Consider the following 57671-nt stretch of genomic DNA (forward strand, 5'->3'; position numbering starts at 1 on the left):
CGGAAGCTAAGCCTTTCAGCGCCGATGGTACTGCCCTGGAGACGGGGTGGGAGAGTAGGACGCCGCCGGACAACCATTCCCGAAGGGGCCCCAGCATTCGTGCTGGGGCCCCTTCGTCATGCCCGCAGTCCTTGTGGCTCGGGTGACCGAGAGTCCGCCCGCGGTACTTGTCCGCCGAGAAGGCGGTATCGAGGCGGCGGCCGAACCGTCCGCCGCATGCTGATCCGCGGAGATGCAGGACTGTCCAGGCGGCCAGCCGGACCACCCCGCGGAGCTTTTCCGCGGAAGGCAGGATTGACGAGGCCCACGGCGAGCAGCGGACCATCGCCGGCGGGTTCGGCTCACCAGGATCTGCGCAGCCGTGACCGTTGCGGGGTGCGGTCAGCGGCGGGGACGGGGCTCCTTGGTGGTGGCGCCGACGTTGTCGGCGAACCACGCATTCAGCTTCGCCAGGTCGCGCCACCAGTCGCGTACGCGGTCGAGCGCTGCGCGGGTGTGCAGCCGGTCGTCGGGCGTCCACCGGCGGGTGGCGTGCAGGGCCTTGTGCTTGAGCAGATCGATGCGGTCGTCGTCGGCGGCGTAGCCGGCGGGGACGCGCACCAGTCGATCACCCGCGATCTCCCACCCGGCCGTTCGCAACCGCTGCACCTCGTGGTCCAGGGCGGAGCCCTGTACCGGGTCGGCCACGGCGCGCCGGTACCGGGCGATCTGGTCGGACTCGAGGCGCCAGCACCCGCCCGCGACCATCAGCCCGTCGGCGTCGACCTGCACGTACCAGGCGCCCGCTCCGCGGCCCTCCGGATTCACGACCGCGCCCTGGTGCGTCTTGTAGGGCGTCTTGTCGTGGCTGAACCGGACATCGCGGTACGGGCGGAACAGCTTGGCCGTCCCGAACTCCGGTGCGAGCTCGTCCAGGAGCAGTTGCATGGGGGCGCGCACGTGGGCCTCGTAGTCGCCCTTGTGCGCCGTCCAGAAGGTCTTCGAGTTGTCGGCCTCCAGGCCCTCGTAGAAGACCAGCCCCTCGTCGGGGAATCCGGCGAAGCTCACGGTGAGCCGTCCTCCTCGTCGTCCAGCACGGTGTGCCAGCGCAGTTCCCGCAAGGGCGCGTCGCCGGTGTCCAGCGTGCGCGCCCACCCGTCCGGCGCCCAGCCGGCCGACTCGTAGAAGTCGGCCGAGGCGCGGTCGGATTCCGTCAGCCACACCTCCAGGCGCCGGGCCCCGTCCGCGGCCGCCAGGTCGGTGACCGCGGCGAGCAGTCGGCTGCCGTGCCCGCGCCTGCCCCACCGGGGCTCCACCAGCAGAGTGCCCAGCTCGCCGACGTCCGCCACGACGGCGAGCGCGGCGAACCCGACGACGGCGTCCTTCTCGACGGCCACCAGCACGCGGTGGCCCGGTGACGGCGGAGACGCGACGGCGGTCCGCCACGTCTCGGCGACGGCCGGCTCGTCCCAGGCGTCGAGGACCTCGGCGGGGAGCACGGTGCGGTAGGCCGTGCGCCAGGTGACGCCCTGGACCCGCGCGATGGCGGCGGCGTCGTCGGGCCGGGCCGGGCGTACCGAGACGTCCGCGGACCCCGTGAGTCGCGGGAACGGGAGGTCCGAGGTCACCCGGGCAGCCTAGGCGCCACGGGCCGGCTCGGCGGTCGTCGTACCGGGCGGGCAGGATCGGCCGACGTGATGCCTGTCGACCGGCTGCCGGCCGCCCTGGCCCGGCGCATCGCCCTGGCGGCGCAGGGGTTCGCCGAGCCGCGACCGGCCGTCCCCGCGGGCACCCGGCAGCTGCGCCGGCTGACCGGGCGGCTCGGCGTCGTCCAGATCGACTCGGTGAACGTGGTGTCCCGGTCGCACTACCTGCCCGCCTTCAGCCGCCTGGGGCCCTATCCCCGGGAGGCCCTGGACGCGCTGTCCAACCGCCGGCACGACCTGTTCGAGTACTGGGCGCACGAGGCGTCCTTCCTCCCGGTGCGCCTGCACCCGTTCCTCCGCTGGCGGATGGCCGCGGCCGAGCAGGAGGCGTGGGGGTCGATGACCCGGGTCCAGCGCGAGCGGCCGGAGTACGTGGCCGCGCTGCTGGCGCGGGTGCGCAGCGACGGCCCGATCAAGGCCAGCATGCTGCAGGAGGAACGGCCCAACCGCCCGGGCAGCATGTGGAACTGGCACGCCGGCAAGGCCGCCCTGGAGTACCTCTTCTTCACCGGGGCCCTCACCGCGACGGCGCGCACCGCCGGCTTCGAGCGGGTCTACGACCTGCCCGAGCGGGTGCTCCCCGCCGATGTGCTGCACGCCCCGACCCCGGCGCGGCCGGACGCCGTCCGGGAGCTGGTCCGCACCGCCGCGGGGGCGCTGGGGGTGGCGACCGAGACCGATCTGCGCGACTACTTCCGGCTGACCCCTGCCGACGCCCGGGCCGCTATCGGCGAACTGGCCGACGCCGGGGAGCTGCTGCCGGTCGAGGTGACCGGCTGGGGCCGGCCCGCCTGGCTGGACCCGGCGGCCCGACGTCCCCGCTGGATCCGGGCGCGGGCGCTGCTCAGCCCGTTCGACTCACTGGTGTGGGAGCGCCCGCGGGTGGAGCGCATCTTCGGCTTCCGCTACCGGCTCGAGATCTACACGCCCGCCGCGAAGCGGGTGCACGGCTACTACGTGCTGCCGTTCCTGCTCGGTGACCGGCTGGTCGCGCGGGTCGACCTCAAGGCCGACCGGCAGGCGGGGATCCTGCGCGTCCAGGCCGCGCACGGCGAGGAGCACGCCGACCCCGTGGTCGTCGCGGCGGAGCTGGCTGCCGAACTCCGGCTCATGGCGGACTGGATGGGGCTGGGCGACGTCGTCGTCGCCGAACGGGGGAACCTCGCGCCGGAGCTCAGCTGGGCGGTGACGGCGTGGTGAGGCCGGCCAGCCGGCGGACGACGGCGAGCCCCGCCGCCTCGCCGGGCCAGTGCCGGACCAGGGCGTCGTCGCCGGCCCGGCGGACCACCGAGCGCAGCGCCCACGCCGTCACGACGACGTCGTCGGCGTAGCCGAGGACCGGGATCACGTCGGGCACGAGGTCCACCGGGAACAGCAGGTAGGCGAGCAGCAACCACAGGCGCGCCCGGACCGCGCGGGGGAGCGAGCGGTCGGCCGCCAGGCGGCGCACCAGCCGCAGCAGATCCGGGAGCAGGCGCAGCGCGTCGCGCACGGTCAGCCCGTCGGGGCGGGCACGCCACAGCAGGGCCAGCATCACCAGCCAGAGCAGCAGGAGCCCGCCGGCGACGGCGAGCAGCCCGCGCAGCCAGTCCACGTCGCCCAGTCTGCCGGGCAGGCCGAGGCCGTCTCGGCGGCGGGGAGGTGCCCGGCCGCCGCCGTAGGCTCGCAGACGTGCCCCCGGTCGTCCCGCTCCAGGTCCAGGTCATCGCGCAGACGCAGTTCACCCCGCCGGCGGACGTGCCCTGGGAGACCGACGCCGACGGCGGCCAGGCGCTCGCCGAGTTCGCCGGCCGGGCCTGCTACGAGTCGTGGGACAAGCCCAACCCGGCGACGGCGACCAACGCCGGCTACCTGCGGCACATCCTCGAGGTCGGGCACCTCGCCGTCCTCGAGCACGGCACCGTGAGCATGTACCTGTCCGGTCTGTCCCGGTCGGTCTCCCACGAGCTGGTCCGCCACCGGCACTTCTCCTTCAGCCAGCTGTCCCAGCGCTACGTACCCGAGCACGACGCCGTCGTGGAGCCGGCCGTCATCGCCGAGGACCCCGAGCTGCACGCGCGGTTCGTGGCCGCGACGGAGGCCGCCCGCGCCGCCTACGACGAGCTGCTGCAGGGCCTGGAGGAGCGCCTCGCCGACGGCCCCCACGCCACCCTGCGGCGCAGGCAGGCCCGCCAGGCCGCCCGCTCGGTGCTGCCCAACGCCACCGAGACGCGGATCGTCGTCACCGGGAACTACCGCGTCTGGCGGCACTTCGTCGCGATGCGGGCGAGCGAGCACGCCGACGTCGAGCTCCGGGAGCTGGCGATCGCGTGCCTGCGCGAGCTGCACCGGGTGGCGCCCAACGTGTTCGGCGACTTCCGGATCAGCACGCTGGCCGACGGCACCGAGGTCGCCGCCAGCCCGTTCGTCACCGAGGGCTGATCGACTCGCGCGCACCACGGGCCACCGCAGCCGCGGGCCTTCCGGGGCCGTCCCCGGGCCGTCGTAGTCTCGGGCCCGTGGCAGCACCGATCGACACCCAGTACGAGGACCTCCTGCGCCGGATCCTGGAGCAGGGGACGCCCAAGGAGGACCGGACCGGCACGGGCACCGTGAGCCTGTTCGGCGAGCGGCTGCGCTACGACCTCTCCGAGACCTTCCCGCTGGTGACGACGAAGAAGGTGCACTTCAAGTCGATCGCCGTCGAGCTGCTGTGGTTCCTCCGCGGGGACGGCAACGTCGGGTGGCTGCGCGAGAACGGCGTCACCATCTGGGACGAGTGGGCCTCGCCCGAGGGCGAGCTGGGCCCGGTCTACGGGGTGCAGTGGCGGTCGTGGCCGACGCCGGACGGCGGGCACGTCGACCAGATCGCGAACCTGCTCGAGACGCTGCGCACCGACCCCGACTCGCGCCGGATGATCGTCTCGGCCTGGAACGTCGCCGCCCTGCCCGACATGGCCCTGGCGCCCTGCCACGCGTTCTTCCAGTTCTACGTCGCCGACGGCAAGCTCTCCTGCCAGCTCTACCAGCGCAGCGCCGACATGTTCCTGGGCGTGCCGTTCAACATCGCCAGCTACGCGCTGCTGACGCGCATGATCGCCGCACAGGTCGGGCTCGAGCCGGGCGACCTCGTCTGGGTGGGCGGCGACTGCCACATCTACCGCAACCACGTCGAGCAGGTGACCGAGCAGCTCTCCCGCGAGGTGCTGCCATTCCCGTCGCTGGAGCTGGCGCCGGCGCCGTCGCTGTTCGACTACGGCTACGAACACTTCTCGGTGCGCGACTACCGGCACCACCCCGCGATCCGGGCAGCCGTGGCGGTGTGACCGAGCCCGGGAGCACGCCGGGGCGGGGCGGCATCGCGCTGATCTGGGCGCAGGCCCGCGACGGGGTGATCGGGGCCGACGGCGGCCTGCCGTGGCACCTGCCGGAGGACCTGGCGCTGTTCCGGCGGCTCACCACGGGCTCGACCGTGGTGATGGGCCGGTGCACCTGGGACTCGCTGCCCGAGCGCTTCCGCCCGCTGCCGGGCCGGCGCAACGTCGTCCTGACCTCCGACCCGGCGTGGTCGGCCGACGGTGCGCACCGGGCGGCGTCGGTGGCGCAGGTCCTCGCCGAGCACGAGCCGTGCTGGGTCATCGGCGGGGGAGCGGTCTACGCCGCGTTCCTGCCGCACGCCGACCGGCTGGTGGTCACCGACGTCGACCTCCACGTCGAGGGCGACACGTGGGCGCCGGCGCCCGGCCCGGGGTGGCGGCGGGCGTCGCGGACGCCGCACGAGGGGTGGTCGACGTCGTCGTCCGGGCTGCGGTTCGCGGTGTCGGAGTACGTGAGGGAGTCAGATCCCTCCGCTGGGTAGATTCACCTCATGACCACCGACCCCGCCCGGCCGTTCGGGCGCCTTCTCACGGCGATGGTCACCCCGCTGGCCGAGGACGGGTCGATCGACCTGGCCGGGGCCCAGGAGCTGGCCGCGCACCTGGTCGACCGGGGTGGGAACGACGGGCTGGTCGTCTTCGGGACGACGGGCGAGTCGCCGACCATCAGCGACGCCGAGCAGCGCGCCGTCCTCGAGGTGGTGCTGGACGCCGTCGGCGACCGCGCCACGGTCGTCGCCGGCGTCGGCACCTACGACACCGCCCACTCGATCGACAAGGCCCGGGCGGCGGCCGGGCTGGGTGTCCACGGCCTGCTCGTCGTGACGCCGTACTACAACCGTCCCCCGCAGGCCGGCCTGCTGCGCCACTTCACCTCGGTCGCCGACAGCACCGACCTGCCGGTGATGCTCTACGACATCCCGGTGCGCACCGGCACGCCGATCGAGGTGGAGACGCTGGTGCGCGCCGCGGAGCACCCGCGGATCGTCGCGGTGAAAGACGCCAAGGGCGACATCGGTGCCATGGCGTGGACGATGGCCCGCACCGACCTCGCCTACTACAGCGGCGAGGACATGCTGAACCTGCCGATCCTCGCGCTGGGCGGGGTCGGCATGGTCAGCGTCGTCAGCCACGTCGTCGGCCCCCGCCTGGTCGAGCTGATCGCCGCCGTCGAGGGCGGGGATCTCACCCAGGCCCGCGAGCTCAACGACAGCCTGCTGCCGGTCTACACCGGCATGTTCCGCACCCAGGGCGTCATCACGGTGAAGGCCGCGCTCAACGCGCTCGGTCTGCCGGCCGGACCGGTCCGGCCGCCGCTGGTCGACGCCACCCCCGAACAGTTCGCGCAACTGCGCGACGACCTCGCCGCTGGAGGCGTAACCCTGTGAGTGGTCAGGTCACCCAACCGCACCTCGATCTCAAGGCCCCCCCGCCGCTGCCCGAGGGAGGGCTGCGGGTCATGGCCCTCGGCGGGCTCGGCGAGATCGGCCGCAACATGGCCGTGCTCGAGTTCGACGGCAAGCTGCTGGTCATCGACTGCGGCGTCCTCTTCCCGGAGGCCGAGCAGCCGGGCGTCGACCTGATCCTGCCCGACTTCGGCGTCATCGAGCACCGGCTCGACGACATCGTCGCCGTCGTCCTCACCCACGGGCACGAGGACCACATCGGGGCCATCCCGTACCTGCTGCGGCTGCGCGAGGACATCCCGCTGGTCGGCTCCCGGTTCACCCTCGCGCTGGTCGCGGCCAAGCTCCGCGAGCACCGGCTGGACGCGACGCTGGTCGAGGTGGCCGCCGGTGACGACCACCTGGCCGGGCCGTTCCACTGCGAGTTCATCTCGGTGAACCACTCGATCCCTGACGCGCTGGCCGTCGCGGTCCACACGCCGGCGGGCGTGCTGGTGCACACCGGCGACTTCAAGATGGACCAGCTGCCCCTGGACGGCGTCCTCACCGACCTGGGCGCGTTCGCCCGGCTCGGGGTCGAGGGCATCGACCTGCTGCTGTCGGACTCCACCAACGCCGAGGTGCCCGGCTTCGTCACCCCCGAGCGGTCCATCGGCCCGGTGCTCGACGACGTCTTCGCCCGCGCCTCGCAGCGGCTCATCGTGTCCAGCTTCGCCAGCCATGTGCACCGGATCCAGCAGGTGCTCGACTGCGCGGACAAGCACGGGCGCAAGGTGGCGCTGGTGGGCCGCTCGATGGTCCGCAACATGGGCGTGGCCCGTGACCTGAAGCTGCTGCGCATGGCACCGGGCCTGATGGTCTCCCTGGACGACGCGGCGAAGATGCCGCCGGAGCAGGTCGTCCTGGTCAGCACCGGGTCGCAGGGCGAACCGCTCTCGGCGCTGGGCCGCATGGCCCGTGGCGACCACCACCAGGTGACCATCGAGCCCGGCGACACCGTCGTCCTCGCCTCGTCCCTGGTGCCCGGCAACGAGACCGCCGTCTACAAGGTCATCAACGGCCTGGCCCGGCTCGGCGCCACGGTCGTGCACAAGGAGACCGCGCGGGTGCACGTCTCCGGGCACGCCCCGGCCGGCGAACTGCGCACGCTGCTCAACGTGGCCAAGCCGAAGTACCTCATGCCGGTGCACGGGGAGTGGCGGCACCTGCGGGCGCACGCCAAGCTCGCCGAGGAGACGGGGATGGCCACGGACCGGATCCTGCTGGCGGAGGACGGCGTCGTCGTCGACCTCGTCGACGGCAAGGCCTCGATCGTGGGCAGCGTGCCCATCGGCGACGTCTACGTCGACGGGCTGAACGTCGGCGACGTCGGCGAGGAGTCGCTGCAGGCCCGGCGGATCCTCGGCGACGAGGGTTTCGTGGCGCTGACCGTGGTGGTCGAGCCGTCCACCCGCACCATCGTGCGGCCGGTGCACCTGTCCACCAAGGGCTTCTCCGACGACCCGTCGGCCTTCGACGAGGTGCTGGCCCTGGTGGAGGACAACCTCAAGCGGGCGCTGCAGGACGACGGCGTCGACGCGCACCGGATGTCGCAGATCATCCGGCGCACCGTCGGCAAGTGGGTGTCGGACAAGCACCGCCGCCGGCCGATGATCATCCCGACGGTGCTGGAGGTGTGACGGGGTCGCAGGGCGTCCTCGCCGAACCGCTCCGGGCGCAGTTCGAGGCGTTCCTCGACGAGCACCGCGCCGCGCTCGCCGGCTGCCTCGACGGCCTCACCGAGGAGCAGGCGCGGCGCTCGCTGGTGCCGTCGCGCACCACGCTGCTCGGGCTGGTCGCGCACGCGACCTTCGTCGAGAAGGTCTGGTTCGACGAGGCCGTCACGGGCCGGTCACGCCGCGAGATCGGCATCCCCGCGACACCGGACGAGTCCTTCGTGCTGAGCGACGAGGACACCGTCGAGTCGGTGCGTCGGGCGCACCGCGAGGCCTGTGAGGCGTCCCGGCGGGCGACGGCCCCGCTCGGGCTGGACGACCTGGTGCACGGCAACCGCCGGGGACCGCTGCCGCTGCGCTGGGTGTACCTCCACGTGCTGCGGGAGCTGGCCCAGCACTGCGGGCACGCGGACATCCTGCGGGAGCAGGTGCTCGCGGAGTAGCCGCCCCGGCCCGGAGCGACAGTGGGTCACGAGCACGGTCGTGCGGGTGACCACGCGCCGGAACCCGGTTCCGGGCCGGCCCGGATCCGCAGAATCTCCCGCGAACGTCGAACGCCCGCGTCGGTGGTGCGTAACCACCATCGTCCGGTGCTCGTCAGCCGGACCTCACCGACGAGGGAGACCACTGATGCGCACCAAGACGCTCGCGAGCGCCGGCGCGGCCGGGCTGGCACTCGGCCTGCTGGCCGCTGCTCCGGCCCAGGCCACCGACGAGCCCCGCACGGGGCACGGGGACCGGGACATCCGGGTCACGACGACGAAGGACACCGTCGACCACGACCTGCACGACGGGACGTGCGCCGACGCGTGGGGCGAGTGCTCGCTGCGTGCGGCGGTGCAGCAGGCCAACGCCTCCGGCGGCGGCACGGTCGTGCTGGCGAAGAAGGTGGCGTACGCGCTCGTGCTCTCCGGCGAGGACGACGACGCGGCGACCGGCGACCTGGACGTGACGTCGACGGTGGCGATCGAGGGCAACGGCGCGACCGTCGACGGCCGCGGCGAGCACCGGGTGTTCGACGTCCTCGCCGGTGGCACGCTCGGCCTGCGGTACGTCACGGTGACCGGCGGCGCCGCGCTGGGCGAGGGCCTGCCGGCCTCCGGTGGCGGTGTGCGCAACGCCGGCGTGCTCGACGTCGAGCGCAGCACCATCACCGGCAACACGGCCGTGCGGGCCGGTGGCGGCATCGAGGCGAGCCCCGGCTCCACCACGACCATCAGCCGCTCGACGCTCTCGCACAACAGCACCGGCGCGGGCCCCGGCAACGGCGGCGGGCTGCACCTGACCGGCGCGGGCACCGTGCACGTCACCCGCAGCGTCGTCACCGGGAACACCGCGGCCGCCGAGGGCGGCGGGCTCTGGAACTCCGGGGCCGGCACCATGACGGTGGACCGCAGCAAGGTCTCCGGCAACACCGCCAGCGGCGGCGAGGCCACCATGGGCGGCGGCGGCCTGTTCCAGGACGCAGGCGCCACCGGCACGCTGACCGTCACGCGCTCCGAGGTCCGCGACAACGTGGCCGACGGCGCGTCCGGGTCGGGCGGCGGCATCCTCAACGACCAGGGCACCGTGGTCGTCGAGCGCAGCGTGGTCAGCGGCAACTCGTCGATGCGGGCCGGCGGTGGCATCGAGGCCAACATCGGGTCGACGTCGCTGGAGCGGACCGAGCTCAACGACAACACCACCGGAGCCGCGCCCGGCAACGGTGGCGGGCTGCACCTCACCGGCGCCGGCGACGTGCGGATCGACCGCAGCCGGGTCACCGGCAACACGGCCGCTGCCGAGGGCGGCGGGCTCTGGAACTCCGCGACCGGGACCATGACCGTCACCCGGACCGACGTCCGGCGCAACGCCGCGCCCGTCGGCCCGAACGTCTACCAGGACGGCGCCGGCACCGGCTTCACGATCGACGGCAGCACGGTGGCCCCCACCGCCTGACCGCAGCACCTCGGCGACCACGGCCGCGCCGGGGCGGGCAACCGCTCCCGGCGCGGCCGCGGTGCGCCCGGGTCAGAACCGCGAGCGGAGCACCACCGCGCCCTCGGCGTCGACCACGGCGAACCCGCTCGCGTCCTCCCGGAGCACCGACGAGTTCAGGTTGCAGTGCAGCTCGGCCGGTCCGACGCCCAGGAACGAACCGGCCTGGACGACGTCGCCGTCCTCCTCGGTCACCGCCACCCGGTAGACCTCACCCGCGGTGAACCCCTCGCCGGAGAGCTTCACCTCGACGCCCCAGGTGTGCGCCACCAGCGCGGCGGACGCGTCGATGCCGGCCTCGGTGATCTCGACGGCGACGGACTCCTGGGGCACCGGCGGGGGGACCGGCCGGGTCAGCCAACCCACCCCGAAACCGGCGGCGGCGATCCCGGTGGCGGCCGCGGCCGCGACCAGCGCCGTCCGGCGACGGGTCGGCAGCGGCACCGGCCGCTCCCGCTCCTCGGCGGCGATCCGCGCCAGCACCGCCTCGCGCAGCCCGGCCGGGGGAGCGGGCGCCTCGTCCAGCCGGTCGGGGTCGACGCCGGCCAGCCGGGGGGCGAGCGGGCTCAGCTCGGCCAGCTCCCCCCGGCAGTCGGCGCAGCCGTCCAGGTGCGCCCGGACGGCGGCCCGCTCGGCAGCCGTCCCGTGCCCGAGGGCGTACACCCCCAGCTGCTCGCGGATGTCGCGGTGCTCCCGAGGCGGCTCGCTCACGGTTCCACCCCCATCTCCTCCATCGCCAGGCGCATCGACTTCAGTCCGTAGAAGACCCGGCTGCGCAGTGTGCCGACCGGGATGCCGAGCTCCGCCGCCACCTCGTCGTGCGGACGTCCGCGCAGGTGCGTCTGGACGATCGCCGTCCGGTGATCGGGCGCGATCCGGCGCAACGCCTCCTCGACCACCCAGGCGTCCACCAGCTGCTCGTCGACGCCGTCCCGGGCGGGGAGCTGGTCGGCTCTCGGCTCGGAGAGTTGCGCCTGCCACGGCCGGACGGCGAGCCGGCGGACCTCGTCGACGACGACGTTGCGGGCGATCGCGAACAGCCAGGTCCGGAGGCTGGCCAGCTGCGGGTCGAAGGAGCCGGCCGCGCGCCAGGCCCGGAGGAACACCTCCTGGACCACGTCCTGCGCCGCCCCGCCGTCGCCCAGCTGGCGCAGGGCGAAGCGGTACAGCTCCGGCCCGTGCGCGGAGTACGCCGCCCCCACGTCGAGCTGCTCGCCGCGCCCCAGCCCGCTGCCTCGCCTCATCGGCACTCCTCCCCGGACCGTTCCACCAGGAGGCATACGGATGCCGGAGCCGGAGGGTTCAGTGGGTCTGCGTCAGACCACCACGTGCCCGGCCAGCGCCTCGGCCACCCGGTCGACGTCCCGGTCGGTGTTGTAGAGGTGGAACGCCAGCCGCAGCCGCCCCGCCCGCACGCTCGCGCGGACGTCGGCTGCCTGGAGCAGCCCGGCGGCCGCCCCGTCGACGGCGAGGCTGACGATGGCGGAGTCGCCCGGCGGCAGACCGAGGGCGGCGCGGAACCGGCCGGCGAGGCCGGTCGCGTGCTCCTGCAGCGCCTCGCGGCCGATCTCGGCCAGCAGCTCGAGCGACCGCGCCTGCCCCACCCAGGAGTGCCACGCGGGGGAGACGTCGAACCGGCGGGCGTCGCCGGCCAGGCGGAGCGGGGCGCCGTAGATGCTGGTCCACGGATCAGCCCCGGCGTACCAGCCGGCGGTGTGCGGGATCAGCGTGTCGAGCCGGTCCGGCCGCACGGTGAAGAAGCAGGTGCCACGCGGTGCGAGCAGCCACTTGTATCCACCGCCCACGGTGTAGTCGAACCGGCCGACGTCGACCGGCAGCCAGCCGGTCGCCTGCGTCGTGTCCAGCAGCACCCGGGCGCCGGCGGCGGCCGCGGCCGCGGCCAGCCGGTCGAGGTCGAGCACCCGCCCATCGGCGGACTGGACGGCCGAGACCGCGACCAGTGTGGTCCTGGTCGTGACCGCCTCGGTCAGGCGCTCGAGCGGGACCGCGAGCACGCGGACCCCGCGATCGGCCTGCGCCAGGAACGGGAAGACGACGCTGGTGAAGTCGTTCTCGGCCACGAGCACCTCGCTGCCGGCCGGGAGGGAGGCCGCCACCAGGCCGGCGAAGACGCTCACCTGGCTGCCCACGGCGACGCTCCCCGGCGGTACACCCACCAGTGCCGCGTAGGCGACGCGGGCGGCGTCCACGTCGCGGTCGAAATCCGGCGCCCGGCTGCGTCCCGCGGCCCACTGGTCGAGGGCGGCGTGCAGCGCGGTCAGCGACCGGTGCGGGGGCAGGCCCAGCGAGGCGGTGTCGAGGTAGCTGCCCGCCACGTCGAACTCCCGGGCGACGGCCGCGGCGAGGCTCACCGGTGCACCGCGACCGGTGCGATGCCCTCGGCGGCGGGGAGGGCGAAGCCCCACACCTGGGCGTAGAACGACAGCTCGCCGTCCAGCGCGGCGCGGATGTTCTCGGCCTTGCGGAAGCCGTGCTGCTCGCCCGGGAAGAGCAGGTAGGCGTGCGGCACGCCCTTGTCCCGGAGCGCCGCGACGATCGCCTCGGCCTGCGACGGCGGGACGACGGCGTCCTCCTCGCCCTGGAAGACCGCCAGCGGGGTGTCGAGGGCGTCGACGTGGTTGATGGGGGAGCGCGCGGCGTGGACGGGGTTGCCCGACGGCCCTGCATTCGGGTCATAGGGCGCCACCAGCCCGTCCAGGTAGCGGGACTCGAACTTGTGCGTCTCGGCGGCCAGCGCGCCAAGGTCGGCGACCCCGAAGTGGCTCGCACCGGCGGTGAAGACGCCCGGTCGCATGGTCAGCGCGGCCAGGGTCGTGAAGCCGCCGGCCGAGCCGCCGCGGATGGCCATCCGGGAGGCGTCCACCCGCCGGCTGCCGGCGAGGAAGCGCGCGCAGGCGACGACGTCGTCCAGGTCGGCCACGCCCCAGCGGCCCTGCAGCGCGTCCCGGTACCGGCGGCCATAGCCGACCGAGCCGCGGTAGTCGACGTCGGCGACGCAGAACCCCCGCGACGTCCAGTACTGGACCTCGAGGTTGAGCACCGGCACCGCGGCCGCCGTCGGCCCGCCGTGCACCACCACGAGCAGCGGCGGCAGCTCGCCCTCGGGTGCGGCGGCCTCCGGGTTGGTGGGCGGGTAGACCAGGGCGTGCGCCTCGCCGATCCCCGTGCCGTCGTCCTCGGTCGGGAAGGTGACGTGCTCGGGGGAGGAGAACCAGGCCGGGTCGAGCCCGAGGTCGCGGGCCGGGCGCAGCACCTCCGGCTCCCCGCTGTCGACGTCCACCAGCAGCACCACCGGCTCGCTCGTCGGGCTGCCGGCCACGCAGACGACGGTCGTGCCCTCGGTGGTGACGTAGCGGAACGTGCCCCAGGTCAGGTCGAGCTCGCGCAGCCCGCCGTCCTCGAGGACGGCGAGCCGGTCCGCGCCCGCGCGGCCGTAGGCGAGCACGACCCGCCCGTCGGGCAGCAGCGCGTAGCGGCTCTGCCCGAAGAGCCACTGCGGTCCGCCGATGTCGCTGCCGACGTCCAGGACGAGCTCGACGTCCCCGTGCGGGCGCTTCCGGTACAGCGACCAGACGTCGGTGCGGTCGCACAGGAACCACAGCGTGCCGTCGGGTGCCCACGTCGGCTGGACGACCGACTCCCCGGGGCCGCCGGCCACCACGGTCTCGGTGCCGTCGGCCGACCGGACCACGAGCTGGGCGGCGTCCCAGGGCATGTGCGGGTGGTCCCACTGCAGCCACGCGAGGGCGGAGCCGTCGGGGGAGGGGCGCGGGGTGGAGACGAAGTCCGGCCCGGAGACCAGCACCTCGGCGCTCCCGTCGGGACTCAGCCGCACGATCTCGTTCACGACGTCGGCCGCGGCACCGGACGCGGTGTGGGTCTCCCGGACGGCCAGCAGCCCCTCCGTCGTCGCGACGAGGTCGGCGTGGCGCACCCCGGCGGGAACGGCCGGCTCGGGGGTGACCGGGACCGGGACGTCGGACCCCGCGTCGAGTCGGTACAGCCGCTGGTCCGAGAACTCGGTGAACCACAGGGTGCCCCCGGACACCGTCCAGGCGCCGCCGCCGTACTCGTGCACGCGGGTGCGGGCGTTCCAGGGCGCGGGCAGCGCGTCGGTCGCGGTGCCGTCGGCCGAGCGCCGCACGAGCACCGACCGGCCGCCCTCGTCGGGCCGGGACTCCGACCACCAGAGGTCCTGCGCGTCCACCACGACCTCGCCGAGCCGGGCCGCGGTGCGGACCACCAGCTCGGAGGTGATGGGGGTGGGCCAGCTGCCGTGGGGGAGCGGGGAGCTCATGCGTGTGACGTTAGGAGATGGCGGGCCGGTGCGGGACACGACGCCTCACCTGCCCGACGGGAACCCTCCTCGGGATTACGGTCTGACGCATGCCTGCCCGCACCACGTCGAACAGTCGGCCGGCCGCGACCCGCAGCCGATCGGGTTCGACGGCGGCGAGCAAGAAACGACCCGCCGCCAAGCGGGCGCCCAACCGCCGCCCGCCGGCCAAGAAGAAGCCGTCGTCGGGGCCGTCGCTGTGGCGGATCGCCAGCGGCGGCTGGAACCTCCTCGCCCGCGGCGCCGGTGGGCTCGCCCGCTCGGTCGCCCGGCCCGAGGAGGCCGAGCCGCTGGCGCCCGAGCACCGGCGCGACGGTGTCGGGCTGGCGGTGCTCGGGCTGGCGATCGTGCTCGGGGCCGCCGCCTGGAGCAACGGCATCGGCCCGGTCGGCGCCGGGCTGACCGACGCGGTCCGCTGGGTCGTCGGCTCCCTGGTCATGGTGCTGCCCGTCGTGCTGTTCTTCGCGGCGCTGCGGCTGCTGCGGCGCGGGCCCCGGCCGGAGGCGCGGGGCCGGTTGGTCATCGGCTGGCTGTGCGCGGTCGCCTCCGTGCTCGGCATCGCGCACGTCGTCGGCACCCCGGCCGAGCCGCAGGCCGGCCGGCCGGGATCGGGCGGGCTGGTCGGATGGGCCGTCGGCACCCCGCTGACCGCCGGGCTGGGTGCGGTCGTCACCGTCGTCCTGCTGGCCCTGCTGGCGTTCTTCGGGCTGCTGGTCATCACCGCGACGCCGGTGCACCAGATCCCCGAGCGGCTGCGCGAGCTCACCGACCGGCTGCTGGGCCGCGAGGAGTACGACGAGGACGAGTACGACTACGACGACGAGGAGCCGGAGGAGGCCCCGGTGGGCCGGCGGTCGCGCCGTCGCGCCCTGTCCGAGGACCTGCTCAGCACCGGACCGATCGACCACGGCGCGTACGCCGAGGCGCCGGAGGCCACCCGCACCACCGAGCCGGAGCACACCGAGCTGGCCTCCCCGCCGCCGGTGCCGCCCGCCCGCCCGTCGGTCCCGGTCGTCGACCGCACCTCCCCGCCGGAGGACCTCCCGCCCATCACCGAGCCGGAGCAGCTGTCCATCCAGCCGGTCGAGGGCGACTACGTGCTGCCGTCGCTGTCCACGCTGCGGCCCGGCGACCCGCCGCGCGCCCGCTCCAAGGCCAACGACGTCGCCATCGCCGCGATCAGCGGTGTCCTGGACCAGTTCAACATCGACGCCGCCGTCACCGGGTTCACCCGCGGGCCGACGGTGACCCGCTACGAGGTCGAGCTCGGGCAGGGCGTGAAGGTCGAGAAGATCACCGCGCTGACCCGCAACATGGCCTACGCGGTGGCCAACGACAACATCCGCATCCTGGCGCCGATCCCCGGCAAGTCCGCCGTCGGCATCGAGGTGCCCAACACCGACCGCGAGAAGGTCAGCCTCGGCGACGTGCTGCGCTCCCAGGCCGCCAAGCAGGACCCGCACCCGATGCTGGTGGGCCTCGGCAAGGACATCGAGGGCGGGTTCGTCTGCGCGAACCTGGCCAAGATGCCGCACCTGCTGGTGGCCGGTGCCACCGGTGCCGGTAAGTCCAGCTGCGTCAACTCGATCCTGACCTCGCTGTTGCTGCGCGCGACGCCGGACCAGCTCCGGATGATCCTGGTCGACCCGAAGATGGTCGAGCTGACGCCCTACGACGGCATCCCGCACCTCATCACGCCGATCATCACCGACCCCAAGAAGGCCGCGACCGCGCTGGCCTGGCTGGTCGAGGAGATGGAGCAGCGCTACCAGGACATGAAGTCCACCGGCGTCCGGCACATCGACGACTTCAACCGCAAGGTCGACAAGGGCGAGATCACCGTGCCGCCCGGCAGCGAGCGGGTCTACCGCCGCTACCCGTACATCCTGGCCATCGTCGACGAGCTCGCCGACCTGATGATGGTCGCCCCGCGGGACGTCGAGGAGCACATCGTCCGGATCACCCAGAAAGCCCGTGCCGCAGGCATCCACCTGATCCTGGCCACGCAGCGTCCCTCGGTCGACGTCGTCACCGGCCTGATCAAGGCCAACGTGCCCTCGCGGCTGGCCTTCTCGACCTCCAGCCTCACCGACAGCCGGGTCATCCTCGACCAGCCGGGCGCGGAGAAGCTCATCGGCATGGGTGACGCCCTGTTCATGCCCATCGGCGCGGGCAAGCCGATGCGCGTCCAGGGCGCGTTCGTCTCCGACGCCGAGATCGAGGCGGTCGTCGAGTTCAGCAAGCGCCAGGCCGAGCCGGAGTACCGCGAGGAGGTCTTCTCCGCCGGCAGCGCCGGCGAGAAGAAGGAGATCGACGAGGACATCGGCAACGACCTCGACCTGCTGCTGCAGGCGGTCGAGCTGATCGTCACCAGCCAGTTCGGGTCGACCTCGATGCTCCAGCGCAAGCTGCGCGTCGGGTTCGCGAAGGCCGGCCGGCTCATGGACCTGATGGAGAGCCGCGGCATCGTCGGGCCCTCCGAGGGGTCCAAGGCGCGCGACGTCCTGGTCAAGCCCGACGAGCTCGAGGCGACGCTGTTCACCCTGCGCGGCGGGGAAGCCTGACCCGTCCGGCACGTGGTCCGGGTCGCGCGAGCGGGGACCCGTGGGACAGCGACTACGATGGCCGGGTGACAGCCGCGCCCAACCCTGCCCGGACCGTGGCCGTGGTGACGCTCGGCTGCGCTCGCAACGAGGTCGACTCCGAGGAGCTGGCCGGCCGGCTGGCGGCGGAGGGCTACCAGCTCGTCGAGGACGCCGAGGGCGCCGACGCGGTCCTGGTCAACACCTGCGGGTTCATCGAGACCGCCAAGAAGGACTCCGTCGACGCCATCCTCGCGGCGACCGACTCCGGCGCCTCCGTGGTCGCCGTCGGCTGCATGGCGGAGCGCTACGGGTCCGAGCTCGCCGGGGCGCTCCCGGAGGCCACCGTCCTGGGCTTCGACGACTACGCCACGATCGGGGACCGTCTCGACGACGTCCTCACCGGCCGTCCCCTCGTGCCGCACACCCCGCGCGACCGGCGCACGCTGCTCCCGATCAGCCCCGTCCAGCGCTCGGCGGTGCTGGCCGGCGCCGGCGGTCGGGTGGACGACGCCCCGGCCATCCCCGGGCACGACTGGCTGCGCCGTCGCCGGCTGGCCTCGGGGCCGTCCGCGGCGCTGAAGCTGGCGTCGGGCTGCGACCGGCGCTGTGCCTTCTGCGCGATCCCCACCTTCCGCGGGGCCTTCGTCTCCCGTCCGCCGGCCGAGGTGCTGTCCGAGGCGCAGTGGCTGGCCTCCCAGGGCGTCACCGAGCTGGTCCTGGTCAGCGAGAACTCCACCTCCTACGGCAAGGACCTCGGCGACCTGCGGTCGCTGGAGAAGCTGCTGCCCGAGCTGGCCGCCGTCGAGGGCATCGTCCGGGTGCGGGTGGCGTACCTGCAGCCGGCCGAGCTGCGGCCGGGTCTGCTGGAGGTCATCGCCGGCACGGACGGAGTGGCCCCGTACTTCGACCTGTCGTTCCAGCACTCGTCGCCGACGCTGCTGCGCCGCATGCGGCGGTTCGGGGGCACCGACGACTTCCTGCGCACGATCGAGCGGGCCCGTAGCCTGGCGCCCGGCGCCGGTTTCCGCACCAACGTCATCCTCGGCTTCCCCGGGGAGACCGAGGACGACGTCGCGGAGCTGGAGCGCTTCCTCACCGAGGGCCGCCTGGACGCGGTCGGTGTGTTCGGCTACTCCGACGAGGAGGGCACGGAGGCGATGCGGCTGGACGGGAAGCTGGACCAGGCCGAGATCGACGCGCGCGTCCGGCGGATCACCGACCTGGTCGAGGAGCTGACGGCGCAGCGCGCCGAGGACCGGGTCGGCGAGTCGGTCGAGGTGCTGCTCGCCGAGGACCTCTCCGCCGAGGAGGGGCCCGGCGCGGCAACCCCGGGGACGTGGCTCGGGCACGCCGCCCACCAGGACCCGGACGCCGACGGCACCACCACCGTGACCGGCGTGCCGGCCGGCGCGGTCGCCGGGCAGCTGGTGACCGCCGAGGTGGTCGGCACCGAGGGCATCGACCTGGTCGCCGCCGCCCTCGTCCCCGTTCCCGCGGCCGGGCGGTGACACAGGTGACCGACGTCGCCCCGGACCCGGCAGCCACGCCCCCGCAGTCGGTGCGGCTGGTCAACCTGCCCAACGCGCTCACGGTGCTGCGGCTGGCCGTCGTCCCCGTGTTCGCCGTCCTGCTGCTCCAGGACGACGGGCTCGGCGACGCCGGCCGCTACTGGGCGACGCTGGTGTTCGGTCTGGCGATCCTCACCGACCGCTACGACGGGCTGATCGCCCGCCGCACCGGGCAGGTGACCGAGTTCGGCAAGCTCGCCGATCCGATCGCCGACAAGGCGCTCACCGGGACGGCGCTCATCTGCCTGTCGGTGCTGGCCCTGCTGCCCTGGTGGGTGACGGCCGTGATCCTCGTCCGCGAGGTCGGGGTCACCCTGCTGCGGTTCTGGGTCATCCGGCACGGGGTGATCGCGGCGAGCCGCGGGGGCAAGCTCAAGACCGTCGTCCAGTCGCTGGCGATCGCCCTGTACATCCTGCCGCTGACCGGTGCCCTGGCCACCGCGCGCTGGTGGGTCATGGCCGTCGCCGTCCTGCTGACCGTGCTCTCCGGGCTGGACTACGTCTACCGGGCCGTCACGCTCCGCCAGACGAGCGCCCGCGCGATGCGCGACGCCACCGCCCGGCGGGCGGCGGGACCCGGCACCGGAACCGGCACCGGCACCCGCACCGACACCGCCGCCTGACGCCGGTGAGCACCCCGGTCGACCGGCCCACGCCGGAGGCGCTCGCAGCCGAGCTGCACCTGGCGCTGCTGGCCCGCGGGGCGACCGTCGCCGCGGCGGAGTCGCTCACCGCCGGCCTGTTCTGCGCCACCCTCGCGTCGGTCCCCGGCGCCAGCGCCACGCTGCGCGGGGGCGCCGTCGTCTACGCCACCGAGCTCAAGACCGCCCTGGCCGGGGTGCCGGCCGAGCTGCTGGCCGCGCACGGGCCGGTCAGCCCGCAGGCGGCCGCCGCGCTGGCCGTGGGGATCCGCGAGCGCTGCGGGGCGACCTGGGGCGTCGGCCTGACCGGTGTGGCCGGGCCCGACCCGGTCGACGGTCACGGCCCGGGCCGGGTCTACCTGGGTGTGAGCGACGGCGAGCGGACAGACGTCGCCGAGCTCGACATCCCCGGGAACCGCGCCGCCGTGCGCACCGCCGCGGTGGGGAGCGCCTTCGCCGCGCTCCTGGACCGGCTGGGGGCACCGGCCGCCGGGAACGACACCCCGACCACGGGCGTTACGCCATGAGCGGACTCGGCCCCGTCGGTGGGCTGACGGCGCACGCGCCGCGTACCGTGAGCGCACGGTGCTCGATGGCACCGCCGCTTCCCCGCTCGCAGGACAGGAGACGGCCATGATGCTGCTGCGCACCCAGCTCGGGAACACCCTACGCGGCCACCGGCTGCGTCAGCACCGCACGTTGCGCGACGTCTCCGGAGCGGCCCGGGTCAGCCTGGGCTACCTCTCCGAGGTGGAGCGGGGGCAGAAGGAGGCCTCCTCCGAGCTGCTCGCCTCCATCTGCGACGCGCTCGAGGTGGAGCTGGCCGACCTGCTCGCCGAGGTGAGCCTCGAGCTGCGCGGCGCGGCCGCCGGCGGCGAGGTCCGCCCGCTGGCTGCCTCCGGCGAGGCCGCCACGAGCGAGGCCGCTGCCGTCCCCGCGCTGGCCGACGCCGCGGCCGAGCCCGCGCTGGCGCTCGTCGGTGCCGGGCAGCAGGGTCGTACGGCGCAGCGTCGCGGCGCCGTCTCGCTGGCCGCCTGATCCCCGACGGGCGCCCGAGCGGCGTCGCGGAGTTCGTGCAGTCGGCGGGCTGAGCGGCTCAGCGCCGGGGCAGTCCGCGGGTGAACACCACCCGGTCGTCACCGGGCCCACCGTGCCCGGGGGAGGGCGCCGCGGCGGCCCCGCAGCGCCCGGCGAGCGCGGCGGCGGCCGTGTCACCGGGGAGCGCGACGGCCTGCACGGCGCGCGCGCCGACGCCGGCGGCCAGGTCCGCGAACCGCTGCAGCAGCCGGTCCGCCACGCCGGTGCCCCGCCGTCCGGGGTGCACGGCGACGGCGTGCACGACGGCGAGCCGGTCGGCGCTGACCACCCCCAGCAGGTAGCCGGCGTCATCCTCGTCGGGCGTCAGGGCGACGGCGCCGAAGCCCCCGAGCTGGTGGAAGAAGACCGGGTCGTGCAGGGCGAGCACGGCGTCGTCGGACAGCGGGGAACCGGCCCAGAACTCGGCCCGCCGGGCGAGCAGCCTGCCGCGCAGCGCCCCGGCGGAGAGCTCCTCGAAGCCGACCAGGCGGATCCCGTCGGTCACCGGCGGTCCCGGGCGGCGGTGAGCTCGTCGCGGGTCGGGGGATCGGCGCCGACCCGGGTGCAGTTCAGCGCCGCGACCAGGGCGGCGTCGTCGACCAGGGCCAGCAGCTCGTCGTCGGTCAGCTCCGCCAGCGAGCTGCGGCTGGTGGTGCCGGTGGCCAGCAGCCCGGTGAGCAGCCCGGCGGCGAGCGAGTCGCCCGCCCCGACGGTGTCGACGACGTCGACGCGCGGGCTCTCCCGGTGCAGCACCGGCCGGCCGGGGCGGGCGATCCGCAGCGGCGCGCCACCGTCGGTGAGGACCACCAGCGCCGGACCCCGCTCGGCCCAGCGGCGGACCGCCTCGTCGAGGTCGGTGGTGCCCGGCTCCAGCCAGGCGAGGTCCTCCGCGCTGACCTTGACCAGGTCGGCGCGGCCCACCAGCGCGTCCAGCCGCCGGGTGACCGAGGCCCGGTCGTTGCCGAGGCTGCCGCCGACCGGGCCCTCGGCCAGCATCGGCCGGATGTTGGGGTCGACGCTGATCAGCGCCTCGCCCGACAGCCGCCCGACCAGCCGGGCGATGGCGGCGCTGCCGGGCTCGGTCCAGCTGGAGATGGAACCGACGTGCAGGGCGCCCACCTCGCCGGGCAGTGCCCGGGTCAGCTCGTCGTCGGTCCACTGCCAGTCGGCGGCGCCCAGCACGTGGAAGCCGTAGTCGGGGGAGCCGTCGGCGCCGAGTCCGACGACGGCCAGGCTCACCGGCTCCCCGGCGTCGACGAAGCCGCCGGTGTCGACCCCGGCGAGCTCGGCGTGCCGCCGCAGGTGCCCGGCCAGCGGACCGGTGCCGAGCCGGGCCAGCAGCCGCACCGGAGCACCGAGCCGGCCGGCGGCGACGGCGACGTTGAGTGCGTTGCCGCCGGGTCGCGCGACGTAGTGCGGCGCCGTCCCCTCGGGGCCGGCACCGGCCTCGGGGACGGGCAGCAGGTCGACGACCAGCTCACCGAGGACGCAGAGGGTCGGACCACCGGGTTGCACGCCGGAAACCCTAGCCGCGGCACCTCTCTCGGCGCCCGCGTTGGCTGCGGGGTCTGATCACCTGGGACGATGCTGGGTGACGAGCATCGCCGGGCCGGCAATCACGCCGGAGCAGGAGGACCCCATGCCCAATCCGTTCGTGAAGCTGTGGAAGTACCTCACCGCGTCGGCCAACGCCCAGATCGACCAGCGGGCGGATCCGAAGATCCAGATCGCGCAGGCGATCGAGGCCGAGCAGACCCGGCACCAGTCGCTGGCCAACCAGGCCGCCGCGGTGCTGGGCAACCAGCGCCAGCTGGAGATGCGGCTGAACCGGCAGCTCGGCGAGGTGGAGAAGCTCCAGGCCTCCGCGCGGCAGGCCCTGAGCCTGGCCGACCAGACGCGGGCCAAGGGCGACGCCGCCAAGGCCGCCGAGTACGAGCAGGCGGCGCAGGCGTTCGCCACCCAGCTGGTGGCCGCCGAGCAGTCGATGGAGGACCTCAAGCGCAGCCACGACGAGGCCCTGCAGGCAGCCCAGCAGGCCCGCGGCGCCGTGGAGCAGTCCCGCATGCGGCTGCAGACGACCCTGGCCGAGCGCACCAAGCTGATGAGCCAGCTCGAGCAGGCGAAGATGCAGGAGCACGTCGCCGACTCGCTGCGCCAGGTCAACGAGCTCTCCGCGCCGGGCAACACGCCGTCGCTGACCGAGGTCCGCGACAAGATCGAGGCCCGCTACGCCAACGCGCTCGGCCAGGCCGAGCTGGCGCAGACCTCGGTGGAGGGCCGGATGCTCGAGGTGCAGAAGGCGACCCTCGACGTCGCCGGCGCCTCGCGCCTGGACCAGATCCGCGCCTCCATGGGCGGCGGGGCGCCGGCCGTCGAGGGCACCTCCGCCCCCGAGGCCATCGAGCAGGGTGCGCCGTCGGTGCCGGCCGCCGAGCAGCGCGAGGCGCAGCCGGCCGACCGCCCCGAGACGCAGCAGCAGTAGGAACGACCGGCCCCCACCGCGCGCGGTGGGGGCCGGTCCGTCCTCAGCCGGGTGTCGCGAGGGGCCGCGGCCGGCCCGGTTCGCCGGTCCGCGCCGTCGCGGCGATGGGGGAGCGCGCCGCCTGGCAGCGCGGGCACCAGTAGGTCACCCGTTCCTGGAGGTGCGGCCCCTGGTCGCCCATCAGGATCGGCGTCCGGCACCGCCGGCACGGCTTGTTCTTCCGGCCGTACACCCAGTGGTCCTGGCCGCGGCGCAGGTCCCCGGTGGTGCTCTGCTCGGGGTGGTGGCGGTTGGCCAGCATCAGGGTGCGTGCCCGCTCCACCAGCGGCTGCAGCCGATCGTCGACGTCGGCCACCCGCGCCCAGGGGTGCACCCCGGCCAGGAAGAGGGACTCGACCTTGTAGAGGTTGCCGATCCCCGCGAGGTTCCGCTGGTCGAGGATCGCCACCCCCACCTGCTCGTCCGGCTGCGCGCGCAGCCGCCGCAGCGCCTCGTCGAGGTCCCAGTCCAGCCCGAGGACGTCCGGGCCCAGGTGACCGACGAGCCGGTCCTCCTCCGACGTCGGCACGTACTCGACGTCGTGCAGCCGGTAGCCGACGCACTCCCACTCGTCGGTGGCCAGGACGATCCGGACGTCGTACGCGGGCCCACCGCGCCAACGGGTGCCGGGCCGGTAGATGTGCCAGCTGCCGTCCATCCGGAAGTGGGTGCGCAGCGTGTGCCCGTCGGCGAGGCGGACCAGCAGGTGCTTCCCGCGCGGGACCACCTCGGTGACCGTGGCGCCGGTCAGGTCCAGCGCGGCGAGCTGGGGCAGCCGGAACTCGCCTCGGCGCAGCGTCGCCCCGGCAAGCGCCGTCCGCATGCGTTCGGCCGCCAGCCAGACGGTGTCTCCTTCGGGCACGCCCGCCATGATCCCCGGCTGCGGTGCGGCCTGCCCCTCCGGTGTGAGACCCCCGACAGGTGGGAAGGCGCGGTCGCCGGGGCGTGCTGCACCCGCCGTGCAGGTGAGCGAACTGATCCGGACCCGACTCGTGGGTGGCGCCGCCCCCGAGACCCCCGCTGCCGAGCCGGTGACGGTCACGGTCGCGCGGGTGGTCCGGCCGGACCAGCAGGACGCCTTCGAGCGGTGGGCCGCCGACGTGCAGCAGCTCGCCGCCACGTTCCCCGGCCACCTCGGCTCCACGCTGCTGCGTCCCGGTCCGGCCAGCGACGAGTACCACCTGGTCTACCGGTTCCGCGACGACGAGTCGCTGGCCGCCTGGGAGCGCTCGCCCGAGCGGCATGCGGCCCTGGACCGGGTGCAGCAGTTGGTCGAGGAGGAGCGGATCTCCCGGGCCGTCGGCCTGCAGAGCTTCTTCGCCGTTCCCGCGAACCCGGGGCCGGTGTGGCGGAGCTGGCTGCTGACCGTCGCCGTCGTCCTGCTGTTCACCTCGAGCTTCCAGCTGCTCGCCCTGCCGCTGGTGGGCGGCTGGCCCTGGCCGCTGCGGCTGCTGCTGTCGGCGGTCTACGTCGTGACGGCGCTGCGGCTGCTCATGCCGCGGCTGAGCCGGTGGCTCGGTCGCTGGCTGGAGGGCTCCCGCCGCTGACCCCCGTGGCCGGGCTCAGGCGCGCAGCCGCAGCCCGCGCGGGGTCGCGGCGAACCCGGCGGCCTGGAGGGCCTGGGAGAGCGGTGTCGCCTCGTGCACCGAGGCGCCGTCGGCCTTCTGCACCACCATCCGGCCCAGCGCCCCGGCGGAGACCGCGCCCGACAGCGCCGTCGCCGCCTCCTTGAGCACCTGCTCGTCCTCGGTCCAGGACAGCAGCGTCTTCCCGCCGCGCTCGACGTAGAGCACCAGCTCGCCGTCGACCAGGACGACCAGCGCACCGGCCTTGCGACCCGCGCGATGCCCGGCGGCCTTCTTGGTACCGGTGCCCTCGCCGAGATCGACCGCGTCGCCGTCGCTGGTCAGGGTGCGCTCGGGCCACGGCAGCGCGGCGCCGTAGACGTTGGCCGGGTCGGTGGCGGCGAGCACGACGGCGCCGGCCGGCACGCGGTCGGGGGAGGCGAAGCTGCGCAGCCGGTCGACCGAGCCGGGGGTGCCGAACTGCGCGGCACCGAGGGTCTCCACGAAGTAGCCGCGGCGCGCCCGACCGTTGTCCTCGAACGCCCGCAGCACCGGGTAGACGGCGGAGAAGCCCCCGGTCACCTGCTCGGCCATCACGGCTCCGCGGGTGAGCACCCCGTGCCGCTCCAGGAGCGCCTCGGCCCGCGCGGTGCCCCGCCGGGTGGCGTTGGGCTCCCGGGCGGGCAGCCGGGACCACCGGCCGGCGACGGTCGGCGGTCCGGTGCGGGTGGGCATGGCCGGGCGGCCCAGCCGGGTGCGGCCGGCGCGGGCCCGGTCGAGGCGCACCCGCGGTGGCGCCGCGGGCTTGCGGTGCGTGCCGCCCCCGGCCAGCCGCGTGCGCAGCGGCGCCAGCGTGTCGTTGGTCAGCGCGCCGGCCCAGACGAGGTCCCACACCAGCTCGGCCAGCGCGGTGTCGTCGGTGGCGCCGACGGCGTCGGAGAGCCCGCGGAAGAACATCGCCTGGCCGCCGGCGAGCAGGTCGAGCAGCGGCTGCCCCGCGTCGGGGGTCTCCAGCTGCTCGGGCAGCAGCAGAGGTGCCAGGTCGGCGGGGACCAGGCTGATCCACCCGTCGCTGCCAGGAAGCCCGCCGGCGCCGGCCCACAGCACCTCCCCGGCGCTGGTCAGCTCGTCGAGCATGGCGGGGGAGTAGTCGCGCACCCGTCCCGGCAGCACCAGGGACTCCAGGGCGCTGGCCGGCACCAGGGCGCCGGCGAGCTGCTCCACGACGGCGAGGACGCCGTCGGCGGCGCGCAGCCGGCTGCCCACCGACTGCCAGGACGGCGTGAACCGGGCCAGCGTGCCGATCGGTACCGGCTCGACCTCCTGGCGCAGCCGGGCCAGGCTCCGCCGCCGGATGGAGCGCAGCACGTCGGCGTCGCACCACTCCTGCCCGGAGCCGCCCGGGCGGAACTCCCCGGAGACCAGGCGGCCCGTGCCGGTGAGCCGCTGGACCGTCGCCGTCACCACGGCGACGCCCAGCCCGAGCCGGGCGGCCACCTCCGGGGGCTGGAAGGGGCCGTGGGTGCGGGCGTAGCGGCCGATGAGGTCGCCCAGGGGGTCGGCGACGGGCTCGGTGAAGACCTCCGGGACCCCGACCGGCAGCGCGGTGCCCAGGGCGTCGCGCAGCCGGCCGGCGTCCTCGATGGCGACGTACCGCTCCTCGCCGGCGATGCGCACCAGCAGCGCGCGGCGGGCCGCGACGAGCTCGTCCAGCCACTCCTGCGGCACGCCCCGCCGGGCGGCCTCGGCGGCGGTGAGGTCGCCGACGACGCGCAGCAGGTCGCCGCCGCCGTCGACGTCCCGCGGGTGCCGCTGCTGGGGGAGCCGCTGCAGCTCCTCCTCGATCTCGGCCATGGCCTCGGCGTCGAGCAGCTCGCGCAGCTCGGAGCGGCCGAGCAGCTCGGCGAGCAGACCGGTGTCGAGGGCGAGCGCCTGCGCCCGGCGCTCGGCCAGCGGGGCGTCGCCCTCGTAGAGGAACTGGCCCACGTAGCCGAACAGCAGCGACTGGGCGAACGGCGACGCCGTCTCGGTCTGCACGTCGACGACCCGCACCCGCCGGGCCCGGACGTCGGTCATCAGCTCGACCAGCCCCGGCACGTCGTAGACGTCCTGGAGCACCTCGCGGGCGGCCTCGAGGGTGATCGGGAAGGAGGAGAACTCGCTGGCGACCGAGAGCAGCTGGGCCGCGCGCTGCCGCTGCTGCCAGAGGGGGGTGCGGCGGCGCGGGTCACGCCGGGGGAGCAGCAGCGCCCGCGCCGCGCACTCGCGGAAACGGCTGGCGAACAGCGCGGAGCTGCCGACCTCGGCGGTCACCTCCCGCTCCACGTCGTCGGGGTCGAGGACGGCGAGGTCGGCCTCGGGCGGCTCGCCGGTGGTCTCCGGGAGCCGCAGCACGATGCCGTCGTCGGAGTGCATGGCCGAGACGTCGACGCCGTAGCGCTCGCGCAGCCGGGCGGCGAGGACGAGGGCCCACGGCGCATTCACCTGCGCGCCGAAGGGGGAGTGCACGACCAGCCGCCAGTCGCCCAGCTCGTCGCGGAACCGCTCGACCAGCAACGTGCGGTCGTCGGGCAGGTGGCCGGTCGCGGCCTTCTGCTCGGCCAGGTAGGCCGCGAGGTTGGCGGCGCCCCACTCGTCGAGCCCGGCGGCGCGGGCCCGCTCCAGGCCCGCCTCCGGCGTCGCGGCGCCGACCTCGCGCAGGAACGCGCCCAGCGCCCGGCCGAGCTCCAGCGGGCGGCCGGGGGCGTCGCCGTGCCAGAACGGCATCTTCCCGGCCTGCCCGGGGGCCGGGGTGACCAGCACCCGGTCGTGGGTGATGTCCTCGATCCGCCACGACGACGAGCCCAGCAGGAAGACGTCGCCCACCCGCGACTCGTAGACCATCTCCTCGTCCAGCTCGCCGACCCGGCGCCCGCCGGTCCCCTCGCCGCCGACGAGGAAGACGCCGAACAGGCCGCGGTCGGGGATCGTGCCGCCGCTGGTGACCGCCAGCCGCTGGGCACCGGCCCGGGCGGTGAGGGTGTCGGTGACGCGGTCCCAGGTGAGCCGTGGCCGCAGCTCGGCGAACGCGTCGGAGGGGTAGCGGCCGGCCAGCATGTCCAGCACCGCGTGCAGCGCGGACTCCGGCAGCGAGGAGAACGCCGCCGAGCGGCGGACCAGCGCCCCCACCTCGTCGACGGTGCGCGGCCGCTCGGAGACGACCGCGACGATCTGCTGGGCGAGCACGTCGAGCGGGTTGCGCAGGTAGCGGATCGACTCGATGGCGCCGGCCTTCATCCGCTCGGCGACGAGCGCGCACTGGACGAGGTCGCCGCGGTACTTGGGGAAGAGCACGCCGCGGCTGACCGCGCCCACCTGGTGCCCGGCCCGGCCGACGCGCTGCAGACCGCTGGCGACGGTGGGCGGTGCCTCCACCTGGACGACGAGGTCGACCGCGCCCATGTCGATGCCCAGCTCCAGGCTCGACGTGGCGACGACGGCGGGCAGCCGGCCGGACTTCAGCGCCTCCTCGACGATCGCCCGCTGCTCGCGGGACACCGACCCGTGGTGGGCGGCCGCCACCGGCTGCACGCCCTCGGGCACGCCACCCCCGGAGCCGGCCTGCGCCATGAGCGCGGCCGCGTTGGTGCCGGGCGGCACGGTCTCGCCGGTGGCGCGCTCGTAGGCCAGCTCGTTGAGCCGGCTGGTCAGCCGCTCGGCCAGCCGCCGGGAGTTGGCGAAGACGATCGTGCTGCGGTGGGCCTGCACCAGGTCGAGTACGCGCTCCTCAACCGCCGGCCAGATGGAGTTCCGCGGCTGGTTCCCGGCCGCCGAGCCCTCCAGCTCGCCGGTCGGCTGCCCAAGCTCGCTCATGTCCTCGATCGGCACGACGACCGAGAGGTCCCACTGCTTGGTCGAACCGGGGGAGACCACCTGCACGGGGCGGCCGCCGGCCAGGAAGGTGGCGACCTCCTCGATCGGGCGCACCGTGGCCGACAGACCGATCCGCTGCGCCGGCCGCTCGAGCAGCTCGTCGAGCCGGTCGAGGGTGACCGCCAGGTGGGCGCCTCGCTTGGAGTCGGTGACCGCGTGCACCTCGTCGACGATCACCGTCTCCACCCCGCGCAGCGCCTCCCGCGCCTGGCTGGTGAGCAGCAGGAACAGCGACTCGGGGGTGGTGATGAGGATGTCCGGCGGGCGGCGGGCGAACGTGCGCCGCTCGTCGGCCGGGGTGTCGCCGGAGCGGATGCCGACCTTGATCTCCGGCCGCGGCAGCCCGAGGCGCGCCGCGGCCTGCCCGATGCCGGCCAGCGGCGCCCGCAGGTTGCGCTCGACGTCGACGGCGAGGGCCTTGAGCGGCGACACGTAGAGGACGCGGCACCGCGTCCGCTCGTCGGCGGGCGGGGTGGCGGCGAGCCGGTCGAGCGACCAGAGGAACGCCGCGAGCGTCTTACCCGAGCCCGTGGGGGCCACCACCAGCGCGTGTTCGCCGCTGCTGATCGCCTGCCAGGCCCCGTCCTGGGCGGCGGTGGGCTGCTCGAAGGCGCCGGTGAACCAGGACCTGGTCGGCTCGGAGAACCGGCGCAGGGCGCCGGACGTCTCGGGACGGTCGGCGGGCGGGCGGGCGGGCACGCGCTCAGTGTCCCCGGCATGTACGACACTTCGCTGGGCCGGCGGGGGCGGCGGCCGCGGGAACCACCCGCCCGGGAGACAGGAGCGCACGTGGCACCGCTGCAGCAGTCCGACGCCGGGATCGACGTCGCCCGCGTGCAGCGCCGCACGCTGGGCGTCCTGAGCGGCGGCGTCGCGCTGGCCGGCCTCGGCGTCACCGTCGGCATCACCGCCGGTGGGCTGCTCGCCCGCGACGTCGCCGGGACCGACAGCGCCTCCGGTCTCGGGCAGACCGCGGGCGTCCTCGGCGCGGCCGCCCTCGCGGTGCCGCTGGCCCGGATCAGCGCCACCGTCGGCCGGCGCACCGGGCTGGCCGTCGGGTACGCGATCAGCGTCGTCGGCGCGGTGCTCACCGTCCTGGCCGCGGCGGCGTCCTCGCTGCCGCTGCTGCTGGTGGGCCTGTTCCTGTTCGGCGCGGCCACCGCCTGCGGTCTGCAGTCCCGGTACGCCGCCGCCGACCTGGCGACGCCCGAGCGCCGGGGACGGGCGCTGTCCCTCGTCGTCTGGGCCACCACGATCGGCTCGGTGATCGGGCCCAACCTGGCGCGTCCGGGGGCGCGGCTGGGCGAGGCCCTCGGCCTGCCCGCGCTCGGTGGGGTCTTCGCCTTGTCGGCCGTGGTGTTCGCCGTCGTCGCCGTGGGGTTCCTCCTGCTGCTCCGCCCCGACCCCCTGCTGCTGGCCCGGCGGCTCGGCGGGGGCGGCGCCGGTGCGCCGCCGCGGCGGGCCACCGGCGCCGCGCTGCGCGCGGTGTGGGCCACCCCCGCGGGCCGGCTCGGGCTCACCTCGGTCGTGGTGGCGCACGCGGTGATGGTCGGCGTCATGGTGATGACGCCGGTGCACATGGGTCACGCCGGCGGCGCCGAGGACACCGTGCTCCGGCTCGTAGGGCTGGTGATCAGCGTGCACGTGGCCGGCATGTACCTGTTCTCCCCGCTGGTCGGCGTGCTCGCCGACAAGGCCGGCGCTCCGGCCGTGGTGGCCCTGGGGAGCGTGCTGCTCCTGGCCGCCGCCGCGGTGGCGGGGACGGCGGCCCCGGCCGACTCGGTGCAGCTGGGCGTGGGCCTGGTCCTGCTCGGCCTGGGTTGGTCGTGCGGGCTGATCGCGGGCTCGGCGCTGGTGACGGCGTCGGTGGACGCCGAGCTGCGGCCGACCGCGCAGGGCGGCACCGACCTGCTCATGGGCCTGGGCGCGGCCCTGGCCGGGGTGGTCGGCGGCCCGCTGCTCGCATGGGGCGGGTTCGGCCTGGTGTCCGCGGTGTCGGCGGCCCTGGTGCTCCCGCTGGCCTGGGTGTGGGCGACCTCGCGGGTCAGCGCCCGCGGTAGTTCCTGATCAGCAGCACGATCGTCACGATCAGCGCCAGCACGATGCCGATCTCGAGGAGGAGGTCGAGGGTCTGCGAGCCCGTGCCCGGAATCATGCCGTCGAGCCTAGGGCGGGTGCGGCGCCGCCGGGAGCCGGCGGGTTAGCGTCGGGACGTGCGCCTGCAGGAGTTCTGGTCCCGCCTCGACCGTCAGTTCGGGGCCATGCGCGCGCAGAGCGTCGCGCGCGACCACGTCTTCTCCGACCTGGGCGGGCGGACGGCGGTCGACGCCATCGAGGCCGGTGTGCCGGTGCGCAAGGTGTGGCTCGCGGTCTGCGAGGCCTTCGACGTGCCGGTCAAGGAGCGCTGACCAGGACCGGAGCCGCGCCCCGGCGTGTCGGCCTGGCTATCGAACAGGTGTTCGGTCTACTGTGTCGTCGTCCACAGGGCGGCCGGTCCTGCACAGCCCGCCCCGGAATCCGAAAACTGTCGGTGCCTCGCCCTAGCGTCGGTCCCGACCCGCAACTCGCGAACCGAAGGTGACGCACCATGGCAGCAACGCTCGACCGCGACAAGGCCCTCGACATGGCCCTCGCCCAGATCGACAAGCAGTTCGGCAAGGGCTCGGTCATGCGGCTGGGCGACAGCCCCGAGGTGGCCATCAAGGTCATCCCGACCGGCTCGATCGCGCTGGACATCGCCCTGGGCATCGGTGGCCTGCCCCGTGGCCGCGTCGTCGAGGTCTACGGGCCGGAGTCCTCCGGTAAGACCACGGTCGCCCTGCACGCGGTGGCCAACGCCCAGGCCAACGGCGGCATCGCCGCCTTCATCGACGCCGAGCACGCGCTCGACCCGGAGTACGCCCGCGCCATCGGCGTGGACACCGACGCGCTCCTGGTCAGCCAGCCCGACACCGGTGAGCAGGCGCTCGAGATCGCCGACATGCTGATCCGCTCCGGCGCGCTCGACATCATCGTCATCGACTCGGTGGCGGCGCTGGTGCCCCGCGCCGAGATCGAGGGCGAGATGGGCGACAGCCACGTGGGTCTGCAGGCTCGCCTGATGAGCCAGGCGCTGCGGAAGATCACCGGTGCGCTGAGCAACTCGGGCACGACGGCGATCTTCATCAACCAGCTGCGCGAGAAGGTCGGCGTGGTCTACGGCTCGCCCGAGGTCACCACCGGTGGCCGGGCGCTGAAGTTCTACTCGTCGGTCCGGCTCGACGTCCGTCGCATCGAGACCCTCAAGCAGGGCACCGACGCGATCGGCAGCCGCACCCGCATCAAGGTCGTCAAGAACAAGGTCGCCGCACCGTTCAAGCAGGCCGAGCTCGACATCCTCTGGGGTCAGGGCTTCAGCCGCGAGGGCGGCATCGTCGACGCCGGCGTCGAGCAGGGCTTCGTGAAGAAGTCCGGCGCCTGGTACACGTACGAGGGCGACCAGCTGGGCCAGGGCAAGGAGAACGTCCGCAACTTCCTGAAGGACAACCCCGACCTGGCCGACGAGATCGAGAAGAAGGTCAAGGAGAAGCTGGGCATCGGCCCGACGCTGGACGCCCCGGCGCCGATCGACGCCCCCGACTTCTGACCCGCCGGTGGACGACCGGCCGCCGACCCGTCGGCGCGGCTCCAACTCCGGCTCCGGCTTCGGGACCTCCCGGGCCGGCCGCCGGTCACGGACGCCGGGCGGCGACGATCCCCTGACCCCGGACGTCGCCCCCGGTTCGCCGGAGGACTACACGGGCGACCCCGAACAGGTCGCCCGTGCCGTCTGCCTCCGGGCCCTGACCGGCGCGCCCAAGACCCGGCAGCAGCTGGCCGATCTCCTGGCCAAGCGGGAGGTGCCGGACGACGCGGCCGAGGCCGTGCTCGACCGGTTCACCGAGGTCGGTCTGATCGACGACGCGGCGTTCGCCCGGGCGTGGGTGAGCAGCCGGCAGGCCGGGCGTGGGCTGGCCCGCCGGGCGCTCTCCGCCGAGCTGCGGGCGAAGGGCGTCGACCCGGAGACCGCCGCCGAGGCCGTCGAGGCGGTGGACGACGACGACGAACGCGAGGCGGCCCGCCGGCTCGTGGCCCGGAAGATGGGCGCGATGCGCCGGCTGGACCGGCCGACGGCCACGCGCCGGCTCATCGGCATGCTCGCCCGCAAGGGCTACAACGGCGGTCTCGCCGCGGCGGTCGTGCGGGAGGCGCTGGACGAAGCGGATCTGGCCGGCGACGTCGACGACGTCCCCGAGTTCGACAAGGAGAGCGCGCTGCCCTGACCGCGGCCTTCCACCCACGCGGCAGGGCCCAGAACGGCAGGGCCCAGAACGGCAGGGCCCAGAACGGCAGGCCCCAGAACGGCAGGAGGCGGTCCGGAGATCCGGACCGCCTCCTGCCGTTCCCCGGCTCAGCCCTCGGCGAGCCAGGCGGTGACGTCCACGGCGACGCCGTCGGGCGCCTCCTGGTCGGACAGCAGCCAGGCGTCGTCGCGCACCTGACCAGCCGCCAGCCAGCCGGTGATACCGGTGTCGAGCGCTTCCTGGGGCGAGGTCCCCGAGCGCCGGCGCTCCCCGACGAACGTCAGGTCGGTCTCGGTCCCGTCGGCGTAGCGGAGGACCACCCGGCAGCGCGAGCGCCGGTGGCGTGCCGGGGGCACGACCTCGCGGACGACGGCGCTCTGGGCCCCGGCGGCCCGGGCGAAAGCGGGAGCGGCGGAGCGCAGACGCTCGACGAACTGCTGACCGTCGTCCAGCGGGGTCGGTCCGGCCTCCGGGACGGGCGTCGCCGGTGCGGTGATCAGCGTCTCGAGGGTGGCCCGGGGGACCGGGGGCAGATTGCGGCGCCCCGCCGCGTGCATCGTCTCCATCGTGGGGAGAAGTCTCGCCACGGCCGCACTCCGCACCGTGTCGGCGCGCCAGGCTGGGGCGAGTGGGTCGGACGGGACCGATCGCGTCGAGCTCAGGCGCCGGTCCGCACCGGCGCACCCTCGATGCCGTCGGTGGCCTCGGCCTCCGCCTCGCCGCCGGTGGTACGTGCGCGGGACTGGCGGCGCTCCAGGTACTGAGCGAGCCGGCCGAGCGCGTAGTTGATCGCGATGTAGAGCAGCGCGATGACGGTGAAGGTCTGGATCGGGTTGTCCAGGTTCCGGATGATGCTCTCGCCCTGGCTGAGCAGTTCGTCGAAGTTGGCCACGAAGACCACCAGCGAGGTGTCCTTCAGCACGACCACCAGCTGGCTGATGATCGCCGGCAGCATGACCCGGAACGCCTGCGGGAGCAGGATGAGCCGCATGGCCTGCCCGTTGGTGAGGCCGGTGGCCAGGGCGGCCTCCCGCTGGCCGCGGGGGAGGGAGGCCACCCCCGCGCGGACCACCTCGGCGAAGATCACCATGTTGTAGGCGGTCAGCCCGATGATCAGGCCCCAGAAGACCTGGCCACCCGGCCATCCGCTCAGGTCGACGCCCACGTCGGGCAGCGCCCGGACACTCAGGTACACGAGGACGATGACCGGCAGACCGCGGAAGACCTCGACGAACCCGATGAGCGGGATCCTGGCGTACCGGCCCAGGGACAGCCGCGCGACGGCGATCAGCGTGCCGATCACCACCGACAGCGTCATCGCGACGAGCGCGGCCTTGATGGTGTTGACGATGCCCTCGCCGATGACCCCCCAGACCAGCTCGAAGTTCTCGTTGCCGGGGTTGATCAGCGGCCCCCAGAGCTCCATCGAGAACTGGTCCTGCGCCGCCAGGCGCAGCACCACCACGACGGCGAGGGCGATCAGGAAGATCGCGCCGACGGCCGTGCCGATCGCCGTCCGGCGGCGGGCCTTCGGGCCCTGCGCGTCGAACAGCACGGTCTCCTGCTGGCTCATCGGGCGATCGCCACCTTCCGCTCGATGACCTGGAGGATCGCGCCGGCCGGGAGGGTGATGAGCAGGAACCCGATCGCGACACCGATGAAGATGGGCAGCGTCTCGAAGCCCCGCGCGCTCGTCAGCGTCTGGCCGGTGCTCCACAGGTCACCGCCGACGCCGAAGGCGCCCACCACCGCGGAGTTCTTGAACATCGCGATGATCACGCTGCCCAGCGGCGGCACCACCGTGCGCAGCGCCTGGGGCAGGACGACGAAGCGCAGGCTCTGCGAGAAGTTCAGGCCGATCGAGCGGGCCGCTTCCGCCTGGCCGGCGGACACCGAGTTGATGCCCGACCGGATGGCCTCGCAGACGAACGCGGACGTGTAGAGGATCAGGCCCAGGACACCGAAGAAGTAGAAGGTCCGGTTGATGCCCAGCTCCGGCAGGCCGAAGGCGCAGAAGAACAGCACCACCGACAGCGGGGTGTTGCGGAAGGTCGACACCCAGAAGGTGCCGAAGGCGCGCAGCGGCGGGACGGGGGAGACCCGGAACGCCGCGATCAGCGTGCCCAGCAGCAGCGAGCCGACCATGGCCACCAGGATGATGCTCAGCGACGTCAGGAAGCCGTCGACGTACAGGTCGATGTTCTCGATGACCGGGCTCACGTGCCCCCCCTCAGTGCCAGTGGTGGTGGTGCCTGCGGTGCCGCATCGCGGCCGTCAGCGACCGGCCGGCCGTCGTGGCCGGCCGGTCGCTGACCGACGGGATGGTCAGACGCACTCGTTGGGCTCGGGGAGCTCCGGCGTCTGGGTGCCCTCGATCTGGCCCGCGGTGGCCTCCCAGGCGGCCACGTAGGCCTCCTCGTTGGCGGCGAGGGTCTCGTTGATGAACTCGCAGAAGGCGACGTCGCCCTTCTCGATGCCGATGCCGTAGGGCTCCTCGGTGAACTGCTCGCCGACGAGCTTGAACTCGCCGTCGGACTCGGACACGAAGCCCAGCAGGATCACGTTGTCGGTCGTCACGGCGTCCACCTGGCCGTTGGCCAGCGAGTCGGCGCACTGCGAGTACTCGTCGAAGAGCGTCAGCTGGGCCGGCTCGTCGACCAGGTACGGCCTGATCTGGTCCGCCGGGGTCGAACCGGTGACCGAGCAGACGGTGAGCTCCGGGTTCTCGGTGAAGGACTCCGGACCGGTGATCTCGTCGTTCTCCGAGAGCACCATGATCTGCTGGCCGGCCTCGTAGTACGGCCCGGCGAAGGTGATCCGCTCGGCCCGCTCGTCGTTGATCGTGTAGGTCGCGACGACCATGTCGACCTCGCCGCCCTCGATGACCTCCTCCCGCACCGCGGAGGGGGTCTGCTCCCACTGGATGTCCTCGGGGGCGATGCCGAGCTCGGCGGCGATGATCTTGGCGATCTCGACGTCGAAGCCCTCGAGCTCGCCATCGAGGGTCTCCAGGCCGAAGAAGGGCTGGTCGTACTTGGTGCCGATCGTGATGCTGCCCGCCTCGGCGAGCTCGGCCATCGTCGTCCCCTCCTCGAACTCGGGGGCCTCGGCGACGTCCGGCTCGGGGGCGGCCGTCTCCTCGGAGTCGCCGCCGCACGCGGCGGCGGTGAGGGCGACGACGGACAGGGTGGCTACCAGGGCGCTGCGACGGAAAGTCATGGCTGGGGTCCTCTCGCTGGACGGTCTCGTGCGATCAGTGGGTGAGGATCTTGGACAGGAAGTCCTGGGCCCGCTCCGACTGCGGGTTGGTGAAGAAGGTCTCGGGCTCGGCGGTCTCGACGATCCGGCCGCCGTCCATGAAGACGACGCGGTTGGCCGCCCGGCGGGCGAAGCCCATCTCGTGGGTGACGACGACCATCGTCATGCCGTCCTTCGCCAGGCCGACCATGACGTCGAGGACCTCGTTGATCATCTCCGGGTCGAGCGCCGAGGTCGGCTCGTCGAAGAGCATCACCTTGGGCTCCATGGCCAGTGCCCGCGCGATCGCCACGCGCTGCTGCTGACCCCCGGAGAGCTGGGCGGGGTACTTGTCCGCCTGGGCGCTGACCCCGACCCGGTCGAGGAGCTCGCGGGCGCGCTTGTCGGCGTCGGCCTTCGACCGCTTGCGCACCTTGACCGGCCCCAGGGTGACGTTCTCGAGGATCGTCTTGTGGGCGAAGAGGTTGAAGCTCTGGAACACCATGCCGACGTCGGCGCGCAGCCGGGCGAGCTCCTTGCCCTCCTCGGGGAGGCGCTCGCCGTCGATGGTGATCTCGCCCTTCTCGATCGGCTCCAGCCGGTTGATCGCGCGGCACAGCGTCGACTTGCCCGAGCCCGACGGCCCGATGACGACGAGGACCTCGCCGGCGGCGATGTCCAGGTCGATGTCCTGCAGGACGTGCAGCTCGCCGAACCACTTGTTGACGCCGGACAGGCGGACGAGAGGCTCTCCGTTCGAACGGCTGGTCATCTTGGGGACCCTAAGGGCGGAAGGTCGCGGATCCCGCACCGTGGGATCACGAAGGCGTAACGAACGCGGCCGTTTCGCGGTTCAGCGCCGGTCGTCCGCCCGTTCGGGTGATGGCCGCGGAGTGACGGAGAACAGGTCACCCGGCTGGCAGCCCAGGGCGTCGCAGACCGCGGTGAGGGTGGAGAACCGGACCGCGCGCGCCCGGTCGTTCTTCAGCACCGACAGGTTGACCACCGAGACACCGACCCGTTCGGCGAGCTCGACGAGGGTCATGCCCCGCTCGTCCAGGAGCCGGTCGAGGTGGCACACCACCCGGTGGGTGGCGTCCTCGTCGGGCGCCGGCCCGCCCCGGCGGGGGCTCACACCGTCCCCTCGACCTCGTCCTCCAGCGCCCGCCCGCGGCGGAAGGCCTCGGCGGCGGCCAGGAGGGCGACGGCGATCCCGACCGGCGTCAGCGACAGGGTGATGCCGAACACGACGAGCGGGGAGCCGGGGCCGGTCAGCTCCAGGTGCTCCAGCACCGCCGTGGTGACCAGGCCCTCGCTCATGGGGACGACCAGGCCGCCGAGGACGACGGCGGCGGCGAGGCCGGCCAGGCGTCGGGGGTTGCGCCGGTCGAAGGGGCGTCCGTCGTGGATGGTGGAGAGCACCCGTGCGAGCAGCCAGGCGCCGGCGGCGAAGGCGACGGCGCCCAGCGAGGCCGGCAGCTCGGTGAGCGCCCGCAGGCCGGCCGGGAGCTCGGCGGCGAACAGCGTCGACTCGGGCGAGGAGTCGACGACCCAGACGCCGTCCGGCAGCCCCGGCAGGTCGAGCTGTCGGTCCCCACTCGGATCGGCCGTGCTCACCACGACGCTGCCGCCCGGCTGGGTGAGCTGGTTGACCGGCAGCGCGACGGCGAAGAGGAGAGCCACGCCGGCGACGACGAACAGGGTGGCGGCCACCAGGCTGGTGCCGGTGCGGCCGAGGAACGGGCGGCTCGTCGTCATGGGGGGCACCATAACGAAAGTCGATACCAATGACAATCGATATGCCCATCGGAGCCGTACCCTCGCTGCTGTCATGAGCAGCCTTGTGGAGAGCCCCGCCGCGCGCACCTACCGCGTGCGCACGTACGGGTGCCAGATGAACGTGCACGACTCCGAGCGCCTGTCCGGCCTGCTCGAGGAGGCCGGCTACACCGCCGCGGCCGAGGGGGACGACGCCGACGTCGTCGTCCTCAACACCTGCGCCGTGCGCGAGAACGCCGACAACCGCCTCTACGGCAACCTCGGCCACCTGCGGCCGGTGAAGGACGCGCACCCGGGCATGCAGATCGCCGTCGGCGGCTGCCTGGCGCAGAAGGACCGCGGCGAGATCGTCCGGCGGGCGCCGTGGGTGGACGTCGTCTTCGGCACGCACAACGTCGGCTCGCTGCCGGCGCTGCTGGACCGGGCCCGGCACAACGCCGAGGCGCAGGTGGAGATTGTCGAGTCCCTCGAGGTCTTCCCGTCGACGCTGCCGGCGAAGCGGGACTCCGCCTACTCCGGCTGGGTGTCGATCAGCGTCGGGTGCAACAACACCTGCACGTTCTGCATCGTCCCGGCGCTGCGCGGCAAGGAGAAGGACCGCCGGCCCGGCGAGATCCTCGCCGAGGTGCAGGCGCTGGTCGACCAGGGCGTGCTCGAGGTGACCCTGCTCGGGCAGAACGTCAACGCCTACGGGGTGGAGTTCCGCGACCGCGGCGCCTTCGCCGACCTGCTCCGCGTCACGGGGGCGATCGACGGCCTCGAGCGGGTGCGCTTCACCAGCCCGCACCCGCGCGAGTTCACCGACGACGTCATCGAGGCGATGGCGGAGACGCCCGCGGTCTGCCACCAGCTGCACATGCCGCTGCAGAGCGGCTCGGACGACGTGCTGCGCCGGATGCGCCGCGGCTACCGGCAGGACCGCTACCTGGGGATCATCCAGCGGGTCCGCGCCGCCATGCCGGACGCCGCGATCACCACCGACATCATCGTCGGCTTCCCCGGCGAGACCGAGGCCGACTTCGAGCAAACCCTCCACGTCGTCCGGGAGGCCCGCTTCGCCAGCGCCTTCACCTTCCAGTACTCCAAGCGGCCGGGGACGCCGGCGGCGGAGATGGACGGGCAGCTGCCCAAGGAGGTCGTCCAGGAGCGCTACCTGCGGCTGACCGCGCTGCAGGACCAGATCAGCTGGGACGAGAACCGCGCCCAGATCGGCCGGCGGGTCGAGCTGCTGGTCGCCGCGGGGGAGGGCAGCAAGGACGCCGCCACGGGCCGGCTCTCCGGCCGGGCCCGCGACGGCCGGCTGGTGCACTTCACGGCGGCCGGCGGCGTGCGCCCGGGCGACGTCGTCGAGACGGTCGTGACCGAGGCGAAGCCGCACTTCCTGGTCGCCGACGGGCCGCTGCTCTCGCACCGGCGCACCCGCGCGGGCGACGCCGGTGAGGCGGGCACTCGGCCGACGACGCCGGGGGTCGTGCTCGGCATGCCGCGGATCGGCGTCCCCGACCCGCTGCCGGTGCTGACCACCGGCTGCTGAGGGCAGGCATAGGAGGCTCTGCCTACGGAATCGCGCGGCGAACCGTAGGCAGAGCCTCCTATGCCTGGGGACTAGCGGCGGGCGGACTTCTCCGCCTCGGCCAGCCACTCGCGCCGGGTGACGAGGTTGGCCTGCGCCTCGTCGATCCGGCGCTTGTCGCCCGCGGCCTCGGCCTTGGCCAGCTGCTCCTCGGCCTTGGTGACCGCCGCGCGCATGGAGGTGACCATCGGGTTCTCCGGCGCGGTGCGCACCCGGCCGGCGTCGGCGGCGCCCCGGACCTTCTGCTCGACCGCCTGCATCCGGTCCTCGAGCGAGCGCATCACGGTGCGTGGCACGTGCCCGATGGCGTCGTAGCGCTCCTGGATCTTCCGCAGCGCGTTCTGGGCGCCGCGGAGGTCCTTCGACGGGTCGAGCTGCTCCGCCTCGGCCAGCAGCTCCTCCTTGGCCTGCTGGTTGGCGACCTGCTCGGCGTCGCGCGCCTTGTCCTGCTCGGCGCGCGCGTCGAAGAAGACGTCCTGCGCGGCGCGGAACTGCTTCCACAGGTCGTCGTCGCCGTCGCGGCCGGTGCGGGGCACCGCCTTCCAGCGGTCCATGAGCGAGCGCATGGCCGCGCTGGTGGGTCCCCACTCGGTCGACGTCGACAGCCGCTGCGCCTCGGCGATCAGCTCCTGCTTGGCGGCCCGTGCCTCGCCGCGCTGGGCGTCCAGCTGGGCGAAGTGGGCGCCGCGCCGGCGGCCGAACGCGTCGCGGGCGGCCGCGAAGCGCGACCACAGCGCCTCGTCGGTCTTCCGGTCGATCCCGCGGATGGTCTTCCACTCCTCGACGATCGCCTTGAGGCGGTCGCCGGAGGCCTTCCAGGCGGTGGACTCGGCGGCGATCTGCTCCGCCTCGGCGGCCAGCGCCTCCTTGCGCGCCACCTGGGCGGCGCGGGCGGCGGCCTTCTCGGCGCGGTACCCGGCGGCCGCGGCCTCGGCGATCTCCACCATCGCGCGGGCGCGGGCGGCCAGGCCCTCGAGGTCGCCGACGGCGGCGGCGGTCGGGATGGACTCGGCCAGCCCCTGCGCCTTGGTCTTGATCTCGGCCGGGTTGCCGGTGTGCGCCTTGAGCCGCGCCTCCAGCAGGGCGACCTCGGTGGCGAGGTCGTCGTACCGGCGGCCATAGTGGGCCAGCCCGGCCTCGGCCTCGCCGGCCTGCCACGACCCGACCTCGCGCTCGCCGTCGGCGGTGCGCACGAAGACGGTGCCCTGCTCGTCCACCCGGCCCCACTGCGCCGGGTCGCTCACCACGATCTCCACCGGTGCGGCCGGCCGTGCGGGCGCAGGGGCCGGCGGCGGGACGGCCGCCGGTTCCGGCTCGCCGGCGGGCTCGGGCAGCGCGCCCGTCCCCGGCTCACCGGAGGCATCGGGGAGCGCCGCTGTCTCCGGGGCGCCGGAGGCGTCGGGGAGCGCCGCCGGTTCCGGTTCGCCGGTGGGGTCGGGGAGCGCCGCCTCCGCGGGGGTGGGCGCAGCCGGCGTGCCCGCCGCGGGGGTCACCGCGTCGGGGCTGCCGGTCTCCTGCGCCGCCGCCGGGGCGGTGGTCTCGGGGGTCTCCGCAATCGGCGGAGCGTCCTGCTGCACCCCGTTGCCGGGGTTGTCCGTGCTCGACACGTCCGGCAGTGTTCCACGTCCCATCGGCGACACTGCTGCCGTGACCATCCCTCCCGGCGGCCCGACCGCCCGGACGTCCCGCGCGTGGGCCGCCGTCGCGTTCTGCCCGTGCCCCCCGTTGCTGCTCCCGGCGGTGGAGGGCCGTCCGGCGGCGGAGACCCGCGCCCTGCGCTCGGCCTGCGTCGATGCGGTGACCGCGCTCGTCACCGCCGCCCCCGACGTGGTGGTCGTCGTCGGCGCGGGGGCGGCGCCGGGAGAGCGGTTCGGCGCCGGCGACGGCGGCGATCTGCGGGGGTACGGGGTGGACGTCGAGCTGCCGTTCGACGGCCGGCTGCGGCCCGGCGGCCGCCGGCTGCCCCTGGCGCACACCGTGGGCGCCTGGCTGCTCGACGAGGTGTCGTTCGGCGGCACCCGGGTGGGGGTGGGGCCGGCCGACCTCGGCCAGCTGCTGCGCGACCTGCCGGCCCCGGTGGGTGTGCTGGCGCTGGGTGACGGCTCCGCGCGCCGCACCGTCAAGGCCCCGGGCTACCTGGACCCGGCGGCCGGGCCGTTCGACGCCGCCGTCGCCGCCGCCCTGGCCACCGGCGACGCCGGGGCCCTCGCCGCGCTGGACCCCGCGGACGGCGAGCGGCTGCTCGCCGCAGGCGTGGCGACCTGGCGGGCCGTCGGCGCCGCGGTCGCCGGCCGGCACGTCACGGCGCGGCTGCACCACGACGCGGCTCCGTTCGGGGTGGGCTACGCCGTCGCCGACTGGGTGGTGGCGTGAGCGAGCCACCGGCCGGGGACGCGCCGCCGGTCGTCGCGATCGTCGGCCCCACGGCCACCGGCAAGACCGCGCTGGCCGTGGCGCTGGCCCGGCGGCTGGGCGGCGAGGTGGTCAACGCCGACTCCATGCAGCTCTACCGCGGCATGGACATCGGCACGGCCAAGCCCGACGTCGCCGAACGCGGTGGAGTGCCGCACCACCTCCTGGACCTGTGGCACGTGCGCGAGCCGGCGTCGGTGGCCGAGTACCGGCAGCGCGCCCGCGCCGAGGTGGACCGGCTGCGGGCGGCCGGCACCGTGCCGTTCCTCGTCGGTGGCTCGGGCCTGTACGTGCGCGCCGTCCTCGACGAGCTGGACTTCCCCGGCACGGACCCGGCGATCCGGGCCCGGCTGGAGGCCGAGCTCGCCGCCGTCGGCCCGGCGACGCTGCACGCCCGGCTGGCCGGTCTCGACCCGGCGGCCGGGGCGGCCGTGCTGCCCAGCAACGGACGCCGCATCGTCCGGGCGCTGGAGGTGATCGAGCTGACCGGTGGCCCCTTCCGGGCCGCGCTGCCCGAGCCCCGGCCGCACTACCCGGCGGTCGTGCTCGGGCTGGACCGCGCCCCGGCCGAGCTGGACGAGCGGATCGCCGTCCGCGTCGACCGGATGTGGGCCGCCGGCTTCGTCGACGAGGTGGCGGCGCTGGCCGCGGACGGGCTCCGCGAGGGGCCGACCGCCTCCCGCGCCCTGGGGTACGCCCAGGTGCTGGCGCAGTTCGACGGCGGGCTCTCGGCCGACGAGGCGCGCGAGCGGACCGTCAGCACCACCCGCCGGTTCGTCCGCCGGCAGCGCTCGTGGTTCCGCCGGGACGCCACGACCACCTGGTTCGACGCTGCCCGCCCGGACCTGGCCGACGCCGCCACCGCGGTGATCACCGCGCCTACGATCGGCTCGTGACTCCCTCGCCCCGCGTGCTGATCGGGCACGGCACCGAGAACGACTTCGTGCTGCTGCCCGACCCCGACGGCGCGGTGTGGCCGGAGGACCGGCTGGACGCCGCCATGGTGCGCCGCCTCTGCGAGCGCCGGGCCGGACTGGGTGGCGACGGCGTCCTGCGGCTGGTCCGCAGCGCGCACGTCCCCGACGCGGCGGCGGTGCTGGGCGACGACCTCGACCGCTGCGAGTGGTTCATGGACCACCGCAACGCCGACGGCTCGTACGCGGAGATGTGCGGGAACGGCATCCGGCTGTTCCTGCACGCGCTGGTCGGCGAGGGCCTCGTCGACCGGACGGCCTGCGCCGACGGCCTGCTGGTCGGCACCCGCGGCGGCCCCCGGCGGGTCGGCGCGGCCGCCGACGGCGGCTACTGGGTGGACATGGGCCCCGCGCGCCCGTTCGGCGAGGGCGAGGCGCGGCTGGACGGTTCGGTCTTCCGCGGCACGGCGGTCTCCATGGGCAATCCGCACCTCGCCTGCCTCACCGACGTCCCCGTGGACACCCTCGACCTCACCGGCACCCCGGTCGTGGACGCGGAGCTGTTCCCCGAGGGCGTGAACGTGGAGCTGGTCAACGTCCTCGAGCCGGGCGCGCACGTCCGGCTGCGGGTGTCCGAGCGCGGCGTGGGGGAGACCCGGTCCTGCGGCACCGGGGCGTGCGCGGCGGCGTACACCGCCCTGCGGGCCGAGGGTGCGACCGAGGGCACCGTCGTCGTCGACGTGCCCGGGGGACGCCTGTCGGTCCAGGTGACCTCCGCGACGACGGTGCTCAGCGGCCCGGCGGTCCTGGTGTCGGCCGGCGAGCTGTGCCCGGAGTGGCTGGCCGGCTGACCCCCTTCGAGGGGCCGGGATGCTCCGGGGCGGTCGATGCGTTGTACCCGGCGATGACAACTCACGTGCCCCACACGCAGGACCGTGCCACGCTGGACCCGATGACGACCGCCCCCGACGCCTCGCGCTTCGACGAGCAGCCCGAGCCCACCTCCCGCCCCGTGCCGGCCGGGCAGCGCGACGAGCCCGACGACAGCACCGGCTCCTACGCACTGGAGGCGCGCGGCGCCCTGCGGCGCGTCGCCGGGCTCTCCACCGAGCTCGCCGACGTCACCGAGGTCGAGTACCGGCAGCTGCGCCTGGAGCGGGTCGTGCTGGTCGGCGTCTGGACCGAGGGCACGCAGGCCGACGCCGACCGCTCGCTGACCGAGCTGGCCGCGCTCGCCGAGACCGCCGGCTCCGAGGTGCTGGAGGCGGTCAGCCAGCGGCGCGACAAGCCCGACGCCGCGACCTACGTCGGTTCGGGCAAGGCCAACGAGATCCGCGACATCGTCGCCGCGACCGGCGCCGACACGGTCATCTGCGACGGTGAGCTCACCCCCGGCCAGCTCAACCAGCTGGAGAAGGTGCTCAAGGTCAAGGTCGTCGACCGGACGGCGCTGATCCTCGACATCTTCGCCCAGCACGCCACCAGCCGGGAGGGCAAGGCCCAGGTCGAGCTGGCGCAGATGCAGTACATGCTGCCGCGCCTGCGCGGCTGGGGTGAGTCGCTGTCCCGCCAGGCCGGTGGCCGGGTCGCCGGCGGTGGCGGCATCGGTACCCGTGGCCCGGGTGAGACGAAGATCGAGACCGACCGCCGGCGGATCCGCGCCCGGGTCAGCAAGCTGCGGCGCGAGATCGCCGGCATGGCCACCGCGCGGGCCACCCAGCGGTCCAGCCGTGGCCGCAACGCGGTGCCGAGCGTGGCGATCGCCGGCTACACCAACGCGGGCAAGTCCAGCCTGCTCAACCAGCTCACCGGCGCCGGCGTGCTCGTGGAGAACGCGCTGTTCGCCACGCTGGACCCGACGGTCCGCCGGGCACAGTCCCCGGACGGCCGGGAGTACACGCTGACCGACACCGTCGGCTTCGTGCGCCACCTGCCGCACCAGCTGGTGGACGCCTTCCGCTCCACCCTGGAGGAGGTCGCCGCGGCGGACCTGCTGCTGCACGTCGTCGACGGCTCGGACCCCGACCCGCTCGGCCAGATCGACGCCGTCCACGTGGTGCTGAACGAGATCGACGCGTCGGCCGTCCCGGAGGTCATCGTCGTCAACAAGGTCGACGCGATGAGCGAGGAGGACATCCTCGCGCTCCGCCAGGCCCTGCCCGGCGCGGTGTGGGTCTCGGCCCGGACCGGGGTCGGCATGGACGCGCTGCGCCGGCTCGTCGCCGAGCGGCTGCCGCACCCGGACGTCGACGTCGACGTGCTGGTGCCCTACGAGCGGGGTGACCTGGTGTCCCGGGTGCACCAGGACGGCGAGGTCCTCAGCGAGCAGCACGAGGGCGGCGGCACCCGGCTGACCGCTCGGGTGGACGGCGCGCTGGCGGCCGCGCTGGAGGAGTTCGCGGTACCGGTGGCCTGACCGGGACGCACCCGTGCGGCTGGATCACGATCCGGTCACGGCCCGGTACCGTGTCGGCGTGACGAGCAGCGCGGTGCGGGAGACCGGTCTGCCCGCCTCCGCGCCCGTCGTCTCCACCGGCCGGCCGCCGTGGTGGCTGGTCCTCGTGGCGCTGCTGGTCGGCGGTCTGGTGACCGCCGACCTGCTGGCGCACGGGTCGCTGGAGCGGATGGACCTGCGGGTCTCCGAGATCGTCAGCGACTGGGGGTTGAAGGAGTCGCCGTCCTATCCGGCCGTCTGGCTGATCACCCAGCTCGGTGGGCGGGTCACGATCCTCGTGGTGCTGGCCAGCCTGATCGGCTACCTGTTCTGGCGGCGGGGCGCCTGGCTGCCGATCGCCCGGGTGGTTCTCGCCGTCGCCGTGCTCACCGCCGGCGTGTACGCGATCAAGCACGGCATCGGCCGCACCGCGCCGGCCTTCCCGGGTTCGTACTACTTCCACCCCGACGGCGCATCGTTCCCCTCCGGGCACGTGGCCAACGCCGTGCTCATGTGGGGCGTCGCCCGGTGGCAGGCCGTCGAGTACGGGCTGCCACCGGCGGTCCAGCGCACGTTCTGGTGGCTGAGCGTGGCGGGGCCGGTCGCCACCGGGGTGGCGATGGTGTCGCTGGACTTCCACTGGGTCACCGACGCCGTCGTGGGAGCGGCCGTGGGGATCGTCCTGTTGGGCGTGGTTCATGCACTCGACGCATTGGTTCTGTCACGCTGGGTACGTGCCCGAGCAGGCCGACCGACCGGATAGCCGCGCCCTGAGGCGGCGGCTCCTGCTGGCGACCGCCCTCACGGGCGGGTTGGTGACCGTGGGCCCGGGCGCGGCTCTCGCCGAGGACGGTGCCCCGACGGTGCGGTGCTCGATCACCGACCCGCGGCTCGCCGAGCTGTCCGGGCTGGTGGTCGTGGGCGAGCAGATGCTGGCGCTCAACGACGGCGGCGACCAGGTCGCGGTGTACGGGCTCGACGGCGGCTGCGCGGTCGTCGACGTCCAGACCGGCCCGGTGGACCCGTACGACCCGGAAGACCTGGCGGTCGGCCCGGACGGCGCCGTCTGGATCGCCGACACCGGCGACAACAACACCGACCGGGCAACCGTCGCACTGCACGTCCTGCGCCCCGACGGCACGACTGCGCTGCACCGGCTGACCTACCCCGACGGCGCACACGACGCCGAGGGCCTGCTGATGGCGCCGGACGGCACGCCGTACGTGGTGACCAAGGAGGTCCTGGGGTCCAGCGGGGTGTACCGGCCCAGCGGGCCGCTCGTCGACGGCGGGACGGTGGCCATGGAGCAGGTCGCCACCGTGAACGTGACGCTCACCGGCACACCGGGGGGCCCGGTCGGCCGCGCCGGCCAGCTGATGATCACCGGCGGGGCGGTCGCGTCGGACGGCAACGCCGTGGCGCTGCGCACCTACACCGATGCCTACGTGTGGCCGCTGACCGGATCGGACATCGCCGGCGCACTGGGCGGCGAGCCGACCCGCGTGGCGCTGCCGGAGTCTCCCCAGGGGGAGGCGATCAGCTTCACCACCGACTCGCGTGCGCTCGTGGTCGCCAGCGAGGGGCTGCCGAGTGCGGTGACCGTGGTGCCCCTGCCGGCCGGCGCCCCGGTCCCGACGGCGGCACCGGCAGCGGACCCGCTGTCCGGCTTCGACGAGCTGGTGCGTTCGGACCGATCGCCGATCGCCGCCGCCCTGATCGCCGCCGCCGTAGCCACCGTCGTCGTCTGGCTCGGCGGTCGGCTGCGCCGCCGTTCCTGACCGGTCAGACCCGGCGCAGCACCGAGACGACCCGGCCGAGGATCGTCGCTTCGTCGCCGGGGATGGGCTCGTAGGCCGGGTTGTGCGGCAGCAGCCACACGTGCCCGTCGCGCCGCTTGTAGGTCTTGACCGTCGCCTCGCCGTCGATCATGGCGGCCACGATCTCGCCGTTCTCGGCGGTCGGCTGCTGGCGGACGACGACCCAGTCCCCGTCGCAGATGGCCGCCTCGACCATCGAGTCCCCGGCCACCTTGAGCATGAACACCGTGCCCTCGCCGACGAGCTCGCGGGGGAGCGGGAAGACGTCCTCCACCGCCTGCTCGGCGAGCACCGGACCACCGGCGGCGATCCGGCCGACGAGGGGGACGTACGTCGGTGCGGAGGCCCGCTCGCCGTCCCCGACCGCCGGGGGCTCGACCGCCGCGACGCCGCGGCCGGCGTCGCCGGGTAGTCGCACGTCGAGGGCGCGGGGCCGGTTCGGGTCGCGGCGGAGCCAGCCCTTCTTCTGGAGGACCGACAGCTGGTGCGCGACCGAGGAGGCGGACGACAGGCCCACGGCCTCGCCGATCTCCCGGACCGACGGCGGGTAGCCGCGACGGTCGATCGAGTCGCGGATGACCTCCAGCACCCGGCGCTGCCGCTGGGTCAGGCCGTCGCCGTCGGCCGTCCGGTCCGGGAAGGTGCGGACGGACGCCGAGGCGTCGGCCGTGTCCGGGGCGGCGCCCCGGGTCCCTCGTCGGCCGCCGGACGTCCCGCTCGAGTCCGCCACGTCTCCTCCTCGCCGGCTGCCTGCGCAGCTGATCGACCCTGGTCGTCGCAGCGACCGTAGCGCCGATCGCCGGCCAGTTCAAACAGGTGTTCGAAAGTCGCCCGTGTCGCGTCGCTCCTGTCGGACCCGTGCGGTAGACATCGGACAGACGTTCGAATCGAACACACGTTCGGGCCGGGGGCATCCGGCCAGGTGAGAGGCAGGAAGCGATGACCAGCAGTGCGACGGTGTCGGTGCGCGAGGAGACGACGGGTGCGGCGGGGGGGCGGGCGGGGACGCGGCCGGCGCGGCACCTGCGCGTGCTGCCGCCGGTCCCGCGGGCCTACGCGGTCGCACCCGCGCCGCCCGGCACCCCGGCGGCGCCGTCGCCCGGGTCTGCCGGGGTGCGGCGGACTGCGGGGGAGCGGCGGGGTGAGCCGGCGCTGCCACCGCTGCGGCTCACCGCACGGGGCCGGCGGCTGCTGGTGGTCGTGGCACTGCTGCTCGCGCTGGCCGTCGTCGCACTCGTCAGTGCGGTCCTGGGTGACGGCAGGGGCGGGCTGGAGCTGATGGGGACGACGAGCGTCGTCGTAGAGCCGGGTGACACGCTCTGGTCCATCGCGAGCACGGTCGCCGGGGAGCGCGACGTGCGGGAGGTCGTCGACGGCATCCAGCGGCTCAACGACGTGCCGGGATCGGCCATCGTGCCGGGGCAGGTGCTCCGGCTGCCCTGATCTACTCGTCGTGGTCGGGCGCACCGGCCGGGCGCTGCACAAGGTGCACAAGCTGGCCCCGCGACTTCGTCAACCCTCAGTACGTGGACGTTCACGGTCTGTGCTGGTCAGCGACCTACGGTCTGCGTGTGTCGAGCGTCATGGAGAACCGCGCCGCGGTGTTCACCAGCCAGCCCCAGGCCGTCGAGGTCTACCAGGCGGGCGCGTGGTGGGCGGGTGAGCTGCTGGGTTGGCGGCACGACGACTCCGGCGCGTGCCAGGTGTGGGTGCGGGTGGCCGTGGGCGGTGTGGAAGAGACGGCCTGGACCGAGCTCTCCACCCTGCGGCTGCCGGAGCCGCCCGCGAGCCCAGAGGTCGCCGTCGTGGCGGCGCCCCGCGTGACGCAGGACATGGCCGCCGCCCAGGCGGTGTCCGCGCTGCGGAGTGCGCGTCCCGGTGGTGCCGAGACCACCGCCAGCCTGCCGCTGGTCCGCGACCACGTGGGGCAGTCGGCCCCGGCAGTCGGCCCCGGCGGGCGCCGCAGGGCTCCCGAGGACGCCGGCGTGCAGGTGGCTGCCGCGGCGTCCGTCCCGGTGCCCCCGTCGGGGCGGCACCGGGCCCCCGCGCCGGACGCCGTGGCCGGTCGTCACCGCGCGGCTGACACGGCCTTCCTCGCGACTGTGGCCGGGGACGTCGCCGCCGCCGCCGCCGAGGTGCCGGCCGCCTCGCGGGACGACCACCCCGACACCGCGGCGTGGTCGGTCCCGGCCGCTCGCGGTGCCCTCCCGGTGGAGACGAACCCAGGCGGGCGCGGCTGGCCGCCGCCCGCCGGCCTCGAGGCCGACCTGCTCACCCGGCCGATGCGCCTGAGCGACCAGGTCCCGCAGTCCCGCCGCCGCCCGCGGGTGCACGGCGGTCTCGGCGGCGCCTGACCGCAACGCACCCCCTCGACGGCGCCGGCCGCCCGGTACCCGGCGCCGTCCGTGCGTCGATCCGGCCGCTGCGCCGTGGGGCTCGGCCGGTGGTGTCCGCGCCCCGACGAGGTGTGCGGTGCACGGCGCGCGCCCCTCGACGGGCGTGGATCCGCGTGTCGGTCCGGCATGTCGTGTGACTGCTGGGTGTGGGTGTTCCGCCTGGGCACGGCAGTGGCGGGGCGGAACACGCCGACGAAACGATCACTTGCACATCTTGTGTGGGCCGTCCTAGGGTTCCCCTACATCTAGTAGTTACAGAGCTGTAAGCCCGTCCACAGGCTGATCCTCAGGTTCTCCCCGGTGCATCCACCGGATGTCCCCAGGAGGGTCCACAGCCGGCCCGTGGCGGACCAGCGAGGAGAGGGGGTGAACCACCGTGCGCTGCCCGTTCTGCCACAACGCCGACAGCCGGGTGATCGACTCGCGCGAGGCCGACGAGGGCGCCACCACCCGGCGTCGCCGGTCCTGCCCCGCGTGCGGACGGCGGTTCACCACCGTCGAGGAGGCGGTGCTCGCCGTCGTCAAGCGCAACGGCGTCAGCGAGCCCTTCAACCGCAGCAAGGTGGTCGCCGGCGTGCGGCGCGCCTGCCAGGGCCGGCCGGTCGACGAGGACCAGCTCAAGCTCCTCGCCCAGCAGGTGGAGGACGCCATCCGCGCCAGCGGCGCGGCGGAGGTGCCCAGCCACGAGGTCGGGCTGGCGATCCTGCGTCCGTTGCGCGAGCTCGACGAGGTCGCGTACCTGCGCTTCGCCAGCGTGTACCGGGCCTTCACCTCGCTCGAGGACTTCGAGAAGGAGATCACCGAGCTCCGCGCCCGGCACGTCACGGCGGGCGCCCCGCCGCTGCCGGGCATGCAGGGGGATCCGCCGCTACGCCGACGGGGTGGCGGCCGGGGGCAGCCGGTCCCCTCCGCCAGCCCCTCCAGCACCTGAGAAACCGTCAGTGCCACCCGATAGACAGCAGTTCGAGCAGTTACCGATCGCGGCTCTTCCCCAGCCCCCGATCCACCACCGCGCAGCACCACCGCGCAGCCCCGCGAAGCACCACGCGACACACGACCAGGGAGAGCTCCACACCATGACCGATACCGACGACCGCGTGGCCGGCCCCCGCACCCGCCGCGGCGCGAAGGCGCCCAGCCGGGGCAAGGGCCTCAAGATCAAGCGTGTCTTCACCACCGCCGGTGTGCACCCGTACGACGACGTGACGTGGGAGCGCCGCGACGTCGTCATGACCAACTGGCGGGACGGCTCGATCAACTTCGAGCAGCGCGGTGTCGAGTTCCCGGCAGAGTGGAGCATCAACGCCACCAACATCGTCACCACGAAGTACTTCCGGGGCGCGGTGGGCACCTCGCAGCGGGAGACCAGCCTGCGCCAGCTCATCGACCGCGTGGTGCTCACCTACACCGAGGCCGGTCGCGAGCACGGCTACTTCGCCACCGAGGGCGACGCCGAGATCTTCGAGCACGAGCTCACCTGGATGCTGCTGCACCAGTACTTCAGCTTCAACAGCCCCGTCTGGTTCAACGTCGGCACGAGCGCCCCGCAGCAGGTCAGCGCCTGCTTCATCCTCGCTGTCGACGACGAGATGGACTCGATCCTCAACTGGTACCGCGAGGAGGGCCTGATCTTCAAGGGCGGCTCCGGTGCCGGCCTGAACCTCTCCCGCATCCGCTCCTCCAAGGAGCTGCTGTCCTCCGGTGGCACCGCCTCGGGCCCGGTCAGCTTCATGCGCGGCGCCGACGCCTCGGCCGGGACCATCAAGTCCGGCGGCGCCACCCGGCGCGCGGCGAAGATGGTCGTCCTCGACATCGACCACCCCGACATCGAGGAGTTCATCGAGACCAAGGCGCGCGAGGAGAACAAGATCCGCGCGCTGCGCGACGCCGGGTACGACATGGACCTCGGCGGCAAGGACATCACCAGCGTCCAGTACCAGAACGCCAACAACTCCGTCCGCGTCTCCGACGAGTTCATGCGCGCGGTCGACGAGGGCTCCGAGTTCGGCCTGCGCGCCCGCATGGACGGCTCGGTGATCGAGACCGTTGACGCGAAGTCGCTGTTCCGCAAGGTCACCCAGGCCGCGTGGGAGTGCGCCGACCCGGGCATCCAGTACGACGACACGATCAACGACTGGCACACCAACCCCGAGACCGGCCGGATCAACGCGTCCAACCCGTGCTCGGAGTACATGAGCCTGGACAACAGCTCGTGCAACCTGGCGTCGCTGAACCTCATGAAGTTCCTCAAGGCCGACGGCACGTTCGACGCCAAGAACTTCGTGAAGGCCGTCGAGCTGGTCATCACCGCGATGGACATCTCGATCTGCTTCGCCGACTTCCCGACCGAGCCGATCGGCGAGACCACCCGCGCCTACCGCCAGCTGGGCATCGGCTACGCCAACCTGGGCGCGCTGCTCATGGCGACCGGCCACGCCTACGACTCGCGCGGCGGCCAGACGCTGGCCGCGGCGATCACCTCGCTGATGACCGGCACCGCTTACCGGCGCTCCGCCGAGCTCGCCGGCATCGTCGGCGCCTACGAGGGCTTCGCCCGCAACGCCGACGCCCACGCCCGGGTCATGAGGAAGCACGCCGCTGCCAACGACGCCATCCGCCCGGTCGGCGCCGACGACGCCGACGTGCTGAAGATCGCCACCCAGCAGTGGCAGGAGTGCCTGGAGATCGGCGCCGAGAACGGCTGGCGCAACGCCCAGGCCTCGGTGCTGGCCCCCACCGGCACCATCGGCTTCATGATGGACTGCGACACGACCGGCATCGAGCCGGACTTCTCGCTGGTCAAGTTCAAGAAGCTGGTCGGCGGCGGCTCCATGCAGATCGTCAACCAGACGGTGCCGCGGGCGCTGCGCAGCCTGGGCTACCAGGAGGAGCAGATCGAGGCGATCGTCGAGTACATCGCCGAGCACGGCCACGTCGTCGACGCCCCGAGCCTGCGCCCGGAGCACTACGAGGTGTTCGACTGCGCCATGGGCGAGCGGGCCATCTCCCCGATGGGCCACGTCCGCATGATGGCCGCCGTCCAGCCGTTCATCTCGGGCGCCATCAGCAAGACGGTCAACATGCCGGAGACGGCGACCGTCGAGGACGTCGAGACCATCTACTTCCAGGGCTGGAAGATGGGCCTCAAGGCGCTGGCGATCTACCGCGACAACTGCAAGGTCGGCCAGCCGCTGTCCGGCGGCAAGGGCAAGAACGACGGCACCAAGGACGAGGTCGCGGTGGAGGCCACCGCCTCGACCGCGCTCTCGCACCCGGTGCGCAAGCGGCTGCCGAAGAAGCGGACGAGCGTCACCACCTCGTTCAGCGTCGCCGGCGCCGAGGGCTACATGACCGCCGGCATGTACGAGGACGGCAGCCTCGGTGAGGTCTTCCTGAAGCTCGGCAAGCAGGGCTCGACCCTCGCCGGTGTGATGGACGCCTTCTCGATCGGCATCTCGCTGGCGCTGCAGCACGGTGTCCCGCTGGAGACCTACATCTCCAAGTTCACCAACATGCGCTTCGAGCCGGCCGGCATGACCGACGACCCGGACATCCGGATCGCCCAGTCGGTGATGGACTACATCTTCCGTCGCCTGGCGCTGGACCACCTGCCGGTGGAGAAGCGCGCCAGCCTGGGCATCTTCACCGCCGAGGAGCGCGCCGCGCAGGTCTCCGGCTACGGGACCTCCGCGTCGACGTCCACCGTGCAGGAGGAGGAGGTCGACCTGGAGCAGCTGCGCGGCTCCGCGCCGATCGAGACCTCGAAGGTGGAGGAGAAGGTCACCCCGGAGGGCCCGAAGTCGGTCAAGGAGGCCCACTCCTCGGCCGAGCTGCTCGAGCTGGTCACCGGGACCGCCACCGACGCGCCGCTGTGCATGACCTGCGGCACGAAGATGCGCCCGGCCGGCAGCTGCTACGTCTGCGAGGGCTGCGGCTCCACCAGCGGCTGCAGCTGATGACGGGTCTCCGGTAAGGCCGGAGACCGGCGGACGAACCACAGGGGTGCGGGGACCACGGGGCTGGTCCTCGCACCCCTGTGCCGTCGGGCGGTCTCCGTGCCGGACGGGTGCGAACGGTGCGGCCGACCGGCAGGTCGGCCGTCGAGCCGTCCGAGCGCTGCGCCCGGGACCGCGGCGTCAGCGCGGCGCCGTTCCGGTGTGCGGGTTGTTACCGTCCGCCGCATGCCCGAGCTGTCGCGCACCGCCCGTCTGGACGTCCTCGTCGAGGGGTACGTGCGGATGCCGCACGTGGCCGGCACGGTCAGCCTCGTCCGGGACGCGGAGCGGGTCGTCATCGTCGATCCGGGCATGGTGGCCGACCGGGACCTGATCCTCGCGCCGCTGCGCGAGCTCGGGGTCCGTCCCGAGGACGTGACCGACGTCGTGGTCAGCCACCACCACCTCGACCACACCGTCAACGTCGCCCTCTTCCCGGTGGTGCCGGTGCACGACTTCCAGTCGGTCATCGAGGGGGACACGTTCACCCGCCGGGCCGCCGAGGGCACCCAGCTCACCCCCAGCATCCGGCTGCTCGCGACGCCCGGGCACACCCCGCAGGACATCACCACGCTCGTCGGCACCCCCGACGACGTCGTCGCCCTCACCCACCTGTGGTGGACCGAGGACGGGCCGGCCGACGACCCCTACAGCCACGACCGGGACGAACTGCGACAGCAGCGCGAGCGGGTGCTGGACCTCGCCACCCTCGTGGTCTGCGCCCACGGCGCGCCGTTCCGCCCGGGCCCCGCCACGCCACGCTGAACGAGGCCCCGGCGGTCGATGCGGCCAGGCTCGAGCGGGTTAGCCACGGAGGCACGCGCGCGGCGGAGGCCCCGGGAGCTGCCGGCACGACCTAGCCTTCGCCGGGTGAGGCAGTTGCTGCGGTTCGCCTGGCTCGAGGCGCAGTGCTGCCTGTTCGCGGTGCTGTTCTTCCTCGGCCTGGCCCTCGTCCGGGTCGTCCCGCTCCCGATCAACCCCGCCGACGCGCTGCTGCTGTGGTCCCTCGGCGTCACGCTGGTGCTGTGGCTCCTCCGCTGGGAGACCGGCCGCGAGGTCGCGGTCATCTTCGGGTTCCACCTCGTCGGCCTGGTGCTGGAGCTGTACAAGGTGGCGCAGGGGTCGTGGAGCTATCCCGACACCGGTCTCGCGACGATCGGCGGCGTGCCGCTGTACAGCGGCTTCATGTACGCCGCGGTCGGCAGCTACGTCTGCCAGGCCTGGCGCCGGCTCGACCTGCGGATCACCAACTACCGGACCTGGTCGACCGCCGGCGTGGCCGCGCTGATCTACCTCAACTTCTTCACCTCGCACGTCATCCGGGACGTGCGGCTGCCGCTGGCCCTGCTGCTGCTGGCCGTCACCTGGCGCACGGGGGTGCACTTCACGGTCGGCCGCCGCCGCTACGCGATGCCGCTCGCGCTCTCCTTCGTCCTCATCGGCTTCTTCCTCTGGATCGCCGAGAACGCCGCCACGCTGCTGCGCGCCTGGCAGTACCCGTCGCAGGAGTCGGTCTGGACGCTGGTGCACGCGGCGAAGCTGGGGTCGTGGTCGCTGCTCGTCGTGGTCAGCATCGTGCTGGTCACGGCGGTCAAGGCGCGCGAGGGGCAGCTGTACGGCCGGCCCGGCGACCGCACGGTCCTCCGCGCCTACGAGGCCCCGGCCGTGCCCCACCCGCCGGTCCCGTCGCGTGACGCGGCCGCCGGGCCGGCCCCGGCTGCCGGGGCCGCGCCGCGGTGACGCCCGCACAGCACCGGCCGAGGACGCCGGGGCGCTAGCGGACGTCGGCGGACGGAGCCGCGCCGGTCATCGCGGCGCGCCGGCGGCGGAACTCCTCGACCGGCCGGCTGGTCACCCCGCCCAGCCGCAGCGACACGACCCGTCCGTTCGCGTCCCGCTCCAGCGGGACCAGCTCGCCGGCCGGCCCGAAGCTGGGCTGCGCGGCGACCCGCAGGGTGTTCGCGTCCACGACCTCCAGCTCCTCGACGCCCGGCAGCGGAGCGGCGAGCGTGGGGCGGACGAGGACCAACCGCCCGCCGAGCTCGGCGACGTCCAGGACCCCCCAGAGGTTGGCGAACCGGCCGGTGAACGTCTCCAGAGGCGGGGTGCCGGGCGGTGCGGTGGGCACCTCGGCGCGGGGGTGCAGCGCCACGTCGATCAGCGTGACGAGGCCGGTGGCCAGCTCCTCGGCCGGTCCGTCGATCGCGTTGGTGAGGACGCTGACGACCAGTCCGTCGCAGGGGTCGACGAACGTCACCGTGATCTGCCCAGGGAAGCCACCGCTGTGCCCGACGAGGTGTCGCTCGCCCACGGTGGTCAGCACCAGGCCGACGCCGTACCGGCCCACCTCGGTGCCGTAGGCGGTGACCACCGACTCCAGGCGCTGCATCAGCCGCTTCGAGTCGTCGGTGAGGAGCCGCTCGTCGCCGAGCACGTGCGCCGCCCCGTACAGCGAGAGCTCCTCGGCGGTCGAGTAGAAGCCCGTCGCCGCGGCCATGGCGCGGGTGTCGACGGGCCCGATCGGCTCGCGGGCGTCCTCGCCGAGCAGCAGGCCGGTGTGGCCACTGACGAACTCGCCGGCGCGCGCGGCGTCGTGGTCGGCGCCGGTCCGGGTCAGGCCGAGCGGCTCGATGATCCGGGTGCGCACCACGTCGGCGTAGGAGGCGCCGGTGACGGCCTCGATCGCCAGGCCCACCAGGGCGTAGCCGACGTTGGAGTACTTGAAGTGCTCGTTGCGCCGGTGCACCGGCCCCGCGCGCAGCGCCTCCTCGACCACCCCCGCGCGGTCCGGGAAGGGGCGCTCCAGCTGCCAGAAGTCGGCGTCCGCGCCGTCGCGGGTGACCCCGGCCTGGTGGCCGAGCAGCTCGCGGACGGTCACCCGGGCCACCGGCGAGCCGGCCCGGTCCAGCTCGGGCACGTACCGGCCGATCGGGTCGTCCAGCCGCATGCGCCCGGCCTCGACCAGCTGCAGGACGGCGGTGGCGGTGAACGTCTTGGAGTGGGAGGCGATCCGGAACAGGTGCCCCGGGGTCAGCGGCGCGCCGGTGGACACGTCGGCGCTCCCGATCGCGGCGGACAGCAGCTGTTCCCCGCCGTGGCGGACGGCCACCTGCACGCCGGGCACCCGCCGGTGCCGCACCTGTGCCTCCAGCCACGACCGCAGGTAGCCGGCGGCGCCGCGGACGGTCTCGGTGCGGGGGTTCACGGGCGCCGAGCCTAGGGACCCGGGGCGTGCCGCGCCGCCGCGTACGTCAGGTGCCGCAGCGGGGGACGTCGCCGGCGTCGAGGGCCCAGCCCGGGAGGTCGGCGCGGAACGCCTCGCGCACCCCTGGGGAGCCGGCCGCCCGCCAGTCCACGAGGCCGCCGACCTCAGGCTCGTCCTTGGCCCACTCGAACCAGTTGACCATCGCCAGCCGCGGCAGGCGCTCGGCCAGCTGCGGGTCGAACAGCTGCTGCCACCAGGCCTGCTTGACGGCCAGCTCGTCGGCGCCGCCGGCGCCGGGCGCGAAGAACGCCGCCGTCTCGGGCACGGCCACCGGCTTGCCGTAGCGCTCGCCGTAGGCGGCGTGGAAGTCCGGCAGCCCGCGGTCGTCGCCGCCCCGGCCGACGTAGGTGCCGGTGAGCTGGGCGACGAACTTGCCCGGCTCCGGGACCTCGTTCTCTCCCCACGGGTACGCGTCCCCCCAGTGGTACAGCGACATCCCCACCCAGTCGACGGCGTCCTCGCCCGGCCAGTACGGGGCGTAGGGGTCGTCGGCGGCGGACAGCGCGCCGTCGCCGTCGGTGTCGAGGGCCGGGACGTCGACGGCGGAGGCGGTGTGGGCGCCGCCGGTGAACGGGTACCCGCCGCCGTAGTTCGGGGCCCACATGACCGCCGAGCCGGGCGCCCCGGCGTGGACGGCCCCGGCCACCCGCCGGAACGCCTCGACGTACGCGGCGGGCTGCTGGCCCCACGGGTACCAGGAGCCGTTCATCTCGTGCGCGAACCGGACGACGACGGGCACCCCGCGGCCGTTGTACCCGGCCAGCCGCTCGGCCAGGTCAGCAGTCACCTCGTCGGTGACGGCGGCCAGGCCGTTGTGCGGCTCGAGCGTGAGCAGCAGCAGGCCGCCGTCGGCCCGCACCTGCTCGACGGCGGCGTCGAGGTTGGTCCCGTCGGCGGGGGAGAAGGGGAAGCCGGTGAACGAGACGGCGACCGCGGGGGGCGAGCCGAGGGCGGTCGCGTACTCGGCCAGTGTCTGCGATCCCCAGTCCAGGTTGACGCCGACGTAGATCCCGCTCCCGGCGCCCGGGCGGCCGAGCTGCGCCGGCGGGCACTCCCGGTCGGCCGCGTCCCCGGTGCTGCCGTCGGTGGTGCCGCACGCGGCGGTGGCGAGCAGGGCGCTGACGGTCAGGGCCAGTAGTGGTCGTCGCACCCCTTGTCCATC

Annotated in this window: 54 protein-coding genes; 32 read left to right on the top strand and 22 right to left on the bottom strand. The window is 74.2% G+C overall.

The window, feature by feature from the left end; genetic code table 11:
* Positions 1–381: 381 nt before the first annotated feature.
* Together ACI79T_RS17850 and ACI79T_RS17855 are read right to left on the bottom strand one after the other, a co-directional pair.
* Positions 382–1047 (bottom strand): DUF2461 domain-containing protein, encoded by a 666-nt coding sequence (locus ACI79T_RS17850; protein ID WP_456611434.1) that lies wholly within the window; start codon positions 1045–1047, stop codon positions 382–384.
* Positions 1044–1607 carry an N-acetyltransferase family protein gene (locus ACI79T_RS17855; RefSeq protein WP_456611435.1) on the bottom strand — a complete coding sequence of 188 codons (564 nt, stop codon included), beginning with the start codon at positions 1605–1607 and terminating at the stop codon, positions 1044–1046. The genes ACI79T_RS17850 and ACI79T_RS17855 overlap by 4 nt, the downstream gene beginning before the upstream one ends.
* A 69-nt stretch (positions 1608–1676) precedes the next feature.
* On the opposite strand from ACI79T_RS17855, the gene ACI79T_RS17860 reads away from it, so the two are divergent.
* Positions 1677–2885, top strand: coding sequence for a winged helix-turn-helix domain-containing protein (locus ACI79T_RS17860; protein ID WP_456611502.1), 1209 nt, complete (start codon positions 1677–1679; stop codon positions 2883–2885).
* Here the strand turns inward: ACI79T_RS17860 and ACI79T_RS17865 are convergent.
* Positions 2860–3279 carry a YkvA family protein gene (locus ACI79T_RS17865; RefSeq protein WP_456611436.1) on the bottom strand — a complete coding sequence of 140 codons (420 nt, stop codon included), beginning with the start codon at positions 3277–3279 and terminating at the stop codon, positions 2860–2862. The genes ACI79T_RS17860 and ACI79T_RS17865 overlap by 26 nt on opposite strands.
* A gap of 77 nt (positions 3280–3356) precedes the next feature.
* Here ACI79T_RS17865 and thyX point away from each other — a divergent pair, with 77 nt between their 5' ends.
* The 7 genes from thyX (at position 3357) to ACI79T_RS17900 (ending at position 10100) form a co-directional block, all read left to right on the top strand.
* Positions 3357–4106: an FAD-dependent thymidylate synthase gene (gene thyX / locus ACI79T_RS17870; RefSeq protein ID WP_456611437.1), complete on the top strand. Its 750-nt coding sequence runs from the start codon at positions 3357–3359 to the stop codon at positions 4104–4106.
* Positions 4107–4183: 77 nt separating this feature from the next.
* The gene (locus ACI79T_RS17875) at positions 4184–4990 is read left to right on the top strand and encodes a thymidylate synthase (RefSeq protein WP_456611438.1); all 807 of its coding nucleotides are present in this window, start codon (positions 4184–4186) and stop codon (positions 4988–4990) included.
* Positions 4987–5523 (top strand): dihydrofolate reductase, encoded by a 537-nt coding sequence (locus ACI79T_RS17880; RefSeq protein WP_456611439.1) that lies wholly within the window; start codon positions 4987–4989, stop codon positions 5521–5523. The genes ACI79T_RS17875 and ACI79T_RS17880 overlap by 4 nt, the downstream gene beginning before the upstream one ends.
* Before the next feature lie 9 nt (positions 5524–5532).
* Entirely contained in the window at positions 5533–6429 is an 897-nt protein-coding gene (gene dapA, locus ACI79T_RS17885; RefSeq protein WP_456611440.1) for a 4-hydroxy-tetrahydrodipicolinate synthase, read from the top strand.
* Positions 6426–8126: a ribonuclease J gene (locus ACI79T_RS17890; protein WP_456611441.1), complete on the top strand. Its 1701-nt coding sequence runs from the start codon at positions 6426–6428 to the stop codon at positions 8124–8126. Before dapA ends, ACI79T_RS17890 begins: the two co-directional genes overlap by 4 nt.
* Entirely contained in the window at positions 8123–8605 is a 483-nt protein-coding gene (locus ACI79T_RS17895) for a DinB family protein (RefSeq protein ID WP_456611442.1), read from the top strand. Before ACI79T_RS17890 ends, ACI79T_RS17895 begins: the two co-directional genes overlap by 4 nt.
* A gap of 187 nt (positions 8606–8792) precedes the next feature.
* Positions 8793–10100 carry a right-handed parallel beta-helix repeat-containing protein gene (locus ACI79T_RS17900; RefSeq protein WP_456611443.1) on the top strand — a complete coding sequence of 436 codons (1308 nt, stop codon included), beginning with the start codon at positions 8793–8795 and terminating at the stop codon, positions 10098–10100.
* A 72-nt stretch (positions 10101–10172) separates the two neighbouring features.
* Here ACI79T_RS17900 and ACI79T_RS17905 read toward each other — a convergent pair whose 3' ends face one another.
* From ACI79T_RS17905 to ACI79T_RS17920, 4 genes are all read right to left on the bottom strand, one after another.
* Complete coding sequence (locus tag ACI79T_RS17905) at positions 10173–10850, bottom strand: anti-sigma factor family protein (protein WP_456611444.1); 678 nt, start codon at positions 10848–10850, stop codon at positions 10173–10175.
* Positions 10847–11383, bottom strand: coding sequence for a sigma-70 family RNA polymerase sigma factor (locus tag ACI79T_RS17910; RefSeq protein WP_456611445.1), 537 nt, complete (start codon positions 11381–11383; stop codon positions 10847–10849). The genes ACI79T_RS17905 and ACI79T_RS17910 overlap by 4 nt, the downstream gene beginning before the upstream one ends.
* Before the next feature lie 72 nt (positions 11384–11455).
* Positions 11456–12511, bottom strand: a complete 1056-nt coding sequence (locus ACI79T_RS17915) for an aminotransferase class V-fold PLP-dependent enzyme (protein ID WP_456611446.1) — start codon at positions 12509–12511, stop codon at positions 11456–11458.
* On the bottom strand, positions 12508–14457 hold the full coding sequence (locus tag ACI79T_RS17920; protein WP_456611447.1) for a dipeptidyl-peptidase 5: 1950 nt from the start codon (positions 14455–14457) through the stop codon (positions 12508–12510). The genes ACI79T_RS17915 and ACI79T_RS17920 overlap by 4 nt, the downstream gene beginning before the upstream one ends.
* 89 nt (positions 14458–14546) lie before the next feature.
* Here ACI79T_RS17920 and ACI79T_RS17925 point away from each other — a divergent pair, with 89 nt between their 5' ends.
* From ACI79T_RS17925 to ACI79T_RS17945, 5 genes are all read left to right on the top strand, one after another.
* Positions 14547–17060, top strand: a complete 2514-nt coding sequence (locus tag ACI79T_RS17925) for a DNA translocase FtsK 4TM domain-containing protein (RefSeq protein WP_456611448.1) — start codon at positions 14547–14549, stop codon at positions 17058–17060.
* Positions 17061–17125: 65 nt separating this feature from the next.
* The gene (locus ACI79T_RS17930; protein WP_456611449.1) at positions 17126–18589 is read left to right on the top strand and encodes a MiaB/RimO family radical SAM methylthiotransferase; all 1464 of its coding nucleotides are present in this window, start codon (positions 17126–17128) and stop codon (positions 18587–18589) included.
* Between the two features lie 5 nt (positions 18590–18594).
* Positions 18595–19272 (top strand): CDP-diacylglycerol--glycerol-3-phosphate 3-phosphatidyltransferase, encoded by a 678-nt coding sequence (gene pgsA / locus ACI79T_RS17935; RefSeq protein WP_456611450.1) that lies wholly within the window; start codon positions 18595–18597, stop codon positions 19270–19272.
* 5 nt (positions 19273–19277) lie between these two features.
* Entirely contained in the window at positions 19278–19817 is a 540-nt protein-coding gene (locus ACI79T_RS17940) for a CinA family protein (protein WP_456611451.1), read from the top strand.
* A gap of 106 nt (positions 19818–19923) precedes the next feature.
* Positions 19924–20328: a helix-turn-helix domain-containing protein gene (locus ACI79T_RS17945; RefSeq protein WP_456611452.1), complete on the top strand. Its 405-nt coding sequence runs from the start codon at positions 19924–19926 to the stop codon at positions 20326–20328.
* Positions 20329–20386: 58 nt separating this feature from the next.
* Here ACI79T_RS17945 and ACI79T_RS17950 read toward each other — a convergent pair whose 3' ends face one another.
* Both ACI79T_RS17950 and ACI79T_RS17955 read right to left on the bottom strand, forming a co-directional pair.
* Positions 20387–20872, bottom strand: coding sequence for an N-acetyltransferase family protein (locus tag ACI79T_RS17950; protein WP_456611453.1), 486 nt, complete (start codon positions 20870–20872; stop codon positions 20387–20389).
* Positions 20869–21882 carry a PfkB family carbohydrate kinase gene (locus ACI79T_RS17955; RefSeq protein ID WP_456611454.1) on the bottom strand — a complete coding sequence of 338 codons (1014 nt, stop codon included), beginning with the start codon at positions 21880–21882 and terminating at the stop codon, positions 20869–20871. The genes ACI79T_RS17950 and ACI79T_RS17955 overlap by 4 nt, the downstream gene beginning before the upstream one ends.
* 124 nt (positions 21883–22006) lie before the next feature.
* On the opposite strand from ACI79T_RS17955, the gene ACI79T_RS17960 reads away from it, so the two are divergent.
* Positions 22007–22849: a PspA/IM30 family protein gene (locus ACI79T_RS17960; RefSeq protein WP_456611455.1), complete on the top strand. Its 843-nt coding sequence runs from the start codon at positions 22007–22009 to the stop codon at positions 22847–22849.
* Positions 22850–22892: 43 nt separating this feature from the next.
* On the opposite strand, the gene ACI79T_RS17965 is transcribed toward ACI79T_RS17960, so the two are convergent.
* A complete protein-coding gene (locus ACI79T_RS17965) occupies positions 22893–23750 on the bottom strand; it encodes a DNA-formamidopyrimidine glycosylase family protein (protein ID WP_456611456.1) in 858 nt (285 codons plus the stop codon).
* Positions 23751–23853: 103 nt separating this feature from the next.
* Between ACI79T_RS17965 and ACI79T_RS17970 the strand changes: the two genes are divergently transcribed.
* The gene (locus ACI79T_RS17970) at positions 23854–24435 is read left to right on the top strand and encodes an antibiotic biosynthesis monooxygenase (protein ID WP_456611457.1); all 582 of its coding nucleotides are present in this window, start codon (positions 23854–23856) and stop codon (positions 24433–24435) included.
* A gap of 15 nt (positions 24436–24450) precedes the next feature.
* On the opposite strand, the gene ACI79T_RS17975 is transcribed toward ACI79T_RS17970, so the two are convergent.
* Entirely contained in the window at positions 24451–29064 is a 4614-nt protein-coding gene (locus ACI79T_RS17975; protein ID WP_456611458.1) for an ATP-dependent helicase, read from the bottom strand.
* A gap of 90 nt (positions 29065–29154) precedes the next feature.
* Between ACI79T_RS17975 and ACI79T_RS17980 the strand changes: the two genes are divergently transcribed.
* From ACI79T_RS17980 to ACI79T_RS17995, 4 genes are all read left to right on the top strand, one after another.
* Positions 29155–30432 (top strand): MFS transporter, encoded by a 1278-nt coding sequence (locus tag ACI79T_RS17980; RefSeq protein WP_456611459.1) that lies wholly within the window; start codon positions 29155–29157, stop codon positions 30430–30432.
* Positions 30433–30578: 146 nt separating this feature from the next.
* Positions 30579–30773: a DUF3046 domain-containing protein gene (locus tag ACI79T_RS17985; RefSeq protein ID WP_456611460.1), complete on the top strand. Its 195-nt coding sequence runs from the start codon at positions 30579–30581 to the stop codon at positions 30771–30773.
* Positions 30774–30952: 179 nt separating this feature from the next.
* Positions 30953–31990: a recombinase RecA gene (gene recA, locus ACI79T_RS17990; protein WP_456611461.1), complete on the top strand. Its 1038-nt coding sequence runs from the start codon at positions 30953–30955 to the stop codon at positions 31988–31990.
* Between the two features lie 7 nt (positions 31991–31997).
* A complete protein-coding gene (locus ACI79T_RS17995) occupies positions 31998–32666 on the top strand; it encodes a regulatory protein RecX (protein ID WP_456611462.1) in 669 nt (222 codons plus the stop codon).
* Positions 32667–32794: 128 nt separating this feature from the next.
* Here the strand turns inward: ACI79T_RS17995 and ACI79T_RS18000 are convergent, their stop codons facing one another.
* From ACI79T_RS18000 to ACI79T_RS18030, 7 genes are all read right to left on the bottom strand, one after another.
* Positions 32795–33274 carry a hypothetical protein gene (locus ACI79T_RS18000; RefSeq protein ID WP_456611463.1) on the bottom strand — a complete coding sequence of 160 codons (480 nt, stop codon included), beginning with the start codon at positions 33272–33274 and terminating at the stop codon, positions 32795–32797.
* A gap of 71 nt (positions 33275–33345) precedes the next feature.
* Positions 33346–34260, bottom strand: coding sequence for an amino acid ABC transporter permease (locus tag ACI79T_RS18005; RefSeq protein ID WP_456611464.1), 915 nt, complete (start codon positions 34258–34260; stop codon positions 33346–33348).
* Positions 34257–34907: an amino acid ABC transporter permease gene (locus ACI79T_RS18010; RefSeq protein ID WP_456611465.1), complete on the bottom strand. Its 651-nt coding sequence runs from the start codon at positions 34905–34907 to the stop codon at positions 34257–34259. The genes ACI79T_RS18005 and ACI79T_RS18010 overlap by 4 nt, the downstream gene beginning before the upstream one ends.
* A gap of 105 nt (positions 34908–35012) precedes the next feature.
* Positions 35013–35906, bottom strand: coding sequence for a glutamate ABC transporter substrate-binding protein (locus ACI79T_RS18015; protein WP_456611466.1), 894 nt, complete (start codon positions 35904–35906; stop codon positions 35013–35015).
* 34 nt (positions 35907–35940) lie between these two features.
* On the bottom strand, positions 35941–36696 hold the full coding sequence (locus tag ACI79T_RS18020; RefSeq protein ID WP_456611467.1) for an amino acid ABC transporter ATP-binding protein: 756 nt from the start codon (positions 36694–36696) through the stop codon (positions 35941–35943).
* Positions 36697–36777: 81 nt separating this feature from the next.
* Positions 36778–37059 carry a helix-turn-helix domain-containing protein gene (locus tag ACI79T_RS18025; RefSeq protein ID WP_456611468.1) on the bottom strand — a complete coding sequence of 94 codons (282 nt, stop codon included), beginning with the start codon at positions 37057–37059 and terminating at the stop codon, positions 36778–36780.
* Positions 37056–37682, bottom strand: a complete 627-nt coding sequence (locus ACI79T_RS18030; RefSeq protein WP_456611469.1) for a DUF2975 domain-containing protein — start codon at positions 37680–37682, stop codon at positions 37056–37058. Before ACI79T_RS18030 ends, ACI79T_RS18025 begins: the two co-directional genes overlap by 4 nt.
* Before the next feature lie 73 nt (positions 37683–37755).
* Here ACI79T_RS18030 and miaB point away from each other — a divergent pair, with 73 nt between their 5' ends.
* Positions 37756–39237, top strand: coding sequence for a tRNA (N6-isopentenyl adenosine(37)-C2)-methylthiotransferase MiaB (gene miaB, locus ACI79T_RS18035; protein WP_456611470.1), 1482 nt, complete (start codon positions 37756–37758; stop codon positions 39235–39237).
* 71 nt (positions 39238–39308) lie between these two features.
* Here the strand turns inward: miaB and ACI79T_RS18040 are convergent, their stop codons facing one another.
* On the bottom strand, positions 39309–40883 hold the full coding sequence (locus ACI79T_RS18040; RefSeq protein ID WP_456611471.1) for a DUF349 domain-containing protein: 1575 nt from the start codon (positions 40881–40883) through the stop codon (positions 39309–39311).
* Between the two features lie 40 nt (positions 40884–40923).
* Here ACI79T_RS18040 and ACI79T_RS18045 point away from each other — a divergent pair, with 40 nt between their 5' ends.
* The 6 genes from ACI79T_RS18045 (at position 40924) to ACI79T_RS18070 (ending at position 46814) form a co-directional block, all read left to right on the top strand.
* Complete coding sequence (locus ACI79T_RS18045; protein WP_456611472.1) at positions 40924–41649, top strand: hypothetical protein; 726 nt, start codon at positions 40924–40926, stop codon at positions 41647–41649.
* The gene (miaA, locus tag ACI79T_RS18050; protein WP_456611473.1) at positions 41646–42584 is read left to right on the top strand and encodes a tRNA (adenosine(37)-N6)-dimethylallyltransferase MiaA; all 939 of its coding nucleotides are present in this window, start codon (positions 41646–41648) and stop codon (positions 42582–42584) included. The genes ACI79T_RS18045 and miaA overlap by 4 nt, the downstream gene beginning before the upstream one ends.
* A complete protein-coding gene (dapF, locus tag ACI79T_RS18055) occupies positions 42581–43453 on the top strand; it encodes a diaminopimelate epimerase (protein ID WP_456611474.1) in 873 nt (290 codons plus the stop codon). The genes miaA and dapF overlap by 4 nt, the downstream gene beginning before the upstream one ends.
* A gap of 101 nt (positions 43454–43554) precedes the next feature.
* On the top strand, positions 43555–45018 hold the full coding sequence (gene hflX, locus ACI79T_RS18060; RefSeq protein WP_456611475.1) for a GTPase HflX: 1464 nt from the start codon (positions 43555–43557) through the stop codon (positions 45016–45018).
* Between the two features lie 58 nt (positions 45019–45076).
* The gene (locus tag ACI79T_RS18065) at positions 45077–45799 is read left to right on the top strand and encodes a phosphatase PAP2 family protein (RefSeq protein ID WP_456611476.1); all 723 of its coding nucleotides are present in this window, start codon (positions 45077–45079) and stop codon (positions 45797–45799) included.
* Complete coding sequence (locus ACI79T_RS18070) at positions 45771–46814, top strand: hypothetical protein (protein WP_456611477.1); 1044 nt, start codon at positions 45771–45773, stop codon at positions 46812–46814. Before ACI79T_RS18065 ends, ACI79T_RS18070 begins: the two co-directional genes overlap by 29 nt.
* A 4-nt stretch (positions 46815–46818) precedes the next feature.
* On the opposite strand, the gene lexA is transcribed toward ACI79T_RS18070, so the two are convergent.
* Positions 46819–47583, bottom strand: coding sequence for a transcriptional repressor LexA (gene lexA, locus ACI79T_RS18075; protein ID WP_456611478.1), 765 nt, complete (start codon positions 47581–47583; stop codon positions 46819–46821).
* Between the two features lie 209 nt (positions 47584–47792).
* Here lexA and ACI79T_RS18080 point away from each other — a divergent pair, with 209 nt between their 5' ends.
* The 6 genes from ACI79T_RS18080 (at position 47793) to ACI79T_RS18105 (ending at position 54984) form a co-directional block, all read left to right on the top strand.
* Positions 47793–48296: a LysM peptidoglycan-binding domain-containing protein gene (locus ACI79T_RS18080; protein ID WP_456611479.1), complete on the top strand. Its 504-nt coding sequence runs from the start codon at positions 47793–47795 to the stop codon at positions 48294–48296.
* A 128-nt stretch (positions 48297–48424) separates the two neighbouring features.
* The gene (locus ACI79T_RS18085; RefSeq protein ID WP_456611480.1) at positions 48425–49207 is read left to right on the top strand and encodes a hypothetical protein; all 783 of its coding nucleotides are present in this window, start codon (positions 48425–48427) and stop codon (positions 49205–49207) included.
* A 418-nt stretch (positions 49208–49625) separates the two neighbouring features.
* Positions 49626–50180: a transcriptional regulator NrdR gene (gene nrdR / locus ACI79T_RS18090; protein WP_456611481.1), complete on the top strand. Its 555-nt coding sequence runs from the start codon at positions 49626–49628 to the stop codon at positions 50178–50180.
* A 145-nt stretch (positions 50181–50325) separates the two neighbouring features.
* Complete coding sequence (locus ACI79T_RS18095) at positions 50326–53205, top strand: vitamin B12-dependent ribonucleotide reductase (RefSeq protein WP_456611482.1); 2880 nt, start codon at positions 50326–50328, stop codon at positions 53203–53205.
* Positions 53206–53430: 225 nt separating this feature from the next.
* Positions 53431–54009 (top strand): MBL fold metallo-hydrolase, encoded by a 579-nt coding sequence (locus tag ACI79T_RS18100; RefSeq protein ID WP_456611483.1) that lies wholly within the window; start codon positions 53431–53433, stop codon positions 54007–54009.
* 105 nt (positions 54010–54114) lie between these two features.
* Positions 54115–54984 carry a DUF817 domain-containing protein gene (locus tag ACI79T_RS18105; RefSeq protein WP_456611484.1) on the top strand — a complete coding sequence of 290 codons (870 nt, stop codon included), beginning with the start codon at positions 54115–54117 and terminating at the stop codon, positions 54982–54984.
* Positions 54985–55018: 34 nt separating this feature from the next.
* Here ACI79T_RS18105 and ACI79T_RS18110 read toward each other — a convergent pair whose 3' ends face one another.
* Together ACI79T_RS18110 and ACI79T_RS18115 are read right to left on the bottom strand one after the other, a co-directional pair.
* Positions 55019–56449: a serine hydrolase gene (locus tag ACI79T_RS18110; protein WP_456611485.1), complete on the bottom strand. Its 1431-nt coding sequence runs from the start codon at positions 56447–56449 to the stop codon at positions 55019–55021.
* A 46-nt stretch (positions 56450–56495) separates the two neighbouring features.
* Positions 56496–57659, bottom strand: a complete 1164-nt coding sequence (locus tag ACI79T_RS18115) for a glycoside hydrolase family 26 protein (protein ID WP_456611486.1) — start codon at positions 57657–57659, stop codon at positions 56496–56498.
* Positions 57660–57671: the final 12 nt, after the last annotated feature.

The sequence above is a fragment of the Blastococcus sp. SYSU DS0619 genome, assembly GCF_054051035.1.

Coding starts and splice junctions, on each gene's coding strand:
- miaB (WP_456611470.1), top strand. CDS start 37,756: ATGAGCAGCCTTGTGGAGAGCCCCGCCGCGCGCACCTACCGCGTGCGC.
- ACI79T_RS18095 (WP_456611482.1), top strand. CDS start 50,326: ATGACCGATACCGACGACCGCGTGGCCGGCCCCCGCACCCGCCGCGGC.
- ACI79T_RS17920 (WP_456611447.1), bottom strand. CDS start 14,457: ATGAGCTCCCCGCTCCCCCACGGCAGCTGGCCCACCCCCATCACCTCC.
- ACI79T_RS18080 (WP_456611479.1), top strand. CDS start 47,793: ATGACCAGCAGTGCGACGGTGTCGGTGCGCGAGGAGACGACGGGTGCG.
- ACI79T_RS17860 (WP_456611502.1), top strand. CDS start 1,677: ATGCCTGTCGACCGGCTGCCGGCCGCCCTGGCCCGGCGCATCGCCCTG.
- ACI79T_RS17900 (WP_456611443.1), top strand. CDS start 8,793: ATGCGCACCAAGACGCTCGCGAGCGCCGGCGCGGCCGGGCTGGCACTC.
- ACI79T_RS18015 (WP_456611466.1), bottom strand. CDS start 35,906: ATGACTTTCCGTCGCAGCGCCCTGGTAGCCACCCTGTCCGTCGTCGCC.
- ACI79T_RS17925 (WP_456611448.1), top strand. CDS start 14,547: ATGCCTGCCCGCACCACGTCGAACAGTCGGCCGGCCGCGACCCGCAGC.
- dapA (WP_456611440.1), top strand. CDS start 5,533: ATGACCACCGACCCCGCCCGGCCGTTCGGGCGCCTTCTCACGGCGATG.
- hflX (WP_456611475.1), top strand. CDS start 43,555: ATGACGACCGCCCCCGACGCCTCGCGCTTCGACGAGCAGCCCGAGCCC.
- ACI79T_RS18100 (WP_456611483.1), top strand. CDS start 53,431: ATGCCCGAGCTGTCGCGCACCGCCCGTCTGGACGTCCTCGTCGAGGGG.
- ACI79T_RS18005 (WP_456611464.1), bottom strand. CDS start 34,260: ATGAGCCAGCAGGAGACCGTGCTGTTCGACGCGCAGGGCCCGAAGGCC.
- ACI79T_RS17945 (WP_456611452.1), top strand. CDS start 19,924: ATGATGCTGCTGCGCACCCAGCTCGGGAACACCCTACGCGGCCACCGG.
- ACI79T_RS17960 (WP_456611455.1), top strand. CDS start 22,007: ATGCCCAATCCGTTCGTGAAGCTGTGGAAGTACCTCACCGCGTCGGCC.
- recA (WP_456611461.1), top strand. CDS start 30,953: ATGGCAGCAACGCTCGACCGCGACAAGGCCCTCGACATGGCCCTCGCC.
- ACI79T_RS17910 (WP_456611445.1), bottom strand. CDS start 11,383: ATGAGGCGAGGCAGCGGGCTGGGGCGCGGCGAGCAGCTCGACGTGGGG.
- ACI79T_RS18020 (WP_456611467.1), bottom strand. CDS start 36,696: ATGACCAGCCGTTCGAACGGAGAGCCTCTCGTCCGCCTGTCCGGCGTC.
- ACI79T_RS18030 (WP_456611469.1), bottom strand. CDS start 37,682: ATGACGACGAGCCGCCCGTTCCTCGGCCGCACCGGCACCAGCCTGGTG.